Source organism: Nocardia sp. NPDC127606, from assembly GCF_042671725.1.
Taxonomy (GTDB): domain Bacteria; phylum Actinomycetota; class Actinomycetes; order Mycobacteriales; family Mycobacteriaceae; genus Nocardia.
On the sequence record NZ_JBHXWQ010000014.1, the window covers coordinates 1 to 55218 of the forward strand.

Annotated in this window: 59 protein-coding genes (1 of these 59 only partly in view); 36 read left to right on the forward strand and 23 right to left on the reverse strand. The window is 68.0% G+C overall.

Annotated elements, in window-relative coordinates; all coding sequences use genetic code 11:
* Positions 1–115: 115 nt before the first annotated feature.
* Together nucS and ACFVJ5_RS34875 are read left to right on the forward strand one after the other, a co-directional pair.
* Positions 116–859: an endonuclease NucS gene (gene nucS / locus ACFVJ5_RS34870; protein ID WP_379226874.1), complete on the forward strand. Its 744-nt coding sequence runs from the start codon at positions 116–118 to the stop codon at positions 857–859.
* Positions 860–870: 11 nt separating this feature from the next.
* Complete coding sequence (locus ACFVJ5_RS34875; RefSeq protein WP_379226876.1) at positions 871–1161, forward strand: ATP/GTP-binding protein; 291 nt, start codon at positions 871–873, stop codon at positions 1159–1161.
* An 87-nt stretch (positions 1162–1248) separates the two neighbouring features.
* Here the strand turns inward: ACFVJ5_RS34875 and ACFVJ5_RS34880 are convergent, their stop codons facing one another.
* Together ACFVJ5_RS34880 and mce are read right to left on the reverse strand one after the other, a co-directional pair.
* Positions 1249–2244, reverse strand: a complete 996-nt coding sequence (locus tag ACFVJ5_RS34880; RefSeq protein ID WP_084473310.1) for a hypothetical protein — start codon at positions 2242–2244, stop codon at positions 1249–1251.
* 86 nt (positions 2245–2330) lie between these two features.
* Positions 2331–2792 (reverse strand): methylmalonyl-CoA epimerase, encoded by a 462-nt coding sequence (gene mce, locus ACFVJ5_RS34885; protein ID WP_378996681.1) that lies wholly within the window; start codon positions 2790–2792, stop codon positions 2331–2333.
* Between the two features lie 131 nt (positions 2793–2923).
* Here mce and ACFVJ5_RS34890 point away from each other — a divergent pair, with 131 nt between their 5' ends.
* The 3 genes from ACFVJ5_RS34890 to ACFVJ5_RS34900 all read left to right on the forward strand — a co-directional run bounded on the left by ACFVJ5_RS34890 (position 2924) and on the right by ACFVJ5_RS34900 (position 5512).
* The gene (locus ACFVJ5_RS34890) at positions 2924–4108 is read left to right on the forward strand and encodes an acetyl-CoA C-acetyltransferase (protein WP_379226879.1); all 1185 of its coding nucleotides are present in this window, start codon (positions 2924–2926) and stop codon (positions 4106–4108) included.
* Positions 4109–4203: 95 nt separating this feature from the next.
* A complete protein-coding gene (locus ACFVJ5_RS34895; RefSeq protein ID WP_379226881.1) occupies positions 4204–4581 on the forward strand; it encodes a DUF3817 domain-containing protein in 378 nt (125 codons plus the stop codon).
* A gap of 61 nt (positions 4582–4642) precedes the next feature.
* Positions 4643–5512: a tetratricopeptide repeat protein gene (locus ACFVJ5_RS34900; RefSeq protein ID WP_379226982.1), complete on the forward strand. Its 870-nt coding sequence runs from the start codon at positions 4643–4645 to the stop codon at positions 5510–5512.
* Between the two features lie 78 nt (positions 5513–5590).
* Here the strand turns inward: ACFVJ5_RS34900 and glgB are convergent, their stop codons facing one another.
* The 4 genes from glgB to ACFVJ5_RS34920 form a co-directional block, all read right to left on the reverse strand.
* Positions 5591–7747 carry a 1,4-alpha-glucan branching protein GlgB gene (glgB, locus tag ACFVJ5_RS34905; RefSeq protein WP_379226883.1) on the reverse strand — a complete coding sequence of 719 codons (2157 nt, stop codon included), beginning with the start codon at positions 7745–7747 and terminating at the stop codon, positions 5591–5593.
* Positions 7747–9747: a maltotransferase domain-containing protein gene (locus ACFVJ5_RS34910; RefSeq protein ID WP_379226885.1), complete on the reverse strand. Its 2001-nt coding sequence runs from the start codon at positions 9745–9747 to the stop codon at positions 7747–7749. The genes glgB and ACFVJ5_RS34910 overlap by 1 nt, the downstream gene beginning before the upstream one ends.
* A 63-nt stretch (positions 9748–9810) precedes the next feature.
* Positions 9811–10455, reverse strand: a complete 645-nt coding sequence (locus ACFVJ5_RS34915) for a LysE family translocator (protein ID WP_379226887.1) — start codon at positions 10453–10455, stop codon at positions 9811–9813.
* A 51-nt stretch (positions 10456–10506) separates the two neighbouring features.
* Positions 10507–11097 (reverse strand): TetR/AcrR family transcriptional regulator, encoded by a 591-nt coding sequence (locus tag ACFVJ5_RS34920; protein WP_379226889.1) that lies wholly within the window; start codon positions 11095–11097, stop codon positions 10507–10509.
* A gap of 79 nt (positions 11098–11176) precedes the next feature.
* On the opposite strand from ACFVJ5_RS34920, the gene ACFVJ5_RS34925 reads away from it, so the two are divergent.
* From ACFVJ5_RS34925 to ACFVJ5_RS34950, 6 genes are all read left to right on the forward strand, one after another.
* Positions 11177–11596, forward strand: a complete 420-nt coding sequence (locus ACFVJ5_RS34925) for a VOC family protein (protein ID WP_379226890.1) — start codon at positions 11177–11179, stop codon at positions 11594–11596.
* A 36-nt stretch (positions 11597–11632) separates the two neighbouring features.
* Positions 11633–14203 (forward strand): alpha-glucan family phosphorylase, encoded by a 2571-nt coding sequence (gene glgP / locus ACFVJ5_RS34930; protein WP_379226892.1) that lies wholly within the window; start codon positions 11633–11635, stop codon positions 14201–14203.
* Positions 14204–14286: 83 nt separating this feature from the next.
* Entirely contained in the window at positions 14287–15648 is a 1362-nt protein-coding gene (locus tag ACFVJ5_RS34935; RefSeq protein WP_379226894.1) for an NCS2 family permease, read from the forward strand.
* Between the two features lie 68 nt (positions 15649–15716).
* Positions 15717–16130, forward strand: coding sequence for a hypothetical protein (locus ACFVJ5_RS34940; RefSeq protein ID WP_378638878.1), 414 nt, complete (start codon positions 15717–15719; stop codon positions 16128–16130).
* A gap of 182 nt (positions 16131–16312) precedes the next feature.
* A complete protein-coding gene (locus tag ACFVJ5_RS34945) occupies positions 16313–16861 on the forward strand; it encodes a DoxX family protein (protein ID WP_379226896.1) in 549 nt (182 codons plus the stop codon).
* A gap of 217 nt (positions 16862–17078) precedes the next feature.
* Positions 17079–17888, forward strand: a complete 810-nt coding sequence (locus tag ACFVJ5_RS34950; RefSeq protein ID WP_379226897.1) for a hypothetical protein — start codon at positions 17079–17081, stop codon at positions 17886–17888.
* Between the two features lies 1 nt (position 17889).
* Here the strand turns inward: ACFVJ5_RS34950 and ACFVJ5_RS34955 are convergent, their stop codons facing one another.
* From ACFVJ5_RS34955 to ACFVJ5_RS34980, 6 genes are all read right to left on the reverse strand, one after another.
* On the reverse strand, positions 17890–19191 hold the full coding sequence (locus ACFVJ5_RS34955) for a glycosyltransferase 87 family protein (RefSeq protein ID WP_379226899.1): 1302 nt from the start codon (positions 19189–19191) through the stop codon (positions 17890–17892).
* A 212-nt stretch (positions 19192–19403) separates the two neighbouring features.
* The gene (locus ACFVJ5_RS34960) at positions 19404–20108 is read right to left on the reverse strand and encodes a hypothetical protein (protein WP_379226901.1); all 705 of its coding nucleotides are present in this window, start codon (positions 20106–20108) and stop codon (positions 19404–19406) included.
* Positions 20109–20203: 95 nt separating this feature from the next.
* Complete coding sequence (locus ACFVJ5_RS34965; RefSeq protein ID WP_379226903.1) at positions 20204–22249, reverse strand: ATP-dependent DNA helicase; 2046 nt, start codon at positions 22247–22249, stop codon at positions 20204–20206.
* A gap of 55 nt (positions 22250–22304) precedes the next feature.
* The gene (locus ACFVJ5_RS34970) at positions 22305–22841 is read right to left on the reverse strand and encodes a hypothetical protein (protein ID WP_379226905.1); all 537 of its coding nucleotides are present in this window, start codon (positions 22839–22841) and stop codon (positions 22305–22307) included.
* An 11-nt stretch (positions 22842–22852) separates the two neighbouring features.
* Complete coding sequence (locus ACFVJ5_RS34975; protein ID WP_379226907.1) at positions 22853–23407, reverse strand: isochorismatase family protein; 555 nt, start codon at positions 23405–23407, stop codon at positions 22853–22855.
* Positions 23408–23483: 76 nt separating this feature from the next.
* Entirely contained in the window at positions 23484–24797 is a 1314-nt protein-coding gene (locus tag ACFVJ5_RS34980) for a nicotinate phosphoribosyltransferase (RefSeq protein ID WP_379226909.1), read from the reverse strand.
* 61 nt (positions 24798–24858) lie between these two features.
* Here ACFVJ5_RS34980 and clpS point away from each other — a divergent pair, with 61 nt between their 5' ends.
* From clpS to rdgB, 10 genes are all read left to right on the forward strand, one after another.
* Positions 24859–25206 carry an ATP-dependent Clp protease adapter ClpS gene (gene clpS / locus ACFVJ5_RS34985; protein WP_379226911.1) on the forward strand — a complete coding sequence of 116 codons (348 nt, stop codon included), beginning with the start codon at positions 24859–24861 and terminating at the stop codon, positions 25204–25206.
* A 22-nt stretch (positions 25207–25228) separates the two neighbouring features.
* Positions 25229–25798, forward strand: coding sequence for a DUF2017 domain-containing protein (locus ACFVJ5_RS34990; RefSeq protein WP_379226912.1), 570 nt, complete (start codon positions 25229–25231; stop codon positions 25796–25798).
* Between the two features lie 27 nt (positions 25799–25825).
* Complete coding sequence (locus tag ACFVJ5_RS34995; protein WP_379226914.1) at positions 25826–26884, forward strand: P1 family peptidase; 1059 nt, start codon at positions 25826–25828, stop codon at positions 26882–26884.
* 169 nt (positions 26885–27053) lie between these two features.
* On the forward strand, positions 27054–27467 hold the full coding sequence (locus tag ACFVJ5_RS35000; protein ID WP_379226984.1) for a Mov34/MPN/PAD-1 family protein: 414 nt from the start codon (positions 27054–27056) through the stop codon (positions 27465–27467).
* Positions 27468–27504: 37 nt separating this feature from the next.
* Positions 27505–27780 carry a MoaD/ThiS family protein gene (locus ACFVJ5_RS35005; RefSeq protein ID WP_101464168.1) on the forward strand — a complete coding sequence of 92 codons (276 nt, stop codon included), beginning with the start codon at positions 27505–27507 and terminating at the stop codon, positions 27778–27780.
* A 4-nt stretch (positions 27781–27784) separates the two neighbouring features.
* Entirely contained in the window at positions 27785–28747 is a 963-nt protein-coding gene (locus tag ACFVJ5_RS35010) for a PLP-dependent cysteine synthase family protein (protein WP_379226916.1), read from the forward strand.
* A 71-nt stretch (positions 28748–28818) separates the two neighbouring features.
* Positions 28819–29532 (forward strand): rhomboid family intramembrane serine protease, encoded by a 714-nt coding sequence (locus tag ACFVJ5_RS35015; protein WP_378638911.1) that lies wholly within the window; start codon positions 28819–28821, stop codon positions 29530–29532.
* A gap of 69 nt (positions 29533–29601) precedes the next feature.
* The gene (locus ACFVJ5_RS35020; protein WP_379226919.1) at positions 29602–30366 is read left to right on the forward strand and encodes a cyclic nucleotide-degrading phosphodiesterase; all 765 of its coding nucleotides are present in this window, start codon (positions 29602–29604) and stop codon (positions 30364–30366) included.
* Positions 30367–30741: 375 nt separating this feature from the next.
* Complete coding sequence (rph, locus tag ACFVJ5_RS35025; RefSeq protein ID WP_379226921.1) at positions 30742–31506, forward strand: ribonuclease PH; 765 nt, start codon at positions 30742–30744, stop codon at positions 31504–31506.
* A gap of 2 nt (positions 31507–31508) precedes the next feature.
* Complete coding sequence (rdgB, locus tag ACFVJ5_RS35030) at positions 31509–32114, forward strand: RdgB/HAM1 family non-canonical purine NTP pyrophosphatase (protein ID WP_379226923.1); 606 nt, start codon at positions 31509–31511, stop codon at positions 32112–32114.
* Positions 32115–32177: 63 nt separating this feature from the next.
* Here rdgB and ACFVJ5_RS35035 read toward each other — a convergent pair whose 3' ends face one another.
* From ACFVJ5_RS35035 to ACFVJ5_RS35045, 3 genes are all read right to left on the reverse strand, one after another.
* Positions 32178–32558, reverse strand: coding sequence for a DUF3817 domain-containing protein (locus tag ACFVJ5_RS35035; protein WP_379226925.1), 381 nt, complete (start codon positions 32556–32558; stop codon positions 32178–32180).
* Positions 32555–32983 carry a transcriptional regulator gene (locus tag ACFVJ5_RS35040; protein ID WP_379226927.1) on the reverse strand — a complete coding sequence of 143 codons (429 nt, stop codon included), beginning with the start codon at positions 32981–32983 and terminating at the stop codon, positions 32555–32557. Before ACFVJ5_RS35040 ends, ACFVJ5_RS35035 begins: the two co-directional genes overlap by 4 nt.
* A gap of 64 nt (positions 32984–33047) precedes the next feature.
* Positions 33048–34013, reverse strand: a complete 966-nt coding sequence (locus tag ACFVJ5_RS35045) for a GlxA family transcriptional regulator (protein WP_379226928.1) — start codon at positions 34011–34013, stop codon at positions 33048–33050.
* A gap of 121 nt (positions 34014–34134) precedes the next feature.
* Between ACFVJ5_RS35045 and ACFVJ5_RS35050 the strand changes: the two genes are divergently transcribed.
* Complete coding sequence (locus ACFVJ5_RS35050) at positions 34135–35067, forward strand: NADP-dependent oxidoreductase (RefSeq protein ID WP_379226930.1); 933 nt, start codon at positions 34135–34137, stop codon at positions 35065–35067.
* Between the two features lie 6 nt (positions 35068–35073).
* Here the strand turns inward: ACFVJ5_RS35050 and ACFVJ5_RS35055 are convergent, their stop codons facing one another.
* The 3 genes from ACFVJ5_RS35055 to ACFVJ5_RS35065 form a co-directional block, all read right to left on the reverse strand.
* On the reverse strand, positions 35074–35949 hold the full coding sequence (locus ACFVJ5_RS35055) for an oxidoreductase (RefSeq protein ID WP_379226932.1): 876 nt from the start codon (positions 35947–35949) through the stop codon (positions 35074–35076).
* Positions 35950–35986: 37 nt separating this feature from the next.
* A complete protein-coding gene (locus ACFVJ5_RS35060; protein WP_379226934.1) occupies positions 35987–36904 on the reverse strand; it encodes an RNA polymerase sigma factor RpoD/SigA in 918 nt (305 codons plus the stop codon).
* Positions 36905–36997: 93 nt separating this feature from the next.
* Positions 36998–37285, reverse strand: a complete 288-nt coding sequence (locus tag ACFVJ5_RS35065; RefSeq protein WP_379226936.1) for a hypothetical protein — start codon at positions 37283–37285, stop codon at positions 36998–37000.
* Positions 37286–37392: 107 nt separating this feature from the next.
* Between ACFVJ5_RS35065 and ACFVJ5_RS35070 the strand changes: the two genes are divergently transcribed.
* The 4 genes from ACFVJ5_RS35070 (at position 37393) to ACFVJ5_RS35085 (ending at position 42200) form a co-directional block, all read left to right on the forward strand.
* Positions 37393–38025, forward strand: a complete 633-nt coding sequence (locus tag ACFVJ5_RS35070) for a TetR/AcrR family transcriptional regulator (RefSeq protein WP_379226938.1) — start codon at positions 37393–37395, stop codon at positions 38023–38025.
* A 68-nt stretch (positions 38026–38093) separates the two neighbouring features.
* Positions 38094–40124, forward strand: a complete 2031-nt coding sequence (locus ACFVJ5_RS35075) for an MDR family MFS transporter (RefSeq protein WP_379226940.1) — start codon at positions 38094–38096, stop codon at positions 40122–40124.
* Between the two features lie 81 nt (positions 40125–40205).
* Positions 40206–40841 (forward strand): PadR family transcriptional regulator, encoded by a 636-nt coding sequence (locus tag ACFVJ5_RS35080; RefSeq protein ID WP_379226942.1) that lies wholly within the window; start codon positions 40206–40208, stop codon positions 40839–40841.
* A 147-nt stretch (positions 40842–40988) separates the two neighbouring features.
* The gene (locus ACFVJ5_RS35085; protein ID WP_379226944.1) at positions 40989–42200 is read left to right on the forward strand and encodes an FAD-dependent oxidoreductase; all 1212 of its coding nucleotides are present in this window, start codon (positions 40989–40991) and stop codon (positions 42198–42200) included.
* 51 nt (positions 42201–42251) lie between these two features.
* On the opposite strand, the gene ACFVJ5_RS35090 is transcribed toward ACFVJ5_RS35085, so the two are convergent.
* Positions 42252–43055, reverse strand: a complete 804-nt coding sequence (locus ACFVJ5_RS35090) for a helix-turn-helix domain-containing protein (RefSeq protein ID WP_379226945.1) — start codon at positions 43053–43055, stop codon at positions 42252–42254.
* A gap of 108 nt (positions 43056–43163) precedes the next feature.
* Between ACFVJ5_RS35090 and ACFVJ5_RS35095 the strand changes: the two genes are divergently transcribed.
* Positions 43164–44192, forward strand: coding sequence for an NAD(P)-dependent alcohol dehydrogenase (locus tag ACFVJ5_RS35095; protein ID WP_379226946.1), 1029 nt, complete (start codon positions 43164–43166; stop codon positions 44190–44192).
* Here ACFVJ5_RS35095 and ACFVJ5_RS35100 read toward each other — a convergent pair.
* The 4 genes from ACFVJ5_RS35100 to ACFVJ5_RS35115 form a co-directional block, all read right to left on the reverse strand.
* A complete protein-coding gene (locus ACFVJ5_RS35100; protein WP_379226948.1) occupies positions 44141–44863 on the reverse strand; it encodes a phosphatase PAP2 family protein in 723 nt (240 codons plus the stop codon). The two genes, ACFVJ5_RS35095 and ACFVJ5_RS35100, sit on opposite strands and share 52 nt — an antisense overlap.
* A gap of 25 nt (positions 44864–44888) precedes the next feature.
* On the reverse strand, positions 44889–45113 hold the full coding sequence (locus ACFVJ5_RS35105) for a hypothetical protein (protein ID WP_082844342.1): 225 nt from the start codon (positions 45111–45113) through the stop codon (positions 44889–44891).
* 35 nt (positions 45114–45148) lie between these two features.
* A complete protein-coding gene (locus ACFVJ5_RS35110) occupies positions 45149–45925 on the reverse strand; it encodes an HNH endonuclease family protein (protein ID WP_379226950.1) in 777 nt (258 codons plus the stop codon).
* A 199-nt stretch (positions 45926–46124) separates the two neighbouring features.
* Entirely contained in the window at positions 46125–46775 is a 651-nt protein-coding gene (locus tag ACFVJ5_RS35115; protein WP_379226952.1) for a phosphate uptake regulator PhoU, read from the reverse strand.
* A gap of 104 nt (positions 46776–46879) precedes the next feature.
* Here ACFVJ5_RS35115 and ACFVJ5_RS35120 point away from each other — a divergent pair, with 104 nt between their 5' ends.
* The 9 genes from ACFVJ5_RS35120 to ACFVJ5_RS35160 all read left to right on the forward strand — a co-directional run.
* Positions 46880–47971: a calcium:proton antiporter gene (locus tag ACFVJ5_RS35120; RefSeq protein WP_379226954.1), complete on the forward strand. Its 1092-nt coding sequence runs from the start codon at positions 46880–46882 to the stop codon at positions 47969–47971.
* Between the two features lie 198 nt (positions 47972–48169).
* Positions 48170–49015, forward strand: a complete 846-nt coding sequence (locus ACFVJ5_RS35125) for an MlaE family ABC transporter permease (protein ID WP_378996636.1) — start codon at positions 48170–48172, stop codon at positions 49013–49015.
* The gene (locus ACFVJ5_RS35130) at positions 49015–49881 is read left to right on the forward strand and encodes an ABC transporter permease (RefSeq protein ID WP_328659724.1); all 867 of its coding nucleotides are present in this window, start codon (positions 49015–49017) and stop codon (positions 49879–49881) included. The genes ACFVJ5_RS35125 and ACFVJ5_RS35130 overlap by 1 nt, the downstream gene beginning before the upstream one ends.
* A 9-nt stretch (positions 49882–49890) precedes the next feature.
* Positions 49891–50925: an MlaD family protein gene (locus tag ACFVJ5_RS35135; protein WP_379226956.1), complete on the forward strand. Its 1035-nt coding sequence runs from the start codon at positions 49891–49893 to the stop codon at positions 50923–50925.
* On the forward strand, positions 50922–51926 hold the full coding sequence (locus tag ACFVJ5_RS35140; RefSeq protein WP_379226958.1) for an MlaD family protein: 1005 nt from the start codon (positions 50922–50924) through the stop codon (positions 51924–51926). Before ACFVJ5_RS35135 ends, ACFVJ5_RS35140 begins: the two co-directional genes overlap by 4 nt.
* Positions 51914–52933, forward strand: a complete 1020-nt coding sequence (locus tag ACFVJ5_RS35145; protein ID WP_379226960.1) for an MlaD family protein — start codon at positions 51914–51916, stop codon at positions 52931–52933. The genes ACFVJ5_RS35140 and ACFVJ5_RS35145 overlap by 13 nt, the downstream gene beginning before the upstream one ends.
* Complete coding sequence (locus ACFVJ5_RS35150; RefSeq protein ID WP_379226962.1) at positions 52933–54030, forward strand: MlaD family protein; 1098 nt, start codon at positions 52933–52935, stop codon at positions 54028–54030. The genes ACFVJ5_RS35145 and ACFVJ5_RS35150 overlap by 1 nt, the downstream gene beginning before the upstream one ends.
* A complete protein-coding gene (locus tag ACFVJ5_RS35155) occupies positions 54027–55079 on the forward strand; it encodes an MlaD family protein (protein WP_379226964.1) in 1053 nt (350 codons plus the stop codon). Before ACFVJ5_RS35150 ends, ACFVJ5_RS35155 begins: the two co-directional genes overlap by 4 nt.
* Positions 55076–55218: the 5' portion of an MlaD family protein gene (locus tag ACFVJ5_RS35160; RefSeq protein WP_379226966.1), read on the forward strand. Its footprint extends 811 nt past the window's final position; the window shows 143 of its 954 coding nt (coding positions 1–143); the start codon lies at positions 55076–55078; its stop codon lies off the right edge, out of view. Before ACFVJ5_RS35155 ends, ACFVJ5_RS35160 begins: the two co-directional genes overlap by 4 nt.

The window sequence follows — 55218 nt, forward strand, 5'->3', positions numbered from 1 at the left end:
GCACTCGACAGGGTGTGGGAGAGTAGGACACTGCCGGAACATCATTGCGAAAGGCCCTCCAACTTCGGTTGGAGGGCCTTTTTGCGTTCCCAGGACCGTCGCCTACAGTGCTTGGGTGCGCCTCGTCATTGCTCGTTGCCAGGTCGACTATGTCGGTCGACTGACCGCCCACCTTCCGATGGCTCGTCGGCTGTTGCTGATCAAGGCCGACGGGTCGGTGCTCGTGCACTCCGACGGCGGCTCGTACAAGCCGCTGAACTGGATGAGCCCGCCGTGCTGGCTGGTGGAGCAGGAAGTTCCGGACGCGATGCCCGCCGAATTGCCCGACGGCGTACGGCCGTTGCGGGAGGGGCAGACGCCGGAGCCGGTGACGGCGAAGGCGCTGTGGGTGGTGACCAACAAGGCCGGCGAGGAATTGCGGATCACCATCGAGGAGATCGAGCACGATTCCTCGCACGAGCTCGGGGTCGACCCCGGTCTGGTGAAGGACGGCGTCGAAGCGCATCTGCAGGAGCTGCTCGCCGAACACGTGACGAAGCTCGGGGAGGGGTACACCCTGGTGCGGCGCGAGTACATGACCGCGATCGGCCCGGTGGACCTGCTGTGCCGCGATGCCGACGGGGCCACCGTGGCGGTGGAGATCAAGCGGCGCGGTGACATCGACGGTGTCGAGCAGCTCACCCGGTACCTCGAACTGCTCAACCTCGACCCGCTGCTGGCCCCGGTGGCAGGGGTGTTCGCGGCGCAGCAGATCAAGCCGCAGGCGAAGACGCTGGCCGAGTACCGTGGAATCCGGTGCCTCACGCTCGATTACGACGAGCTACGCGGCACGGAGAGCAACGTTTTCCGCCTGTTCTAGGAGAGGGTGTCATGCCGCGACGTAGACCGCGCAGCGGACGTTCTGCGGGGCCTAGGCCGATCGGCGATGTGTACGGCCGCACCGAGGACGGTCCGGGCGACGAAACCTATGTCGTGCGAACGGTTCCCGGCGCCCGTGCGGTGAAGCCCTATCGGTGCCCTGGCTGCGACCACGAGATCGCGGTCGGTGTCGCCCATATCGTGGCCTGGGCCGCCGAGGGCGGCGAAGAGGACCGTAGACACTGGCACCAGGGTTGCTGGAACGGCAGGCGCACCCGCGGCATCACCCGCCGCTGGTCGTGACGTAGGAGACAAAACCGAAGGCCGCCTCGATGATTCGAGGCGGCCTTCGGTTTTCCGGGTAAATGTCGTGACGAGTCCGACAGCTGGTTAGTTGACGTCGGCGCTCTCGCGGTCCTCATCGACGATGTCCTCGTCGGCGACCTCGGGGATGGCCTTGTTCTGACGCGAGCTCGACACCGACTTGTTGCCGTTGTTGCTGATCGACTTGCGCTCAGGCGTGCCGTCGAGCAGTTCGCTCTCGCGGTTGACCGCGGCGAGCATGGCGGGGACGGAATCGAGCTGACCGCGGATACCGAGCAGCTGGGCGAGCACCCGGCCGCGCAGCACGCGCATCTCCTCGGCCAGTTCCTTCGCGTGCGCGATCTTGCGCTCGGAGGTCTGGGTGGCGGAGCTGATCAGGCGGTTCGACTCGTCGGTCGCGTCCTTGATCCGCTGGGCGGCTTCGGCGCGACTGGTGGCCTCGAGCTCCTCCATGGCACGGGTCAGCTTGGTGCGCCGATCGTTCATGGTGGCCTCGAAGTCCTGCTGGGTGGCCTTGCGCTTGGCTTCGGCCTCCTTGCCCAGACGTTCGACATCGGCTTGGGCGGCTTCGATGATCTTGGCCGACTCGGTGCGCGCGTTCGCGAGGGTCTGCTCGAACTCGATCTCGAGCGCCTCGCGCTTCTCCTTGGTCTCCGCGAGCAGCGACTCGTACTTGCCACGCATCTCGGTGGCCTGCTGCTCGGCGATCGACACCATCTCGGCGGCTTCGGCCTGCGCCAGCGCGCGGACCTCGGACGCTTCGTCCGAGGCCAGGCGCAGCATGCGCGAGATACGGTCGGACATGCCTTCGGCGGTGGTCGGCGGCACGGAAAGCCGGTCGACCTCCTTGCGGAGCTCGTCGATCTCGTCACGCGCATCTTCCAGCTGGCTGGCGAGATTGCGGGCCTGCGCTGCGGCAGCGTCCCGGTCGGTGGCGGTGACGCGGAGCTCAGCGTCGAAGCGGTCGAAGTAGTTGCGCACCTCGTCTTGCGCATAACCCTTGCGCACAACGGTGAAGGGCAGTGCAACGAAGCGATTGCGATCGGACTCAGGTGACGACATGGCACACAAAATACAGCCTCGAGCGAGCCTATGGAGACTCGACCGTGATTGTGATCTCGCCGAGATTTACCGACAGTACCGGCGTACTAGTGCGTAACATCCGGGTTCGGCTCCACGAGCTCGACCAGCACACCGCCAGCATCCTTCGGATGGATGAAATTGATGCGGGAATCGGCGGTTCCGTGACGAGGGGCTTCGTACAGCAAACGCACGCCGCGCCCGCGCAGGAAACCCGAAACCGCATCGATATCGGTGACCCGGTAGGCCAGCTGCTGCAGTCCGGGGCCGCTGCGGTCGATGAACTTGGCGATGGTCGACTCCGGGGTGAGCGGGGCCAGCAACTGCAGGGCGGTCGCGCGGTCGGCGGCGGCGGGGCACGACAGCATCGCTTCGACGACGCCCTGGGCCTCGTTCACCTCGCGGTGGGTCTCGACCATGCCGAGATTGTCGGTGTACCAGGCCACCGCGGTGTCCAGGTCGGGCACGGCGATGCCCACGTGGTCGACGGCGATGACGTAGTCGGCGGGGATGAAGTTCTCATTGGTCACCCCACGAAGCTAGCGCGGACCTGCGTGCCGGGCGCGGGCCGATACCGGTTACCGTGGAGTCCAACTCCTGTACGCGCGCGGTGCTGCCGTGTGCGTCCGGCGAGGATCGACTCAATGAATGCGAGGCTTTCGTGACCACTTCTGTCATCGTGTCCGGTGCGCGTACCCCGGTCGGTCGGCTGCTGGGCGGTCTGAAGGGCTTCAAGGCCTCGGATCTGGCCGGTGTCGCGATCAAGGCCGCGCTCGAGAAGGGCGGCGTCGCGCCCGAGCAGGTCGACTACGTGATCCTCGGTCAGGTGCTGCAGGCAGGCGCGGGGCAGCTGCCCGCGCGCCAGGCCGCCATCGCCGCGGGCATCCCGTTGGACGTGCCGTCGATCCTGATCAACAAGGTCTGTCTGTCGGGCATCAACGCGATCGCGCTGGCCGACCAGCTGATCCGCGCGGGTGAGCACGAGATCGTGGTCGCCGGCGGCATGGAGTCGATGAGCCAGACCCCGCACCTGCTGCCCAAGAGCCGTGAGGGCTTCAAGTACGGCGACACCACCCTCGTCGACCACATGGCCTACGACGGCCTGCACGACGTGATCACCGACCAGGCCATGGGCCTGCTCACCGAGGATCGCAACGACCTGGACAAGGTGAGCCGCGAGGAGCAGGACGCGCTGGCCGCGGCCTCGCACCAGCGCGCCGCCGCCGCGTGGAAGAACGGGCTGTTCGAGGACGAGGTCGTGCCGGTCGCCGTGCCGCAGCGCAAGGGTGACCCGGTCTACGTGACCGAGGACGAGGGCATCCGCGCCGACACCACCGTCGAGTCGCTGGGCAAGCTGCGCCCGGCCTTCCGCAAGGACGGCACCGTCACCGCGGGCACCGCCTCGCAGATCTCCGACGGCGCGGCCGCGGTGATCGTGATGAGCAAGACCAAGGCCGAAGAGCTGGGCCTGGAGTGGATCGCCGAGATCGGCGCCGCGGGCCAGGTCGCCGGGCCGGATTCGACCCTGCAGGACCAGCCGGCCAACGCCATCCTCGCCGCGTGCGCGAAGGAGGGCATCACGCCCGCGGATCTGGACCTGATCGAGATCAACGAGGCATTCGCGGCCGTCGGGGTGTCGTCGACCCGCAAGCTGGGCTTCGACCCGGAGAAGGTCAACGTCAACGGTGGCGCCATCGCCATCGGGCACCCGCTCGGCATGTCGGGCGCGCGCATCCTGCTGCACCTGGCGCTGGAGCTGAAGCGTCGCGGTGGCGGCGTCGGTGCCGCCGCGCTGTGTGGCGGTGGCGGTCAGGGCGACGCGCTGATCATTCGCGTACCCGCCTGATCCCTGTTCGGCCGAAAGCCCTGGTATTCCTCGCGAGTACCAGGGCTTTTGCTGTGACCGGTCCAACTACGTGGTGTCGTAGATCATGCGGCACAATGGTGGGCATGGGTTTCTTCGATTTGCGGTCAACGGCCAGCCGGTTCCGGTTCTTCGCGGTGCTCGAGGCGCTGTCCTGGATCGGTCTGCTGACCGGTATGGCGTTCAAGTACCTGCCCGCGGAGGGCAACGAGATCGGCGTGAAGATCTTCGGCCCGGTACACGGCGGCATCTTCGTGCTGTTCGTGATCTCGGCGCTGCTGGCCTCGCGTGAACTGAACTGGAACTGGAAGACCACGGTGCTGGCGCTGGCGTCGAGCATTCCGCCGCTGTTCACCGTGATCTTCGAGGTCTGGGCAGTGCGCACCGGTCAGCTGGGCGAGCTGAGCGCAGACGCGAGCAAGGGCTCCGCGGCTGCCGCCCCGACGGCTTCGTGACAAACTGGAAACCGTGACTCGACCCGCTGCCCGCCGTCCTTCGCCCGCCGCTGCCGCCGCCATGTCCGGCGCGGTGGATCTGTCCGCGCTGAAGCAGCCGCCCGCCGCGCCCGGCGGTGCCGCTGCTGCTCCGGCCTCGGGGAACCACACGGTCACCGAGGCGGATTTCGAAGCCAAGGTGATCCGGCGCTCGACGCAGGTGCCCGTGGTGGTCGCGCTGTTCTCGCAGCGCAGCGCGGGCAGCGTCGAGCTGGTTCGCACGCTCGAACGGTTCAACGCCGAAGACCGCGGCGCCTGGGATCTGGCCGTGATCGAGGCCGAACCCAATATGAACATCGTCCAGGCGCTGCGCGTGCAGGGCATTCCGACGGTGATCGCGGTGGCGGGCGGGCAGCCGCTGGCCGACTTCGAAGGCGCGCAGCCGGACCCGCAGGTACGTCAGTGGCTCGACGCGGTGATGGACGCGACCGCGGGCAAGCTCGAGGGCGACCCCGACGCGGCCCCCGCCGAACCCGAGGTCGAGGATCCGCGCTTCGTCGCCGCCGAGGACAAGCTGTCCGAAGGTGACTTCGCCGGCGCCGAGGCGGCCTACGAGGCGATCATCGCCGAGGAACCCGGCAACGAGGAAGCCAAGGCGGCCCTGCGCCAGCTGCGCTTCCTGACCAGGGCCCAGCAGCTCGACCCGGCCGTGGTGGCCACCGCCGACGCCGACCCGACGAACCTGGACGCCGCGCTCGACGCCGCCGACATCGAAATGTTCGAACAGCGCCCAGAGGCGGCCTTCGAACGCATCATCGCGATCGTCAAGCGCACCGCGGGCGACGACCGCACCACGGCTCGTACTCGCCTGCTCGAACTGTTCGAGCTGTTCGACCCCGCCGAGCCCTTCGTGATCGCGGCCCGCCGCAAGCTCGCCGCCGCCCTGTACTGACCGACACCTACTTCGAGGCCGTCCCGGCTGACCTGCCGGGGCGGCCTCTCCGTATCTCGCCTACCTCGCGCGCGAGGACTAGGCGGGCGAGCTCAGCCAGAGGGCGCTGTTCGGGGCCAGGGTGACAGTTGCCGAGCAGGGCTGACCGTGCCACGGGGTGCCGTCGGCGGTGACGGCGCCGAGGTTGCCGATGCCGGAGCCCGCGTATTCGGCCGCGTCGGTGTTGAGGATCTCGCGCCAGGAACCGGGTTGGGGCAGGCCGATTCGGTAGTTCTCGCGGGTGGCGCCGGAGAAGTTGAAGACGGCGGCGACCGCACTGCCGTCGGAGGCCCAGCGGAGGAAGGCGAAGACGTTGGCGGTGCTGTCGTCGGCCTCGATCCAGGAGTGGCCGCCGGGGGTGGTGTCCTGGGTCCACAGCGCGGGATGGGCGGTGTAGGTGCGATTCAGGTCGGCGACCATCGTCGAAATACCCTGGTGGAGTGGGTTGTCCAGTTCCTGCCAGTCCAGGCCGCGGTCGTTGTCCCATTCGCGGAACTGGCCGAATTCCTGGCCCATGAACAGCAATTGCTTGCCGGGGTGGGCCCACATGTAGGCGAGCAGGGCGCGTACGCCGCTCGCCTTGGCGAAGTCGTCGCCGGGCATGCGAGTCCACAGGGTGCCTTTGCCGTGCACGACCTCGTCGTGGCTGATCGGCAGGACGTAGTTCTCGCTCCACGCGTAGACCAGGGAGAACGTCATCTCGTTGTGGTGCCAGGAGCGGTGGATCGGGTCGCGGCCCAGGTAGCCGAGGGTGTCGTGCATCCAGCCCATGTTCCACTTCATGGTGAAGCCGAGGCCGCCGACGTCGGTGCCGCGGGTGACGCCGGGCCAGGTGGTCGACTCCTCGGCGATGGTGACCACGCCGGGATGGGTGCCGTGCACGGTGTCGTTGAGTTCCTGCAGGAAGTCGACCGCTTCCAGATTCTCCCGGCCGCCATAGATGTTCGGCTCCCAGCCGCCGTCGGGGCGGGAGTAGTCCAGATACAGCATCGAGGCGACGGCATCGACGCGCAGGCCGTCGATGTGGAACTCGGAGATCCAGAAGGCCGCGTTGGCGACCAGGAAGTTGCGGACCTCGTTGCGCCCGAAGTCGAAAACGTAGGTGCCCCAGTCGAGTTGCTCGCCGCGGCGCGGGTCGGGGTGTTCGTAGAGTGGGGTGCCGTCGAAACGGGCGAGTGCCCATTCGTCGCGGGGAAAGTGTGCGGGGACCCAGTCGAGCAGCACGCCGATGCCCGCGTTGTGGAGGTGGTCGACGAAGTAGCGGAAGTCGTCGGGACTGCCGAAACGCGAGGTCGGGGCGTAGTACGAGGTGACCTGGTATCCCCACGAGCCGCCGAAGGGGTGCTCGGCGACCGGCAGCAGTTCCACGTGGGTGAATCCGGTCGCGCGGATGTAATCGGCCAGCTGGTGGGCCAATTCGCGGTAGTCGAGGCCGGGTCGCCAGGAACCGAGGTGGATTTCGTAGGCGCTCATGGGGGAGCGGACCGCGTCGGTTTTCGCGCGGCGGTCCAGCCAGGCGCTGTCGGTCCACACGTGATCGGCGCGGGACACCACCGAGGCGGTCGCGGGCGGTATCTCGGTCGAAAAGGCAAGGGGGTCCGCGTGATCCACGACGCGGCCGTCGGCGCCGTGGATCCGGTACTTGTACCGCGTGCCCGGCCCGACGCCCGGCACGAACACCTCCCACACACCGGAACCGCCCAGCGCGCGCATCGGGGCCGAGGTTCCGCTCCAATGGTCGAAATCGCCGAGGACGGTGACGCCGCGGGCATTCGGGGCCCACACCGCGAAGGAGGTGCCGTCGACTTCGCCGTCGAGGGTGGTGTAGTGGCGCGGGTGGGCGCCCAGAACCTCCCAGAGGCGGGTGTGGCGGCCTTCGCCGATGAGATGCAGGTCGAGTTCGCCGACGGTGGGCAGGAAGCGGTAGCCGTCGGCGGAGATCACGGTCTGGCCGCCGGGGTACTCGGCGCGGATCCGGTAGTCGTCGATCTGCGGATACGGCAGGATCGCGTCGAAAATGCCGTGGCCCAACGACTTCAGTCGATGTTCGGCCTCCCCGACGAGTACCGTCACGGCCTCGGCGTGGGGACGCAGGACACGGATCGCGGTGCCGTCGGCGTTGGCGTGCGCGCCGAGGACGGTGTGCGGGTCGGGGTGGGTGCCCGCGGCCAGCAGCAACAGATCGCGGCGTTTCATCACAGTGTCTCGCGGTAGGCCAGCGGTGCGCGGGCGGCGGCCGGGACCCCGGGCAGCGACAGGATGTGCGCGACCGCGCGCGCGGGGTCAAGGCGCACGAAATTTTGCTGGCCCCAGTGGTATTCCTCGCCGCTCACCTCGTCGAAGACCACCGGGTGGTCGTGCCATTCGCGGCCGATGGCGGGGAGATCGAGTGAAATGTGGCCCTGCTCGGCGGCATAGGGGTTCAGGTTCACGATCACCAGCACCGCGTCGCCGGTGGCCGGGTCGACCTTGGAGTAGGCGATCAGCGCGTCGTTGTCGACGTGATGGAAGTGGATGCAGCGCAACTGCTGCAGCGCGGGGTGATTGCGGCGGATCTCGTTCAGGCGGGTGAGCCACGGTTCCAGCGATTCACCGCGTTCGAGGGCGCCGGCGAAATCGCGGGGACGCAGTTCGTACTTCTCCGAATCGAGGTACTCCTCGCTGCCCTCGCGGACCGCCTCGTGTTCGAACAGCTCGAAACCGGAGTACACGCCCCAGGTGGGAGACAGCGTGGCGGCGAGGGCGGCGCGGATGGCGAACATGCCGGGGCCGCCGTACTGCAGGCTCTCGTGCAGGATGTCGGGGGTGTTCACGAAGAGGTTGGGCCTGGCCTCGTCGGCCTTGGCCGCGATCTCGTAGCCGAACTCGGTGAGTTCCCACTTGTGTACGCGCCAGGTGAAGTACGTGTACGACTGGCTGAAGCCGCGGCGGGCCAGGCCGTAGAGGCGGGCCGGACGGGTGAACGCTTCGGACAGGAAGATCACGTCGGGGTCGGTGCGGCGTAGTTCGGTGATCAGCCATTCCCAGAAATCGGCGGGCTTGGTGTGCGGGTTGTCCACGCGGAAGATGGTGACGCCCAGGGAGATCCAGTGCCGGACCACGCGCAGGATCTCGGCGTAGAGACCGTCGGGGTCGTTGTCGAAGTTGACCGGGTAGATGTCCTGGTACTTCTTCGGTGGGTTCTCGGCATAGGCGATGGTGCCGTCGGGGAGGGTGGTGAACCACTCCGGATGGGCGGCGACCCACGGATGGTCGGGGGCGCATTGCAGGGCCAGGTCGATGGCGACGTCCAGGCCGAGAGCTGTTGCCTCGGAGACGAATTCGGTGAAGTCGCGCTCGGTGCCCAGCAGTGGGTGCACGGCATCGTGTCCGCCGTCCGCCGAGCCGATGGCCCAGGGTGAGCCCACGTCGCCGGGTTCGGTGGTGAGAGTGTTGTTGCGGCCCTTGCGATTCACCTCGCCGACCGGGTGGATCGGGGGGAGGTAGACGACGTCGAAGCCCATGCCCGCGATGCGGGGGAGTTCGCGGGCCGCCGTGGCGAAGGTGCCGTGGATCGGGGTGCCGTCGGCGTCGCGGCCGCCCGTGGAGCGGGGGAAGAACTCGTACCAGGAGCCGACCAGTGCGCGGCGGCGTTCGACCAGAACCGAGAACTGGGTGCCGCGGGTGACCATCTCGCGCAGCGGGGTGGCGCGCAGGATCTCGGCGACCTCCTCGGAGAACGCGGGCGCGACCCTGGCCGGGAGTTGTTCCTCACCGCGCAGCGCGGTGGCGGCGGCGCGCAGGCGTTCGAACTGCTTCTTCGGGACGGCTTGGGCGGCGCGTTCGAAGAGCACGGCGCCGGTCTCGAGGTCGTTGGCGAGGTCGGCGGCGGACTGGCCGACCGACAACTTCGCCTCGACCGCGCTTCGCCAGGTGGCGATGGGGTCGCTCCAGCCTTCGATGCGGTAGGTCCACACGCCGTGAAGGTGCGGGGTGAAGAGGGCGTTGAACACGTCGGGCTGGTAGTCGGGCGTCATCCGGATGCGCGTGATCCGGGAGGAGCCGGGGGCGCGGACCGCCAGGGTGGCGGCTACCGCGTCGTGACCCTCGCGCCAGACGACGGCGCGGACGGGGAACACCTCGCCGACTGCGGCTTTGGCCGGGCGGCCGCCGGGAATGGACGGGGCGATGTCATCGATGGCAATCCGGCCGGTCACTCGGCTAACTTACTGCATTTTCGCTGGGTGGGGAGCGCGGGCGGCCGGGGGTGGACGCGGTGTTCAGCGGGTATCCGCGGCCAAGCCGAGGCCGAGGGCTACCAGGATGGCGGCGAGGGTTCGTTCCAGCCGTTGGCGGATTGTCGCGCGGCGCAGCCAGGCGCCGGCTCGGTCGGCGGCCAGGACCACGCCTACGCACCAGGCGCCGTCGACGACGACCTGGATGATGGCGAGGATGAGCAGGGTGGGGATGACGGGGCCTTCGTCCGGGAGGAACTGGGGCAGGATCGTCATGCCGAAGACGGCGGCCTTCGGGTTGGCGGCGATCGAGATCAGTGAGGCGCGGAAGGCGGCGGCGGGAGTGTTGCCGCCGGGCAGTTTCGCGGTGAGCGCGGCCCCGAACTCGTCGTGGTGGCCGCGGGCGTGGCGCCAGGACTGGACGCCGAGCCAGATCAGCACCGCGGCGCCGACGACGTGCATGGTGGTGTTGAGCCAGCGGTTGGCGGCCAGCAGGATCGACAGCCCGGTGCCGCCCGCGAGCGTCCAGCCGAGGATGCCGATCTCGTTGCCGGCCACCGCGGCCAGCCCGGCGGACCGACCGTCGCGTACCGATCGCTGCAGGAACAGCGCCGTCGCGGGCCCGGGAAGCGCGGCCAAGATGATGGCGGCGACCAGGAATTCGGGCAGGACATCGACCCAGTGCGGCATCGGTGCATGGTGACACGGACCGCCGGGCGATGTCGAACCGATTTCGTGGGGTCAGGTGATACGCAGGCCTGCGAGGAGGCGGTCGAGGGCGGCGATGGTGTCGGTCAGCGCGTCGGGGTCGCTGGTGGTGGCCAGCCACAGCGCGGCTTCGTTCATCGCGCCGGAGAGCAGTTGGGTCAGCGGGGCGATCGGTTGCGGAGGGAGGACACCGGCGCCGACGAGGGTTCGCAGGGCTTCGTCGAGGTGGCGGGCCGAGTTGGCTTCGTCCATGGCCCGCCATTCGTGCCAGCCGAGGACGGCGGGGCCGTCGATCAGCAGGATGCGCTGGACACGGGGGTCGGCGCAGGCTCGCAGGAACGCGGCGCAGCCGGTGGTGAGCTGCGTCCAGGGGTCGGACTCGGCGTCCGCGGCGGCGGCCACCTGCGCGCCCACCTCCTCCTGCACCTGCGTGAGGACCGCGCGGAACAGGTCGGCCTTGCTGTCGAAGTGGTGGTACAGCGCGCCCTTGGTGACCCCGGCGGATGTCACGATCTCCGATAGCCCTACTGCGGCATAGCCTTTCGCGGCGAACAGCGCCCTGGTCTCGTGCAGCAGGATGCGCCGCGTCTGCTCGCGTTGCCGCGTCCGCGCTGTCGATGTCATCGGCCGTCCTCCCATTGACCTACCGCTGGTATGTGAACTACGGTACGACACATACCAACGGTATGTGAAAGGTGACGCCATGAAACTCAGCAGCTACTACCCCGTTCTCGCCACCACCCGGATCGCGGAATCGCGCGACTTCTACACGGCCTGGTTCGGCTTCGAGATCGTCTTCGAGGCGGACTGGTACGTCAGCCTGCGGCGGCCGGGTGCCGACGACGAGCCGACCTACGAACTGGCCCTGCTCGACCCCACCCACCCCACGATCCCGGCAGGCTTCGGAAAACCCGTACAGGGTGTTGTGCTGAACTTCGAGGTCGACGATGTCGACGCCGAGTGGGACCGACTGGTGAAAACCGGCGGCCTGCGCGCCGAACTCGATCTGCGCACCGAAGACTTCGGTCAGCGCCACTTCATCGTCGCCGACCCCGCCGGCGTCCTGATCGACGTGATCACCGAGGTTCCGCCCACCCCCGAGTTCGCTGCCCAGTTCACCTAGATCCCCCATGCGGGCGCCATCGTTTATTCTTCCGGGGTGAAGGCACTTCGTCGGTTCACTGTCCGTGCCCATTTGCCGGAGCGGCTCGCCGCGCTGGGTGAGTTGTCGACGAATCTGCGGTGGTCGTGGCACGGCCCGACGCAGGATCTGTTCGCCGAGCTCGACCCCGAGCTGTGGCGATCCGTCGGCCAGGACCCGGTACGGATGCTGGGTGAGGTGCCCGCCGAGCGGCTCGACGAGCTCGCCGCCGATCCGGCCTACATCGCGCGCGTCGACGCGGCCGCCGCGGGTTTGCAGGACTACCTGACGCGGCCGCGCTGGTTCCAGGAGCAGACCGGCACCGACATCGCGGGGATCGCCTATTTCTCGATGGAGTTCGGTGTCACCGAGGTGCTGCCGAACTACTCCGGCGGCCTCGGCATCCTCGCCGGTGATCATCTCAAGGCCGCCTCGGATCTCGGGCTGCCGCTGATCGGCGTCGGGCTGCTGTACCGCTCGGGGTATTTCCGGCAGTCGCTGTCGGCCGACGGCTGGCAGATGGAGCACTACCCGGCGCTCGATCCACAGGGGCTGCCGCTGCGCCTGCTCACCAGTGACGGTTCACCGGTGCTCATCCACGTCGGCATGTCCGAGGGGCGCGTACTGCGGGCACGGGTGTGGATCGCGCAGGTGGGGCGGATTCCGTTGCTGCTGCTCGATTCCGATATCGCCGAGAACGATCCCGAACTGCGGGCCGTCACCGACCGGCTCTACGGCGGCGACCAGGACCACCGCATCAAGCAGGAGATCCTGGCGGGTATCGGTGGTGTTCGCGCCGTGCGCGCCTACACCCGCGCCAACGGTCTGCCCGATCCCGATGTCTTTCACATGAACGAGGGCCACGCGGGTTTCCTCGGCGTCGAGCGCATACGTGAATTCATCGCGGGCGGACTGGATTTCGAGACCGCACTCGCCGCGGTGCGGGCAGGCACCGTCTTCACCACGCACACCCCGGTGCCCGCGGGCATCGACCGTTTCCCGATGCCGTTGGTGCGCAGGTACTTCGGCGGCTCGCACGGTGAGTCCGAATCCGCGCTGCTGCCAGGGCTTTCCGTCGACCGGATCCTCGCGTTCGGGCGCGAGGGCGACCCTTCGGTGTTCAACATGGCGCACATGGGTCTGCGCATGGCCCAGCGCGCCAACGGAGTATCGAAACTGCACGGCGAGGTCAGCCGGGAGATGTTCGCGGCGCTGTGGCCCGGATTCGACGCGGCCGAGGTGCCGATCGGCTCGGTCACCAACGGCGTGCACGCCCCGACCTGGGCCGCGCGCGAATGGATCGACAAGGCCCGCGAACTCGTCGGGCCCGAACTGGTCGAGGAGGCGCGGGGCTGGGAGAAGCTCAGCGACGTCGACCTCGGTCAGCTGTGGTCGACGCGAAACACGTTGCGCGGCGTCCTGATCGACGAGGTGCGGCGCAGGCTGCGCGATTCCTGGCGACAGCGCGGCGCCGCCGATGCCGAACTCGGCTGGATCGACGACGTCTTCGACCCGAACGTGCTCACCATCGGTTTCGCCCGCCGCGTCCCCACCTACAAGCGGCTCACCCTCATGCTGCGCGACCCCGAACGACTGCGTGCCATGCTGCTCGACCCTGAACGCCCGGTGCAGCTGGTGGTGGCGGGTAAGAGCCACCCCGCCGACGACGGCGGCAAGGCGCTGATCCAGCAGGTCGTGCGGTTCGCCGACGATCCCGAGGTGCGTCATCGCATCGTCTTCCTGCCCGATTACGACATGTCGATGGCCCGCTACCTGTACTGGGGTTGCGATGTGTGGCTGAACAATCCGCTGCGCCCGCTCGAGGCGTGCGGCACCTCGGGGATGAAGTCCGCGCTCAACGGCGGTCTCAACCTGTCCATCCGCGACGGCTGGTGGGACGAGATGTTCGACGGCGAGAACGGCTGGGCCATCCCCACCGCCGACGGCATCCGCGACGAATCCCGCCGCGACGACCTCGAGGCCTCGGCGCTCTACGAACTCGTCGAACGCACTGTGGCGCCGCGCTTCTACGACCGCGACGCGAGCGATGTCCCTGTCCGCTGGACCGAGATGGTGCGCCACACCCTGCAGACCACCAGCCCGAAGGTCCTGGCCTCACGGATGGTGCGCGACTACGCCGAGCAGTACTACGGACCCGCGGCCGCCGCGTTCGGCCGGGCCGCCGCCGACAAATTCGCCGGTGCCGCGGAGGTCGCCGAGTACCGCAGGCGCGTCGACGCCGCGTGGCCGTCGGTGCGGATCGCGCAGGTCGACAGCTCCGGCCTGCCCGACACCCCGGTGATCGGCGCGGAACTGTCACTGCACGCGCGCATCGACCTCGGTGGGCTCGCGCCGTCGGATGTGGTGGTGCAGGCGATACTCGGCCGGGTCTCGCCGACCGACGACCTCTCCGACACGACCACGATCGAGATGGGCCACACCGGCACCGACGACGGCAGCGAGCTGTATTCGATCCAGGCTCCGGTTCCGCTGTCGGGTGCTGTCGGGTACACGGTCCGTGTGCTTCCCCACAACGCGCTGCTCGCGTCCGACGCCGAACTGGGCTTGGTGGCCGTCGCGGGCGCGTAACCGTACCCGGTGACACGGGCGCCGGGTTATTCGATTCAGTGAACTTTCCGCTACCGTTCCTGGGTCGATCATTGAGGAGAGTCATGGCCAGCGACGTCCTAACCCGTGCCCGAGGGCGCATCGACGGATACTTCGGTATCTCGTCGAGTGGGTCCACCTTCAAGCGCGAGGCGATGGCGGGCACGGTCACGTTCCTGGCGATGTCGTATGTGCTGGCGGTGAACCCGTCGATCCTCGGTGACGAAGGCGCCCTCGGCGACAAGGGCATTCCGATGCAGGCGGTCTTCACGGCCACCGCCGTCGCCGCGGTCTTCGGCACGCTGGTCATGGGCATCTGGGCGAAGTACCCGATCGCGCTCGCGCCGGGCATGGGTCTCAACGCGTTCTTCGCCTACACCGTGGTGCTCAGCATGGGTATCCCGTGGCAGGTGGCGCTGTCGGGCACCTTGCTCTCGGGCATCATCTTCTTCGTCCTGGCGATCACCAAGGTCCGGGAACGGATTCTCAACGCGATCCCGCTGCAGATGAAGTTCGCGGTCGGTGCGGGTATCGGTTTGTTCGTGGCGTTCCTCGGTTTGAAGAACGCGGGCATCGTCGTCAACAGTGACGCGACGCTGGTGACTCTCGGCGATTTCACCAAGGGCACCACCCTGCTTGCCCTGTTCGGCCTGATCGTGACCGTGGTCTTCCTGGTGATCGGCTGGCACGGCGCGGTGCTCTACGGCATCGTCGCGACCACGGTCCTCGGCATGGTGACCGGTCTGGTCGGCGTGCCGGACGGTATCGCCGAGATGCCGAAGGGCCTGGATCAGACCTTCGGTCAGGCGATCATCCATCTGCCCGACGCGTTCACCGGCCAGATGATCGTGGTCGTGCTCACCATGCTGTTCGTCGATTTCTTCGATGCCTCGGGCACCCTGATCGGCGTCGCCAACCAGGCCGGTCTGCTGAACAAGGACGGCACGCTGCCGCGCGCGGCGAGTGCGATGGCCGCCGACTCGGTCGGTACCACCGCGGGCGCGATCATCGGTACTTCCACCACCACCGCGTATGTCGAATCGACGGCGGGTGTGTCGGCGGGTGGCCGCACGGGTCTCACGGCGGTGACCACCGCGGGCTGGTTCCTGATCGCGATGTTCTGCTATCCGGTCTTCTCGGTGGTCGCCGGATCTGCCGAGATCACCTCGGCCGCGCTGATCGTGGTCGGCATCCTGATGGCGCGTTCGCTCGGTGACATCGACTGGCAGAACCTCGAGTACTCGGTGCCCGCGTTCATCACCGTCATCATGATGCCGCTGACGTACTCGATCGCGAACGGTCTGGCGATGGGCATGATCTTCTACCCGATCGTGATGGTCGCCAAGGGCCGCATCAAGGACGTGCACCCGGCCATGTGGGCGCTGATGGTGCTGTTCCTCGCGTACTTCTTCTTCCTGGTCGAGTAGGTGTTCCGGCCGTAGGTGTGTCTATACTCAGGCTAGCCTAGGCTTGCCTAACTAGAGGAGATCCACCCATGAAGCGTTCGCTCGTTGCCGCGTCGATGGCGTTTGCCACCATCTTCGCGCCGGTTACCGCCGCTGTTGTCGCCACCGCCCCCGCCGCGATCGCCGCTCCGGCCACGCCCTCGGTCGGCGAGCTGTACGGCAAGCTGCAGGCGGCCATGAACGGTTCGTCGGCCGAGCTCGAGTCGGGCAACGGCGGCAGCCTCGCGGTCGTGCGCGACACCGTGAACCGGATCCCCGGTTACAGCTGGGACGTCTCCGGCCCGGTCACCGTGGACGGCGACACCCTGTCGGCCACTCTGAACAGCCGCCTCGGCGACTACGCCTTCCCGATCCCGGTGACCTGGAAGAACATCGGCGGCATGTGGAAGCTGTCGCAGGAGTCCGAGGAGACGCTGGTCGGCTACGCCACCATGGCGTGGTGATCTGAGGAATTCCGATCAGGGCCGTCCCGGTGGGGCGGCCCTTTTCGATCGATTGTGACCGGCATCACAGAATTGCCCGGAACGGCGTGAAATAGTGGCATCGGACCCAGGGTTGTGATCGAGGAAGGCAATCGGACCGTGGTCCGGTTGCGGGGATGTTTCGAATCGCAGATGAGGACACGATGACCGACACCGCTACCCGCCTCACTCCTACCACCACCACCGACGAAACCAACGCCGCGGGCATCGGCCTGCTGGTGCTGCGTGTCGGCTTCGGTGGACTGATGGCCGCCTACGGAAGCCAGAAGCTGTTCGGCTGGTTCAACGGACCCGGCTGGCGTGCCAATGCCGACAGCTTCACCGCCATGGGCTACAACCCCGGCGAACTCTTCGGCACCCTGGCCGGGCTCGCCGAACTGGTCGGTGGGCTGCTGCTGGTGCTCGGACTGTTCACTCCGCTGGCCGCCGCCATCGTGCTCGGAACGATGATCAACGCCATCAACGTGCTGTGGAGTGGTGGGCTGTTCCCGGCGGATCCGTCGGTGCCGGGATTCACGACGCCGTTGCTGTTCGCGCTGGTCGCCGCGGCGCTGGCGTTCACCGGGCCGGGGCGCTTCTCGCTCGATGCCGGGCGGCCGTGGCAGCGCCAGGGTGTGGTGTGGGGCGGTGGGGCCGTGGCGCTCGCCGTCGTGGCCGCGGTGGTGACGTTGATCTTCAAGGCTGTGCTCTGATCCGACGCAGCACGCTGATCGTCCGGAGGCGGCGCGGTGACCGGGGTTCGGTTGCCGCGCCGCCTCTTTCGTGCGGTTGCGAGCTGATTCGTCATCGCCCGTACGTCCGTGGTTCCACCGAGCACGCGCGGGGAGTCGGTGGCAGCGATTAACCTCGTGGCGGCGCCTGTGTCCAGCGGCGCCACGCATTGTCCGCGGATGGAAGAGGAGAGCTGCGATGAAGGCTTACGACCTGGGTTTCGGAGACTCGGCGGACAAACTGGCCGAGACGCCCGAGGGTGATCCGCTGGTGCTCGACGCGCCGGTACGCTCCGGCTGGATCGGCAGTGAGGGACCGGCCATCGATCCGGCGACGTGGCCGCGCGGACCTGTCACCGGCCTGCCGATGATGCACGCGCTCACCCTGCGCCTGCCCACCGATTTTCAGCGTCGCGGACCCGGGTTCCCCGCCATCGCGCTCTTCCAGGGCGAGGGGCAGTTCGCCGGAACCGACGCGGTCGAGGCCGACGCCTCGTCGGACGATCCCCTTGCCCGCGATCTCGTCGCCACCCGCCTGCACCCGAAATTGCAGATCATGCATGACGAGATCGGTGGCGCCTTCGCGCTGATCTGGCTCACCGACAAGGAATTCGCCGGCGGTCCCGTCGCCCCGCCCGCCGATGTTCGCAAGCCGGGTTCCCCGGTCGCGAGCGATGAGGGCTGTAATGCCTGGGACGACGTGCACCCCACTGTCGGCGTCTGGCTCGCCGAGCGCACCGCCGACCCGAACGTGGGCATTCCCCCGGTCGAATACGAGCCGAACACCAAGTATCAGGACCCGCTCACCGAGGATTCCGGCTGGACCACGTGGGCCGAGCCGCTCTTCGGCCGCTCCCACCTCGGCGGCACCGCCTTCCCCGTCCAGGCGCTGCCCGAGGGGTTGACCCCGTACTACCTGGAGATCGAAGAGATCTCCGGCATGAACTTCGGCGGCGGCAACGCCCAGCTCGACCTGGAGTCGGGCGTTTTCGATTGGTCCTGCGGGTAGTTCAGTTCATCATCGCCGGGCGGTCGTCGTCGGGGTGTGGGGCGGCGGCGGTCCCGGTTTTCGGTGAAAGCTGTTCGGGGACAGGGAGTTCGATAACCGGCTCGATGGGGGCCGGCGGGAGTTTGCGGGTGCGGATGTGCAGGGCGATGCCCGCGAGGGTGATCAGATAGATGATCACGTAGATGTTCATCAGGACCTGCGGCAGCGGCCACCACGGGGGGAGCAGGAAGGTGCCGACGCTCACCCAGGTGGGGGTGTAGGTGTAGGTCCAGGCGGCGATGGACAGGTAGAGCGCGGCTGCGGCGAGCCACCAGGGCGCGCGGGTCTGGGCGCGGTGGATCAGGTAGACCATCAGCGGAACGAACCACACCCAGTGGTGGCCCCACGAATACGGGGAGACGGCGCAGGCGGTGAGGCCGCCGAGGGTGACCGAGAGCAGGGGCTCGCCGCGGCGGACCAGGACAGCGGCCAGCCACAGCGCGACCAGCGCGATCGGCACGGCGATCAACAGCCACAACCACACCGGCGCGGGGCCGTGGGTGAGGTGGGCGATGGCGCCGCGCAGGGACTGGTTGGCGGGGTGGACATCCGGGGCGATGCGACCGGAATGGAAGAACGTCGACGTCCAGTATTGATACGAGTCGCTCGGCAGGATCAGCGCGGTCAGACCGATCGACGCGAGGAAGGTGAGAGCGCCGGTCGCGGCCGCGCGCCACTGCCGTTGCGCCAGATACTGGGCGATGAAATACAGCGGAGTCAGCTTGATACCCGCGGCGATACCGACGCCGATGCCGCGCAACCTGCTGTTCTCGGCGCGGGAGAAGTCCCACAGCACCACCAGCATCAGCACCAGATTGATCTGCCCGTAGTAGAGCGTGGTGCGCACCGGTTCGGCGAAGGTGCAGGCCAGGGTGAGCAGTGCGCTGACGGCGGCCAGCCCGGGGGTGGCGCGGTAGCCGAGCATCCGGAAGCTCTGCAGCACAACCCCGAACAGCACCAGCAGGTTGAGCACCAACCAGGTCGTGGTGACGTGCGCCCACGGCACCAGTAGCAGCGGTAGGAAGACCACGGCCGAGAACGGTGTGTAGGTGTAGAGCAGGCCATAGTGCGTCGGCTCGATGTAGAGCGCCCGTTCGTGCACGACCCGCCAGCCGCCGTCGCGGTAGATGTGCACGTCGAGACCGCCGACGAGAATTCCGCCGCTGTCCATCCACGGGTCCATGGTGGTGAACAGCAGTGTCACGCCCAGGACGGCGGTACCGAGTAGTAGAAGCAGCGTCAGGGTCGTGCGCGGGAGTGCCACGCCTCGAGATCTCTCCGCCACGGCCGTACTACCGTCCGGCCCACATCGTATGCACGACTAAGAACCTACCGCGCCGGGTCGACGGCGTTCGGCGGCGGACCGACTTCGGTAGGAAAACGACATGAAAGCGGGTACGGCTGGCGGCGAACCGTTCTCGGCGTGCACGTTCAGGCCCGCCCGGGCTGCCGCGCAGGCCCCGCACTCGCGCCCCATCAGGCCGCCGGACGCAACGTCAGCATGGTGTCGGCGCCGTGGTGGAACTCATAACCGGTCTTTTGCAGGGAGGTGGCGATGCCCTTGTCGTGCAGTTCGGTACGCAGGTGGTCGATGAGGTCGTCGAGTGGGGCGCCGGTGTAGTCGAGCAGCGGGTAGACGCGGGTTTCGACGGTGGCGACGCGCGCCAATTCGAGCAGGGCGGCCAGGTGGAAGTCGGCGTCGAGCCGGTCGGCGTAGCTGAACAGCAGGTGCGAGCTCAGGGCCAGGTCGAACGCGTCGTCGGGGCAGGGGAGTGAGGGCAGCGAGCCGGCCAGATACCGGTGGGGCGCGGCGCGCACGTCGTCGGCGAAGCGGGCGGCGGCGCCGCGGCGGATCGCGGCGTGTTCTGTCGTGGAGCCGTACCAGTCCCAGCGGTAGCGGTCGGCGTGGGAGTGTGCCCAGGCCACGGCGCGTTCGGTTTCGGGGGTCGCGCGGGCGGCCAGTTCGGTCGGTGGGGTGGCGTAGATGGGATCGATCGCGGTGACTTCGGCACCGATCGCGCTTGCCTCGGCCGCGAAACTCGCTGCGCCACCGGGGCAATCGAGGACACGGCGCCCGGCCAGATCATCGTCGGAGAGATGGAACATCGCGCGGTACTCGGCCAAAGATCTTGCGCTGACCAGAAATTCGCCGAGTACCTCGCCATCGGCGTGGTGCATCATCACCACACGTTCTCACGACTTGCGTTCGCACGCTCGCTGATTCACGAGTGTGGTCACCTCGATTGCAAGACTCGACTTGCAGGTGTCGGCTTCGCTCAGGCGGAGTCGGTGAGCCGGCGCAGTGCCTTGGCGACCACCTCGGGATCACTGGTCTCCCAGTACGGCGGCAGCGAAGCGCGCAGGTAGCTGCCGTAGCGGGCGGTGGCAAGGCGGGAGTCGAGGATCGCGACCACGCCGCGGTCGTCGACGCTGCGCAGCAACCTGCCGGTGCCCTGAGCCAGCAGCAGCGCGGCGTGATTGGCGGCCACGGTCATGAAACCGTTGCCGCCGCGCGACTCCACCGCTCGCTGGCGCGCGGTGAGCAGCGGATCGTCGGGCCGGGGGAACGGAATGCGGTCCAGGATAACGAGACTCAGCGACGGGCCGGGTACGTCGACACCCTGCCAGAGGGTGAGGGTGCCGAACAGTGAGGTGGCCGGGTCGTCGGCGAACTTGCGCACCAGCGCGCCCATCGAATCGTCACCCTGGCACAGCACCGGGGTGTCGAGCCGCTCGCGCAGCGCCTCGGTGGCGGCCTTGGCGGCGCGCATCGAGGAGAACAGGCCGAGCGTGCGGCCACCGGCGGCGGTGATGAGCTGTTCGATCTCGTCGAGATAGGCGGGTGAGAGGCCGTCGCGGCCCGGGGCGGGCAGGTGTTTGGCCACGTAGAGGATGCCGGACTTGGCGTGGTCGAACGGTGACCCCACGTCGAGGGCGTTCCAGCGCACCGATTCCAGGTCGGCGGGTGCGGTGGCGCCGTTGGCCATGGTCGGATCGACCTTGCCGCCCGACTGCGACGGCAGGCCCCAGGTGATCGCGAGCCCGTCGAACGAGCCGCCGATCTGCAGGGTGGCCGAGGTGAGCACGACCGTCGCGGTGCCGAACAATCTGCTGCGCAGCAGGCCGCCGACCGAGAGCGGCGCCATCCGCAGGGTGCGGCGGGCGACGCCACGCATCTCGTCGGCCGACAACCAGATGACATCGCGACGGGCGGCCGGGTCGGCCTCCTCGAACGCGGTGAGCGCGCGGACCGCGGCGTCGTGCACATCGTCGATGGCGGCCACGGCCATGGTGCGGGCGGCGGCGTTGTCGGGGTCGTCCTGGGTTTTGACGGTGCCCTGCGGTGCGATGGCGGTACGCGCGTTCCAGGCGGAGTCGCGAACCAGGGCGAGCACCGGGGCGATGCCGTCGGGCATCTGGTCCCAGCGGCCGGGCGGCAGATCCTCCAGTGCCTGATGGAAGGCCTCCGCGGCGCCCTCCAGGCGGTCGACCTCGCGTTCGTCGATCAGCTTGGTGCAGCGGCGGGCGGCCGCGCTGATCGCGGTCGCGGCCAGTTCGGCGGTGGCGACGCCGGTGACGCGGTCGACCAGTTCGTGCGCCTCGTCGATCACCACCACATCGTGTTCGGGCAGGATCTGGATGCCGCTGATGGCGTCGATGGCCAGGAGCGCGTGGTTGGTCACCACCACGTCGGCCTGGGCCGATTCCGCGCGGGCCTTCTCGGCGAAACAGTCCTGGCCGAACTGGCAGCGGGACTTGCCGAGGCATTCGCGCGAGCCCACGCTCACCTGGCGCCACGCGCGGTCGGTGACGCCGGGGGCGAGTTCGTCACGGTCGCCGGTCTCGGTGTCGGAGGCCCATTCGTTGAGGCGCTGGACTTCGCGGCCGAGACGGGAGATGGCGAAGGCGTCGAACAGCTCGGCCTCGCCGCCGGTGTCTTCCGGGATGACGCTGTTGATCTTGTTCAGGCAGAGATAGTTGTTGCGGCCCTTGAGGATCGCGAACTTGGGTGCGCGGCCGAGCGGCTTGGTGAGTGCCTCGGCCAGGCGCGGCAGATCGCGGTCGACGAGCTGGCGTTGCAGCGCGATCGTCGCGGTGGAGACCACCACCGTGCGACCGGTACGGACCGCGTGCCGCAGGCTCGGGATGAGATAGGCCAGCGACTTGCCGGTGCCGGTGCCCGCCTGGACGGCCAGGTGCTCCTTGGTGTCGATCGCGTGGTCGACGGCGGTGGCCATGGTGGTCTGCCCGGTGCGTTCCTTGCCACCGAGGGCATGCACGGCGGTGACGAGCAGGTCGGCGACGGGAGGAAGTTCGGGCACGCTGGCAGCTTATCCGCACCCTCGGACAGGTTTGCCCGAGCGACGGCGAGCCCGGTCAGGACTCGCGGACGAAGTCGTCGATGTGATCGCGGACGTAGTCGAGGACTCGCTGTTCGAAGTCTTCGGGTTCGTTGATGTCGTAGATCTCATCGGGGTCTTCGGCGCGGTCGCCGGTGGGGCGGCGGATCTGGTCGGGACTCGCGAGGGTTCGGTGTTCGTCTTCCCAGAAGCGGTCGAGGTCGTCGTTCGGGGAGCTGAGGGAGGCGTCGCGGGCGGCGATGATGGCCGCGGCGGCCAGTTGCGGCATGCCTGCCGCGCGTAGACCTCTTGTGGCCCAAGGGAGTTCGCTGCGGCGGGTTTTGAGGTAGCTCGAGAAGCCCGCGTCGAGAACGCTCGTGTGCAGGCTCGACAGGGCCAGCAGGTGGGAGAAGGCCGGGGGGAGTTTGCCGAACGCGCCGATGCCGAGGCGCTGGAGGTCGTCGGTGGCCGGATTCGACCAGAAGACGGTGTCGGCGGCGTCGTGGATGCTGTCGGTCTCGGCGAGTGCCTTCGTCAGGGCGGATCGGGTGTGCGCCGGGAATCGATAGTCCATGGGGGAAGTATTCAGGGACGCAGCCCGACGCCCGCATCGCGGAGGGTGGTCAGGGCGGTCTCGGTGGTTTCCGGGGCGACGCCCGCGGTGAGGTCGAGCAGGACGGTGGTGTCGAATCCGGCCTCGGCGGCGTCCAGCGCGGTGGCCCGAACACAGTGGTCGGTGGCGATGCCGACCACGTCCACGGCGTCGATGTCGCGGGCCCGGAGCCAATCCGTGAGGGAGGTGCCGTCGGCCGCCGCGCCTTCGAATCCGGAGTAGGCGGCGGTGTATTCGCCCTTGGAGAAGGTTTCCTGGATGGGCGAGACGTCGAGTGCGGGGTGGAAATCGGCGCCGGGGGTGCCCACTCGGCAGTGGGGCGGCCACGAGTCGACGTAGTCGGGTTCGGTGGAGAAGTGGGGACCGGGGTCGATATGCCAGTCCCGGGTGGCCACCACCGCGTCGTAGTGCTCGGTGGCGAGGAAATCGGTGATCGCCGCCGCTACCGCCGCGCCACCCGCTACCGCGAGGGAGCCACCCTCGCAGAAGTCGTTCTGTACATCCACGATTATCAGGCCGCGTGCCATGTCATCCTCCGCCTCGTTCGACCGAACCATTCTCCGCCGTGGAACGCCGAGCGGCCACCCGGTGGTCGCGGGGCACTCAGCCGAGGAACGTCGTCGGCACGGCGGGCTCGCCCGCGGACAGTTTCAGCCCTTCCCACGGCAGGCTCACCAAACCGCGCGCGACCAATTCGCGACTCTGCGCCAGCGTCGCGACATCGTCGACCACCTTGCCGTCGCGTACCAGCGGCACCTGAAGCTCGCGCACCTGGAAACCGTTGGTAGCCGGTGCTTCCGCGCCTTCGGGGTACACGATCTCCTCGACGATCGTGCCGGTGGCGCGGGCCAGTCGCACCGCCTTCTTGGTCCCGCCGCGCGACTGCTTGTGGCTCGACCGTTTGGCGACCGGAATGCCGTCGACCTCGACCAGCTTGTAGACCATGCCCGCGGTCGGAGCGCCGGAACCGGTGACCACCGACGTGCCGACGCCGTACACGTCGACCGGTTCGGCACGCAGCGCCGCGATCGCGTACTCGTCCAGGTCGCCGGAGACCACGATGCGCGTGCCGGTGGCGCCGAGTTCGTCGAGCTGGTCGCGGACCTGCCCGGCGAGGACGCCGAGGTCGCCGGAGTCGATGCGCACACCGCCCAGTTCGGGCCCGGCCACCTCGATGGCCGTGGCGACGCCCCGGGTGATGTCGAAGGTGTCGACCAGCAGCGTGGTGCCGATGCCGAGCGTGTCGATCTGGCTGCGGAACGCCGCGGCCTCGTGTTCGCCGTCGGCGCCGCTGTGCAGCAGGGTGAAGGCGTGGGCGCTGGTGCCCGCACCGGGCACGCCGAAGCTGCGCACGGCCTCGAGGTTGGAGGTCGCGTCGAATCCGGCCAGGTAGGCGGCGCGCGAGCTCGACGGCGCGGCGAGCTCGTGGGTGCGCCGCGATCCCATTTCGATCATCCGCCTGCCCGCGGCCGCGCTCACCATCCGGGCGGCCGACGAGGCGATGGCGCTGTCGTGATTGAAGATCGACAGCGCGAGGGTCTCGAGCAGCACGCATTCGGCGAAACTGCCGCGCACGGTCAGGATCGGCGAACCGGGGAAGTACAGCTCGCCTTCGGCGTAGCCGTCGATATCGCCGGTGAAGCGATATTCGCGCAACCAGTCGACGGTGGCCGGGTCGAGGAATGTCGCGACCACGGCCAGCTCGTCGGGACCGAAGCGGAAGTGGGTCAGCGCGTCGAGCAGGCGACCGGTGCCCGCGACGATGCCGTAGCGGCGCCCGTTCGGCAATCGCCTGGCGAACACCTCGAAGGTGCACTGCCGGTGGGCCGAACCGTCGGCCAGCGCCGCGGCCAGCATGGTCAACTCGTACTGGTCGGTCAGCAGCGCGGTGCTGGCGAACTCGTCACGGATCTGCACACCAGAAACTCTAGTCACCGCGGGTGTTGTTTCCTGCGGGCCTCGTCGTACCCTGGTTTTTATGGCCGTGTGCAATACCGTTCGGGCCGGCGCCGTCACCGACGCTGTGAACGCCGCACTGTCGGCACCGCAGGCGACACCGGAGACCACCGAATACACCGAGATCCTGGAGGCCGAGGACCGGCCCTGGGTCACCGTGGTCTGGGACGATCCGGTGAACCTCATGCACTACGTCACCTACATCTTCCAGAAGCTGTTCGGCTACAGCAAAGCCAAGGCGACCGAGTTGATGATGCAGGTGCACAACGAGGGCAAGGCGGTGGTGTCCTCGGGATCGCGCGACAAGATGGAGCAGGACGTGCGCCGGCTGCACGCCGCGGGGCTCTGGGCAACCATGCAGCGCGACTGACGACCTGAGTAACCTGGGCCCTGTGCGTAAGTGGAGCAGGAAGAACTCACTGAGTGGCCTCAAGCTTCGATCCGAAATGGACGAGCACGAGGCCACCGTCCTTCGCTCCCTGATCGGCGCGGTGTCCGGATTGCTCAGTGACCGCGCCGCCGACGCCCCCGAAGACGAACTCACCGCGCTCACCGGCCTGCGCACCGGCAACTCCACCCCGCCCGACGATCCGCAACTGCTGCGTCTGCTGCCCGATTTCCACCGCGCCGAGCCCGGTTCTCCGGATGCCAAGCGCGCCGATCTCAACAGCGCGCTGCGCAGCCTGCACGAGCCGGAGATCATCGACGCGAAACTGGCCGCCGGGCAGGCCGTCCTCGACAGTTGCCCGGAACTGGGCGGCAAGATCGTGCTCTCGCCCGAGCAGGCCGACGCGTGGCTGGCCGCGCTCACCGATGTTCGTCTCGCGCTGGGCACGCTGCTCGACATCGACGACGACACGCCCGACCATTTCGATCCGGAAGACCCGCGCGCCCCGCATCTGGACGTCTACCACTGGCTCACCTGGATGCAGGATTCACTGTTGCAGGCACTGGCCCCCTGACCCGCTGATCAGACGAAGGACGAGACGATGCGCAGCAGTCCCGGGGTACGCGACTCGATCACTGATGTCGCGGGCGTGCTGGTAGGCCACTGCCAGGCCCTCGACGCCGAGGTCACCCTCGGTACCGGCGCCGCGACGGGCTGCACCGTGGTGCGGGTCCCCGGCGGGGCGACGGCCTCGGTCGACGTCCGCGGCGGCGGTCCCGGCACCAGGGAAACCGACCTGCTCGACCCCGCCAACACCGTCCGCCAACTGAACGCCGTGCTCCTCACCGGCGGCAGCGCGTACGGCCTTGCCGCCGCCGACGGGGTGATGCGCTGGTCGGAGGAACACGGCGAGGGCATTCCGATGGACCCGACCGACGCGAGCCGCGTGGTGCCGATCGTGCCGGGTGCGGTGATCTTCGATCTGCCGGTCGGCGACTGGACCATCCGGCCCGACGCCGATTTCGGCTATCGCGCGGCCGAGGCGGCGTCGACCGAGTTCTCCCGGGGGACCGCGGGTGCCGGCGTGGGGGCGAGGGCGGGTGCGCTCAAGGGCGGAATCGGTTCGGCGAGTGTGGTTCTCGCGGATGGACCCGGTGCGGGGGTGACTGTCGGCGCGGTGATCGTGGCGAATCCGGTCGGTTCGGTTGTCGATCCACGCACCGGGTTGCCGTGGGGTGCGGGCACCGACGGGCCCGACTTCTTCGGGCTGCGGCCGGGTACGCCCGAGGAGATCGCGGCGCTCGTCGCGCTGCCCGTCAAGAGCATGGTCCTCAACACCACGATCGGTGTGGTGGCGACGGATGCCGCCCTGGATCCGGCGGGTTGCCGGCGGATGGCCGCGACCGCGCACGACGGACTCGCCCGCGCGATCCGGCCCGTGCACTCCCCGCTCGACGGCGACACGATCTTCGCCCTGGCGACCGGGGCGAGAGAAGTCGCGCCCACCGAGTTACCCGCCGCTTTCCCCGCCGACCTGCTTCTGCTCGATCAGTTGTGTACCGCCGCCGCCGTGGTGGTCGAACGCGCCATCGTCGACGCGGTGCTGAGCGCGACCTCGATCGCCGGAATCCCCGCCTACAACGACCTGTTTCCGCGCTGAACGCCACCCGCGGCACCCTGCTGACCAGCCCCGCGACGACCCGTCGCACCCGCGGTGACGGCCAGGCCGGGACCGGAGTGTGTGCCCCGCGGAATACCCGAATAGGGTGAGTCGTTGTCGAGGAAGGTGCTCGACAGCACGCATGCAGGATGTGGAAAGGGTCGATGAAGTGCTGGTGATCAGGGCCGATCTCGTTGACGCGATGGTGGCGCACGCCCGCGCCGACCACCCGGACGAGGCCTGCGGCATCATCGCCGGGCCCGAGGGCAGCGACCGGCCGGAACGCTTCGTCGCGATGGTCAACGCCGAACGCTCGCCCACCTTCTACCGGTTCGATTCCGGTGAACAGCTGCGCGTGTGGCGCGCGATGGACGACGCCGACGAAGTGCCGGTCGTGGTCTACCACTCGCACACCGCCACCGAGGCCTACCCGAGCCGCACCGACATCTCCTACGCCGCCGAACCGGACGCGCACTATGTGCTGGTCTCCACGCGCGACCCGCAGGAGCACGAACTGCGCAGCTACCGCATCGTCGACGGCGAGGTCACCGAAGAACCGGTGCGCATCGTCGATTCCTACTGAACCGTCCGAGAACAGTCACCACCCCCGAGGAGTCCCCATGCCGGTAACCGTGTCCATTCCGACCATCATGCGTGGTATCACCGGAGGTGAGAAGCGGGTGCAGGGCGAGGGCTCGACGCTGTCCGCGCTCATCGCCGATCTCGACGCGAATCACCCCGGGCTGGCCGAGAAGCTGCTGTCGGACGGCAAGCTGAACCGCTACGTCAACATCTACGTCGACGACGAGGACGTGCGCTTCTCCGGTGGGCTGGAAGCCGAGGTGCCCGCGGGCGCGTCGGTCACCATCCTGCCCGCCGTGGCCGGCGGCGCCTGACCCCGTGGCCCGCTACGAATCGCTGATCGCGACGCTCGGCAATACCCCGCTCGTCGGACTGCAGACACTGTCGCCCCAATGGGACGGCGACGATCATGTGCGGCTGTGGGCCAAGCTCGAGGACCGCAATCCCACGGGGTCGATCAAGGACCGGCCCGCGCTGCGGATGATCGAACAGGCCGAGGCCGACGGGCTGCTCACCCCCGGGTGCACGATCCTGGAGCCGACCAGCGGCAACACCGGGATCTCGCTGGCCATGGCGGCCAAGCTCAAGGGCTACCGGATCGTGTGCGTGATGCCGGAGAACACCTCGGTGGAGCGTCGGCAATTGCTCACGATGTTCGGCGCCGAGATCATCGACTCGCCCGCGGCGGGTGGATCCAATCAAGCGGTGGCGATGGCCAAGCAGATCGCGGCGGAGAATCCCGATTGGGTGATGCTGTACCAGTACGGCAATCCGGCCAACGCGCTCGCGCATTACGAGAACACCGGCCCGGAACTGCTGGCCGACCTGCCGGAGATCACCCATTTCGTCGCGGGGCTCGGCACGACCGGAACGTTGATGGGCACCGGCCGGTACCTGCGCGAAAATGTGCCCGATATCGAGATCGTGGCCGCTGAACCCCGCTACGGCGAGCTGGTCTACGGCCTGCGCAATATCGACGAGGGATTCATCCCGGAGCTCTACGACGAGAAGGTACTCACCACCCGGTTCTCGGTGGGCCCGTACGACGCGGTGAAACGGACTCGCGAACTGGTCGGCGAGGAGGGAATCTTCGCCGGGATCTCCACCGGAGCGATCCTGCACGCCGCGCTCGGCATCGCCAAGAAGGCGCAGAAGGCCGGGAAACGGGCCGATATCGCGTTCGTGGTCGCCGACGGCGGCTGGAAGTATCTGTCTACCGGGGCATACGACGGCACGCTGGACGAAGCCGAGGAGAAGCTGGACGGGCAACTCTGGGCCTGACGCGATGTCACTTGGCTTCGGTACGCTCTGGTCAACGGGCTGTTCGACGGTCCCTTGCCGGAGTGGAGGCGATGTCGGTGAGCGGTGGGGTGGGTGCCTCGTTCGATCCTGATCGGATCTCGGGGCTGCGCGGTAACGCGAGTTCGGGCATCGGCGCGTCGCGAGGCGGTTCGTGGATTCGGGCCGCGGTGGTGATTCTGGGCTTCGTGGGGTCGCTGTACGTGATCGAGGGCGTCGACATGGTGCTCTCCTACGATTCGCCACCAGGATCGGTCGGCGAACTCGACTCGGCGGGAATCGAGCCGCGCGAGGTATCCGGGCTCGACGGGATTCTGTGGGCGCCGCTGTTGCACGGCGGATGGGACCATCTGTTCGCCAACACGCTGCCCTTGCTCGTGCTCGGTTTCCTCGTCCTGCTCTCCGGGATCGGGCGGGGGATCGCGGCGACGGCGATCATCTGGGTGATCGCGGGCGTCGGTACCTGGCTCACCGGGTCGGCGGGAAGTGTGCACGTGGGAGCGTCGTCGATCGTGTTCGGCTGGCTGACGTACCTGATCTGCCGCGGGTGGTTCGCGCGCAATGTTGGCCAGATCGTAGTGGGGTTGGTGATCCTCGTGTTCTACGGCTCGATGCTGTGGGGCGTGCTGCCGAGCGACCCTCGAATTTCTTGGCAGGGGCATCTTTTCGGGGCGGTGGGTGGAGTGCTCGCGGGCTGGGTACTCTCGTCAGATGAACGTCGACGCCGCCGTGGAGCATCGGTCGGCCGCGCACTACCAACGCGGTAACCGGGGATCCGGTCTGGAATTTGGGGGGATCCTGCATTGAGCACCAGCACGTCGTGGCAGCATGGGGGTATGCGCCTTACCGTCCTCGGGTGCTCGGGCAGTGTGTCCGGCCCGGACTCCCCAGCGTCGGGCTACCTGCTGACGGGCCCTGATATGCGGCCGACTGTCATCGACTTCGGTCCCGGTATTTTCGGCGCGTTGCAGAAGCATATGAACCCGGCCGACGTCGACATCTTCCTCACCCACCTGCACGCGGATCACTGCTTGGATCTGCCCGCACTGCTGGTGTGGCGTCGGTACCACCCGAATCCGCCGACCGGGAAGGCGCTGGTGCGCGGGCCGTCCGATGCCGCGCTGCGGATCGGCAATGCCTCCGCGGAGATCGGCGGCGAGACCGACGACTGGTCCGATGTGATCGACTCGCAGGCGTGGGTCGAGAACACTCCGATTCCGTTCGGGCCAGGTCATACGGTGGAAGCTCGGCGGATGTTCCACCCGCCGGAGTCCTATGGGCTGCGGATCACCGCGGCCGACGGTCGGGTCTTCGTCTACACCGGCGATACGGCGATGTGCGATGCGGTGGTCGACCTGGCACAGGGTGCGGATGTGCTGCTGGCCGAGGCGTCGTGGACTCATGATCCGGCGAATCGTCCTCCGGGAATTCACCTTTCGGGGACCGAGGCGGGCGAGATCGCGACCCGCGCGGGGGCCAAGGAATTGTTGCTCACCCACATTCCGCCGTGGACATCGCGTGAAGATGTGATCGCGGAGGCCAAGGCGGCTTTCTCGGGGCCGGTACATGCGGTGTCGCCGGGGGAGTCGTTCGACCTTTAAGGTCGGGATCGGGTGTTCGGTAGTCCCGGGGCGGTTTGAGGCTGTGTTTTTGGCGCGCTGGCGCGCGCGTGTCCGCGGCCCTGAGGGGCCGCCGGTCAGCGCTCGAGACTCGCGCCTGCGGCGCATGCGCTTCGAGCGCTGACCGGCGACCCGGCCGCGGACCGGCCACTTCGTGGCCGTCCCTCCCTAAGGGCGGGAGTGCGGTGGCTGGTGGTGCGGTCATGGCGGACCTGGGGTTGAACGGTGGGGCCGGCTAGTGCGGTAGGGCTGCGGACTCCGGGTGTGTGGAGTCCGCAGCGTGCGGTAGGGGTGTGGACTTCGTGGGGCTCGGTGTGGCTGGGCGTGGAGTGGGGGGCACGCGCTAGTGTGTCGGCTGTGTCTAGACGAGCTGATGGTAGGGCGGATGACGAACTCCGCGACGTGAAGATCACTCGGGGATTCACCACGCACCCGGCGGGGTCGGTGCTGGTGGAATTCGGGCAGACGCGGGTGATGTGCACCGCGAGCGTCACCGAGGGGGTGCCGCCGTGGCGCCGGGATTCGGGGCTGGGCTGGCTCACCGCGGAGTACGCGATGCTGCCCGCGGCCACGCACACGCGCAGTGGGCGGGAGTCGGTCAAGGGCAAGGTCGGTGGGCGGACGCAGGAGATCAGCAGGCTGATCGGGCGCTCGCTGCGGGCCTGCATCGACCTGGCCGCGCTCGGCGAGAACACGATCGCGCTCGACTGCGATGTGCTGCAGGCCGACGGTGGTACGCGCACCGCCGCGATCACCGGCGCCTATGTGGCGCTCTCGGACGCGGTGACCTATCTGGCCGCCGCGGGCAAACTGGCTGACCCGCAGCCGATTTCGTGCATGATCGCCGCGGTGAGCGTGGGCGTGGTCGATGGGCGCGTGCGCCTCGACCTGCCCTACGAGGAAGACTCGCGTGCCGAGGTCGACATGAACGTGGTGGCCACCGACACCGGAACTCTGGTCGAGATCCAGGGCACCGGCGAGGGCGCGACGTTCCCGCGGTCGACCCTGGACAAGATGCTGGACTCGGCCTTCGCCGGCGCCGAGCAGCTGTTCGCGATCCAGAAGGCGGCGCTGGCACTGCCGTACCCGGGCACCCTGCCCGAGCCGTCCACGAAGAAGTAGTCGTGGCTGTGCGTGTGCTGGTCGCCAGCCGAAATGCCAAGAAGCTGAAAGAGCTTCGCCGGATCCTCGATGAAGCAGGCGTCGCCGGAGTCGAATTGGTGAGCCTGAACGAGGTGCCCCCGTACGAGGAGGCGCCCGAGACCGGCGCCACCTTCGAGGAGAACGCGATCGCGAAGGCGCGAGACGGCGCCGTCGCCACCGGATTGCCGTGTGTGGCAGACGATTCCGGCATCGAAGTCGATGCGCTGAACGGGATGCCGGGTGTGCTGTCCGCTCGGTGGGCAGGCGGCCACGGCGACGATGCCGCGAACAACTCCCTGCTGCTCGCTCAGTTGGGCGACGTCCCCGACGACCGTCGCGGCGGCCGCTTCGTCTCCACCTGCGCGCTGGTGCTGCCCGACGGCACGACCACGGTGGTGCGCGGCGAATGGCCCGGCACCATCGCCCGTGAACCCCACGGCGACGGCGGTTTCGGCTACGACCCGCTGTTCCTCCCCGAGGGCGGTACCGGCAGCGCCGCCGAACTCACCCCCGCCGAAAAGGACGCGGTCTCCCACCGAGGCCGCGCGCTCACCCAGCTCATCCCGGCCCTGGCCGCCCTGGCCTGACCGACTCCACGACAAAAGCGCCGCCGCTCCGGATTACCGGGGCGGCGGCGCTTTTCGTAGGAGTCAGAGGCTGTACTGCTGCTTCACGTCTTTGGCGTTGCGGTGCTCGACGAAGAACGACAGCAGCGGGATGGTGCCCGCGATCAGGGTGCCGACGGTGCGGCCGATGGGCCAGCGGACCTTCACGGCGAGGTCGGCGGTGACCAGCAGGTAGGCGAAGTACACCCAGCCGTGCACGACCGCGATCCAGCTGGGGGTGTCGACGCCGAAGCCGTATTTGGCGATCATCTCGACGGTGAGCAGCAGCAGCCACAGGCCGGTGACCCAGGCGAGCACGCGGTAGCGCTGCAGGGCGGAGGCGATCTTGGCGGTGGGGGCGCTTCCCGCGGGGGCGGCGGTGGCATCGTCGAGCGACGGTGCGGTGGTGGTGTTGTTGTCGGTCACCCGGCGTTCCTCTCGGGGGAGTGCAAGCCGGCGGTGCGGACCTGCGCATCGATGTCGCTGGCGTGCAGTTGCGCCAGGTACTGGTTGTAGGCGGCCGTCTCCGGGTCGTCGGACTTCGCGGCCTCGGGGCGGTCGGGCAGGATGCCCGCGGGGATCTCGCGCGGCGCCTCGGCCTTGCCCGGACGCGGCGGCGCGGGCTCTTCGGCCTCGCGTTCCAGCCGCACGAACCGCACATAGGCGAACACCGCGAACCCGGCGAACAGCGGCCATTGCAGTGCGTAGCCGAGATTCTGGCCGGTTCCCGACGACGATTCGAACCGCTCCCACTGCCACCAGGCCAGCGCCAGGCAGCCCAGCGCGACGACACAGACCAGCGCGATCAGGGCCGGTCGATTGTGCGCCGGGCGAGGAGGTGGAACGGACACGCGCTCCACGGTACCCGCCTACTACAGAGCACGTAGGAGCAGGTCGCGGCAGCTCGATCCGAGGTCAGAGCGAGGCCCTCGCCTGGAAGGTCTGGCGGTAGGTGGTGGGGGAGACGCCGATGGTGGTGGACAGGTGCTGGCGCAGCGAGGCGGCGGTGCCGAGGCCCGCGTCGGCGGCGACGCGGTCGATGGACAGGTCGGTGGCTTCGAGGAGGTGGCGGGCGTGGTCGACACGTCGCTGGGTGAGCCACTGGCCCGGTGGGAGGCCGGTCTCCTCGCGGAAGCGGCGGCAGAAGGTGCGCACACTCATGCGGGCGTGCGCGGCGAGTTCGGTGAGCGGCAGTGGCCGATCGAGGTGGGTCATGGCCCAGGCGCGGGTGGCGGCGGTCGTCGCGGTGCCGGTTTCGGGGATCGGCCGGTCGATGAACTGGGCCTGGCCACCTTCGCGCCACGGCGGCACGATGCACAGGCGGGCGACGTGATTGGCGACCGCGCTGCCGTGATCGCGGCGCAGCAGGTGCAGGCAGGCGTCGATGCCTGCGGCGCTGCCCGCCGCGGTGAGGATGCGTCCTTCGTCGACGAACAGCACGTCGGCATCCATTCTGACCTGCGGGAACAGGGCGCGGAACCGGTCGGCCTGTCGCCAGTGCGTGGTCGCGGGGCGGTCGTCGAGCAAGCCGAGGGCTGCGAGTACGAACGCCGCGGTGCAGATCGACACGATGCGGGTGTCCGGCCTGAGCCGACCCAGCGCATCAGCCAGGTCGGCGGGCATCCACTCCTCCTGTGGTGCGTCACACGCGGAGAACGGCGGAATCACCACGGTGTCGGCCTCGTCGAGCGCGCTGCTGTCGTATTCGACCGCGATGGTGAAGTCGGCGTTCGTCGACACCGGCGCCCCGTCGAGGCTGCAGGTGCGCACGTCGTAGAGCGCGGCGCCGTCGGGATCGGTCGCCGTGCCGAAGATCCGGGCGGGAATCCCCAATTCGAACGGATAGACCCCGTTCAGTGCCAGAACCACCACGCGATGCATGGCAAGATTCTTGCAGATATTGGCTTTCTTGCCACTCGTCGGCGGTTCGCGCACCCGGCATCGTGGACTTCACACGGCCGGTTCGCAGCGAAACGGCCTGGGAGACACAGGGAGACATGCCATGCGGGCAATCGGTCAGGACACCTTCGGCGGACCCGAGGTGCTGCGTGTGATCGAGGTCGACAAGCCGAGCCCCGGACCGGCGGAAGTACTGATCCGCGTGCATGCGGCCGGGGTGAACCCGACCGATTCCTGGCACCGCGCCACCGGCGGACTCCTCGGCGCGATCGCACCACTGGGCTGGGATGTGTCGGGCGTGGTCGAGGCCGTCGGCGTCGGCGTCACCCTGTTCGCGCCGGGCGACGAGGTCTTCGGCATGCCGCGTCAGCCGCGCGCCGCGGGCGCCTACGCCGAGTACGTCACCGCGCCGGCCCGCCACCTCGCGCGCAAGCCGTCGAATCTCACCCACGTCGAAGCCGCCGCGCTGCCGCTCGTCGCGCTCACCGCCTGGCAAGCGCTGGTCGACACCGCCGACGTGCAACCCGGCCACCGGGTGCTGATCCACGCCGCCGCGGGCGGGGTCGGTCATGTCGCGGTGCAGATCGCCAAGGCGCGCGGCGCGTATGTCATCGCCACGGCGCGCGCCGACAATCACGACTTCGTCCGCGACCTCGGCGCCGATGAGGTGATCGACTACACCGCAACAGATTTCGTGGACGCGGCCGATGGTGTCGACATTGTCGTCGACACCATCGGCGGCGAGTACGGCCCGCGCTCGCTGCGAACCCTGCGTCCCGGCGGCATCATCGTGTCGCTGGCCTCCCCGGCGGAGGCGGCCCTGGTGGAGCAGGCCCGCCCGCTCGGCCTGCGTGCCGGGTTCATGATCGTCGAAGCCGACGGCGCGGGCCTGCGCGCTCTTTCGGACCTGGTCGAAGCCGGTGCGCTGCGACCGCACGTGGAGACCGTCCTGCCGCTGGATCTCGTGCGCAAGGCCCACGAGATCAGCGACAATCAGCGCACCCGCGGCAAGATCGTGCTCACCGTCGCGGAGTGAGGATGCTCAGAACTTGTAGCTGATTCCGGTCATCCGCTCGGATTCCTCCCACAGCCTGCGCAGCAGCTCGGGATCGCGCGAGATCTTGCTCGACGGGCACGCCTCGACCGGTCCCTGCGACTGCATCAGCCGGTTGGGGCCCCAGTACACGGTGGGGTCGGCGTCGGGCTCGGTGGCCGCGAACAGGGTGGAGTGGGCGGCCTTGTGCGGCGGGTGGCCGATGAGCTTGATGAACGGCTTGCTGACCTTGTCGAGGGGGGTCTCGGTGCGGGCGAACAGGTCTGTCGCCGAGACTCCGGGGTGCACGGCGTAGGACTTCTTCGCCGACGCGGCCTCGGTGAGCCTGCGCTGCAGTTCACGGCCGAACATCAGGTTGGCGAGCTTGGCCTGGGCGTAGGCGAGATTGCGCTGGTAGCGGCGGTTCTCGTAGTTGAGATCGTCGATCCACAGCTTCGGGGTCTGTTTGTGGGCGATGCTGGCGATCGATACCACCCGGTCGCGAACGCGGTCGAGCAGCAGTCCGGTGAGCGCGAAGTGGCCCAGGTGGTTGACGCCGAACTGGGTCTCGAACCCGTCGGCGGTGCGCGAGAACGGGATGTTCATCAGGCCCGCGTTGTTGATCAGCACATCGAATTCGCCCTGCTGCGCGGCGAATTCGCGCACCGAAGCCAGATCGGCCAGGTCGAGCGCGGCCACCCGCACGTCGCCGGGGATGGCGTCGGCGATCGGCTGTGCTTTGCTCGCGTTGCGGCAGGCCATGATCACCGTGGCGCCCTTGTCTGCGAGCACCTTGGTGGTCTCGGCACCGAGGCCGCCGTTGGCCCCGGTGATCACGAACGTGCGCCCGGACTGGTCCGCGATATCAGTTGGTTTCCATGCCATGCTCCTATCTTACTCTGGAGTAAGATAGGAGGGAAGGTCAGCCCAGCAATCCGGTCAGCGTACGGGTACAGGCGGGTTTACGCAGTTTGATCATGGCTTTCGCCTCGATCTGGCGCGCCCGTTCGCGGGAGAAGCCGAGCGCCGAACCCACCTCCTCCAGCGTGCGGCCCTCGCCGCGATCGAGGCCGAAACGCAGCCGGATGACGGCGGATTCGCGGTCGGTGAGTCCCGCCAAGGCCGCCTCCACATAGCCCCCGAGCATTCGGGCCGCGACCACATCCGCCGGCGCGGGCGTGGTGTCGGGTAACAGTGAGCCCAGATCGGTGTCCTCGCCGACGGGCGCGTGCAGCGACACCGGCTCGGCTTCGTGCCGCAGCACCGCCGCTACCTGCGCGACGGTGAGGTCGGCGCCCGCGGCCAGTTCCTCGGCGGTGGCCGCGCGCCCCAGCTGGTGCGCCAGCTCGCGCCGCACCCGGATCACCCGATGCAGTACATCGGCCACATTCGAGGGCAGCCGGATCGTGCGCCCCTGATCGGTGAGCGCGCGCCCGATCGACTGCCGGATCCAGAACGTCGCGTAGGTGGAGAGCTTGAGGCCGCGCTCGTGGTCGAACTTCTCCACCGCGCGCATCAGTCCCAGCGTGCCCTCCTGGATCAGATCGAGCAGCGACATTCCGGTGTTGGTCGGGAACCGGCGCGCGATGGAGACGACCAGGCGCAGATTCGCCCGCACCATGTGGTCTTTCGCGCGCAGTCCGTCGAGCTCGGTGCGGCGCAACAGTTCTCGTCGTGCGGCGGTGAGTTCGGCACCGGCCGAGTCGATCTCGGCACGTGCGGCCGCACCCGCGGCGATCCGCGCACCGAGGGCGTATTCCTGTTCGGCGGTCAACAGCGGAGTACGGCCGATGGCCGTCAGGTAGTCGCGAATGGGATCGGCGGTGACGGTGGTGGTCAAGAGAACTCCCGTTCGATGTGCGGCGCGATGTGGGGCTGGTGACCGGTGGGGTGAGAGAGCCCCACCGGTCGGGTTACTCAGGGATCGCAGGGACTACTTGCCGGGAATTCGGATCGGGCGGCGCACTGCCGTCGATCGGGTCTGCGCGCCGCGAATGGCCGAGCCGGTTCCACGTCGGCGTTGCGCCGGGAAAGGCGCTTCTGCGCGGCGTGCCGCCCGGGCTCGGCCGGGCAGGGGGAGGGGTTGCGGTGCGGTCGTGATCTCGCGGACCACGTCGTCGAGTGAACTTCGCATTGTCGTGAATCGGGCCATATCGGCTGCTCCTTCGGTGGTGGAACGGGTGCTGAGGGGCTCGGCGGCGATATCGGGTCCGTGCGGCATGCGCTGGCTCCTTCGATCGTGTCGCTTGCGGCGACGGACATAAACTTAGAATGCACCTAAAAATATGTCAAGAACAAATTTAGGACGAGTTCGGATATGCTGGTGGCATGACGACGCAGCAGGGCCTCCGTGCCAGGAAGAAGCAGCAGACCAGACAGCAGATCTCGGACCGGGCGACCGAGCTGTTCCTGGCCCGCGGATTCGACCAGGTGACCATCGCCGAGGTGGCCGCGGCCGCCGACGTCTCGAAGATGACGGTCACCAACTACTTCCCCCGCAAGGAAGACCTGGCGCTCGACCTCGGCGAGATCTACATCGATCAACTCGCGTCGATCGTTCGGGAACGCGCGCCCGGCCAGTCGGCACTGGCCGCGCTGCGCCACGCCTGCCTCGCAGCCGTAGCGGCGCAAGATCAGCTCATCGGCTTCAGCGGCGAGCCGTTCGCCAGGATGATCGCCGACAGTCCTGCGCTGACTGCGCGCGGGCGCGACCTGCACGACGCCCGCCAGCTGGCACTGGCCGACGTACTCGCCGCCGAGACGGGCGCCGCGCCCGAGGACATCACCCCGCGCGTTGCCGCGGCTCAGATCGCCGGCGTGCAGCGGGTGCTGTTCAACGAGATCATGCGCCGCACCCTCGACGGCGAATCCAATACCGAGATCGCCGCCGCGCTGACCCGCGATGCCGAGATCGCGTTCGACACGCTCGAACCCGGCCTGGGAAACTACGCCGTCCGCTGAGCGATCGGTGGCGATTGCTGCCGTGTCACTGGGCTCCCGCACCGGACCTGAAAGCCCATACTGAGGCAATGTCGGATGGTGTTGCTGTAGACAAGCCCGTCGAGCCGATGAGCAAGGCGAAGATCAACATCATCTTCGCGACCGTCGTGCTCGGCATGCTCATGGCCGCCCTCGACCAGACCATCGTGTCGGCGGCGCTGCCCTCGATCGTCGCCGACCTCGGCAGCGCCGGGCACATGGCCTGGGTGGTGACCGCGTACCTGCTCGCCGAGGCCGTCGCGACCGTGCTCGCGGGCAAACTCGGCGACCTGTTCGGCCGCAAACTGCTGTTCCAGATCAGCGGCATCATCTTCATCGCGGGCTCGGCGCTGGCCGGCGTGGCGGGCGGCATGGGTGTGCTGATCGTGGCGCGCGGAATCCAGGGCGTCGGCGCGGGCGGGCTGATGGTCACCTCGATGGCCCTGATCGCCGACACCATTCCGCTGCGCGAACGCGGGAAGTATCAGGGTGCGCTCGGCGCGGTGTTCGGCGTGACCACCGTGGTCGGGCCCACCCTGGGCGGGTTGTTCACCGACCACGCGAGCTGGCGCTGGTGCTTCTACGTGAACGTGCCGATCGCGATCATCATGGTGGTGATGGCGGCGCGCACCCTGCCGCACCTGCGCGCGGTCACCCGGCCGGTGATCGACTACCTCGGCATCGGCCTGATCGCGCTCGGTGTGTCGTCGCTGATCCTCGGGCTCGAGTTCGGCGGTAGCGAATATCCGTGGGGCTCTTGGCAGATCATCGGTTTGTTCGTGCTCGCCGCCGTGCTGATCACCGGATTCGTGCTGGTGGAGAACCGCGCGAAGGAGCCGATGCTGCCGATGCGGTTGTTCAGCGGCCGCGTGTTCACAGTGTCGTCGGTGCTCAGTTTCATCGTCGGCTTCGCGATGCTCGGCTCGATGACCTATCTGCCCGCGTATCTGCAATATGTCGACGGGGCGACGGCGACGGTCTCCGGTGTCCGAACCCTGCCGCTGGTGGTCGGCCTGTTCGTCACGTCGGTCTTCTCCGGGCAGGTCGTCGGAAAGACCGGGCAGTACCGGTACTTCCCGGTCGTCGGCATGGCGGTGATGGCGGTCGGCCTGGCCCTGATGTCGACGATGGGCCGCGGCACCAGTGTCTGGCTGGAATCGCTGTACATGCTGATTCTGGGTGCCGGGCTCGGCCTGTCGATGCAGGTACTCACCATCGTCGTGCAGAACACCGTGCCCTACGCCGATCTGGGCACGGCCACCTCGGGGGTGACCTTCTTCCGCACCCTGGGCAGCGCGTTCGGCACCGCGGTCTTCGGCACGCTGTACAACAACAAGAGCAAGCCCGCGCTGGCGGAGGCATTGCAGCAGGCCCCCGGTGTCTCGCCGGAGGTGGCGGCGAATCCGAAACTGCTGCGTGAGCTACCGCTGGAGCAGTCCGCGCCGATCATCGACGCCTACGCGAATTCGATCGACTACGTGTTCCGCTGGGTTGTTCCGGTGGCGCTGGTCGGTTTCGTCATCGCCTGGTTCCTGCCGCAGGTGCGGCTGCGTGACAGCGCTCGCCACGGCGCGGGCGATGTCGGCGAGGGTTTTTCGGTACCCGATTCGCACGACCGGGTGGTGCAGCTGGAACGCTCGGTCGCCACGACGGTGCGCAAGGCCAGGGCGGAGAAACCGCTCATTCCCCAGCTCATCGCGGCCTCGGGCAGCACGCTGAGCCCGGACTCGGTGTGGGCGCTGGGGCAGGTGTACCTGTACTCCAAGGAGGGGGTGCCCGCCACGGTCTATGCCATCGCCTACCGGCACCGGCTGCCGGTGGAGGTGCTCTCGCCGGTCTTTCGTCAGGCCGTCGAGGCGGGTCTGTTGCACGACGACGGGGGCACCCTGTCGCTGACCGTCGACGGTGACGCCGAGGTCGACACGCTGCGCGCGGGCTGGCGCCGCTGGCTCGGCGACCGCCTCGACGACTGGAATTCCGAGGATCCGGTCGACCGCGCGCTGCTCGACGAGGCGCTGTCGAAGATCGCGGCCAAGCTGCTCGACCAGGGCGCTGATAGCAGCGAGGTATCGCGAGTCTGAATTCGGTTGTCCACTCCGCTGGACGAACCTTGCCACCAAATACTCGTAGACGTATATTCGTAGACGAGTAAGGAGGCAGTCATGGCTACCAAGCGCAAAGTGAACAACCTGCTGGCGCTCGCCGTGCTCTCGGTGATCGTGCAGCGTCCGATGCACCGCTACGAGATCGCCGCCACCCTGCGCGCCCACGGCAAAGACCGCGACATGGACATCAAGTGGGGTTCGCTCTACACCGTCGTGCAGAACATGGAGAAGGCCGGATTCCTCGAGATCATCGGCAGTGAACGCGACGGCGCGCGACCCGAGCGGGTGATCTACCGGATCACCGACGCCGGTCGCGCCGAGATGGCGGACTGGACCCGCGAACTGCTCGCCGCGCCGGTGCCCGAACATCACCGGTTCACCGCGGGCCTGTCGATTCTGGCGGTGCTGCCGCCGGACGAGGTGATCGTCCTGCTCGGCACCCGCGTCGCGGCGCTGGAGCGAACCATCGAGACCACCAAGGCCGAGCTGGCCGAGCTGACGCTGCCCCGGCTGTTCCTCGTCGAATCCGAATTCGGCCTGGCGATGCTGGAAGCCGAGGCGAACTGGGCGCGTTCCCTGCGTGACGAACTGGCCGCGGGCACCTTCGAAGGCCTCGAACTCTGGCGGCAATGGCATGTCGACGGCATGCCCGCCGAACAGATCCCCGAGCTCGGTGAGAGGGGGAACGACTAGCTCAACCCTTGTAGACCCCGGACCCGGTGGTGTGCGGCAACACCCCACCGAGCCCGAGAACCGTCCCGAAACCAGGCGCACCCGGCCACGAGGTGAGGCAACCACAGGATAGCTGGGTGACGCCGACAGCAGATCTGGAGATCACCCATGTCCACCACCCGTTCCGCATTGATCATCGGCGGCGGCATCGCCGGACCCGTCGCCGCCGCGGCCCTGCACAAAGCAGGCATCGACGCCCATGTCTACGAGGCCTATTCCGGCCCCTCCGAGGGCATCGGCTCCGGGCTCGCGCTGGCACCCAACGGTGTCGCGGCGCTCGACATCATCGGCGCCGGCGACGCGGTGCGCGAGATCGCCCTGCCGGTCGCGCAGATGCGACTGCGCGTCAGCGGTCGTGAACACATCATGCCGGTGCTGGCCGACCAGCCTCCGCTACAGGCTGTCGACCGCGGTGCATTGCACCGCACCCTGCACGATCACGCGGTCGCCGCGGGCGTGCCGTTCAGCTACGACAAGCGGCTGACGAGGGTCGACGAACACCCCGACGGTGTCACCGCGCACTTCACCGACGGATCGACCGCCACCGCCGATATCCTCGTCGGCGCGGACGGAATCCGTTCCACTGTGCGAAGTTTGATCGACCCGGCCGCGCCCGGTCCCGACTACACCGGAATGCTCGGCTTCGGTGCCCTGGTCGAATGCGACCTCGACCTGCCGGACGACACCATGGTGTTCGCCTTCGGCGCCAAGGCGTACTACCTGTACTGGAAGCAGGCCGACGGCCGCGTGGCATGGGGCGCGAACCTGCCGAGCAAGCACTACCTTTCGCTCACCGATGCCCGTGCCGTCCCCGCGCAACACTGGCTGGAAGTACTGCGCGAGACGTATGCGCCCGATTCTCCCGGCGCCGAATTCACCCGTCGCACCACGGCGCAGAACCTGGAGATCACCGGCGCACTGCACATCATGCCGTCGGTGCCGCACTGGTATCGCGACCGCATGGTACTGGTGGGCGACTCGGTGCACGCACCGTCGAACAGCTCGGGACAGGGTGCGTCACTGGCGATCGAGAGCGCCGTGCAGCTGGCGCGATGCCTGCGCGATATCGCCTCGCCCACCGAGGCTTTCGCGGTCTACGAGCAGTTGCGGCGGGCCCGCGTGGAAGGCATCGCGGCGCGCGCGGCGAAGATCAACCACAGCAAGACGCCGGGACCCCTCGCCCGCAAGGTGATGAACGCGGTGATGCCGCTCATGGTCAAGACGGTGATGAACCCGGAGAAGACGATGGGCGTCGAACGCCGGTACCGCATCGATTGGGATGCGCCGGTGCGGGCGGAATCCGCTACTGCCGCACAGTGATCCGGGCAACCCTCGGTCCGCGGTGATCGAGGGCTGTCACGCAGTGCGCGATCACTGCTTCGTTCGGTGCCGGTCCGCGCGCAGTCGCAGGATGCGCGCGGTTTCCGCGTCGGCGGGCAGGAATGCCTCGAGGTGGAGTTCGGCGATGGTGACGTCGGTGGCCGTCGCGAAGGAGGTGAGGGTGGTGATCAGGCGGAGGTCACCGTCGGGGGTGTGCAGGTGGAGGGGAACGGCGAAGCCGACATGGTCGGGGCCGGGGGAGGGGGCAGGCAGGTAGCTCGCCAGCTCGGCGATGAGCTGGTCGAGGGCCGGATCGGGGGTGTGCGCGGCGCGGCCCCGGAGCGAATCCATGATGTGCCTGCCCCAGTCGGGGAGGTTGCGCACGCGCGGGGCGACGCCGTCGGGGTGCATGGCCAGCCGAAGGACATTGATCGGCGAACGCAGCAGTCGCGGGTCGACACCCTCGGTGAACAGGTCGAACGCGGCATTGGCGGTGACGAGTTCGCCGCGCGGGCGGGCGACGAGCGCCGGGTAGGGCATGTGCCCGTCGAGGACCGCGCTGATCGCCTCGCGCACCGGTGCCAGTTCCGGTGCGGCCAGGTCGCTTTCGGGGAATACCGGCGCGAATCCGGCGGACAGCAGCAAGGTGTTGCGGTCGCGCAGCGACAGCTCGAGCGATTCGGCCAGTCGCACCACCATCGTGCGACCCGGCTGGGATCTGCCCTGCTCGAGGAAGCTCAGGTAGCGCTGACTGGTCTCGGCCCGGATCGCCAGATCGAGCTGGCTGACCCGGCGCAGCGTGCGCCAGTGACGCAGTTGGGGGCCGAAACCGGTCGTCGGCAGCGCGGTCGTCATGACCGGAGTAAACCGCGTCGACGGCCGCCGCCATTCCCCCGCCACAGACCAACGCCCATACCCTCCAGGGAATCGCGCGATCCCGCCATCGCCGACACAGTTGTTCCCATGCCGCACAACGAACTCAACACCGACCACGCTTTCGCCTACCGCCTCGACGGTGGTCTCACGCGGACCGAACAGCAGCGGCCCGAACCGGGCCCGCATCAGGTCCTGATCCGGGTCCGCGCCGCCTCGGTGAACCGCCGCGATCTGATGCTGATGGACGGCACCTACCCGTTGCCCGCCACCGCCGGCGTCATTCCGCTCTCCGATGGCGTCGGCGAGGTGATCGCGCTCGGCCCCGGAGTGACCCGCGCGGAAATCGGCGACCGGATCACCGCGAGCTACTTCGTCCACTGGGTCGACGGTCCGCAGACCCTCGCCACGGCCGCCGAACAGTACGGCGCGAACTACGACGGATTCCTCGCCACCTACGCACTCGTCGAAGAGGATTCGATCGTGCATGTGCCCGCCCATCTCACCGACGCAGAGGCCGCGACCCTGACGTGCGCGGGCCTGGTCGCCTGGTCGGCGCTCACCACACCCGTCCCGCCTGCCCCGGGTGAGCGCGTGCTCACCGTCGGAAGCGGCGCGGTGGCGTTGTACGCGATCCAGTTCGCGAAAATCCTCGGCGCCGAGGTCATCTCGATCACCTCGAGCCAGGCGAAGGCCGACCGCTTGCGCGCGCTGGGCGCCGACACGGTGATCGACCGCACCGTGACCAGCAACTGGGGTGACGCGGTGATGGACCTGACCGGGACCGGCGCCGAGCACATCGTCGACGCGGTCGGCCTGCCCACGCTCGAACAATCGGTGCGAGCGGGCGCGTACAACTCGACGGTGACGATGGTCGGCGCGATGGCGCCCGCACCGGGAACAACACTGCCGGACAACCCGTTCGGCTCCTCCTACCTGGCCATCCGGCGCATCGCGGTCGGTAGCCGCGCCGGTTTCGAGGCGATGAACCGGGTGATCACCGAGCACCGCCTTCGCCCGGTGATCGACCGCGAATTCGATGTCGACAAGGCCACCGACGCCTACGACTACCTGCGATCGGGTGCCTCGTTCGGCAAGGTGGTGATCGCGGTGGGCTGAGGGCTCAGCACGCGGGTGAACACGGTGACGCACAGGACCAGCCACAGCAGGCCGATGATCCAACCGGCCAGCACATCGGTGGTCCAGTGCACACCGAGATAGATGCGCGACAACCCGACGGCGACCGGAAAGGCGACCGCGAGCACGGTGGCGGTCAGACGGAGCCAGTGCTGGGTGATCCGCGGAACCAGGACGATCGCCACGATGCCGACGACCACGGTGGACCCGAGCGTGTGCCCCGACGGGTACGACAGGCTGGGTTCGAAGACCAGCCGCGACGCCTCGGGCGGTCGCTGGCGGCCGACGAGACGTTTGATCACCCACACCAGCACTCCGGCACCCAGCGACGTGACGGCGACCAGGGCGGCGACCGGCAGATTGCGCCGCAGCGCGAAGACACCGACGGTGAACGACGCCAGAATCGTCATCGACAGTGTGCTGCCGAGGTCGGTGATCACCGTGGCGATGCTGGTGAGCGGTTCGCCGCGGTGCGCGATCATCCAGTCGAGCACCGCGGTGTCCATCCGGCTGATGCCGCTGGTGACCTCCCAGGTGAGGGCGATGATCAGCACCGCGGCGGTCGCCATGAGGGCGAGCACGCGCGGTGTCCGACGGCACAGCGTCGACCAGGCGATGTCGGGTGGCGGCGATTGTCGAGAGGCAGTCGGCATAACTACCAGATTGCCAGGTGAATCCTCATGCTTCGAAGACCACGATGTTTCCGGCGACATCTCGGGTGCCCGCGTCCTTCTTGATCGCCTTCACCAGGTCGGCGACGCAGTCCCAGGTACGGGGGGGCTCGCAGTCGATGTTGCCGATCGTGAACCAGGTATCGGTGCCGCGGTAGCGGACGAGGCCCTTGCCCGCGTCGTCGAGCATGACATCGAGCTCGCCGGACACCGTCCCTTCCTCTTCGGTCATGACGGCGCTCTCGGCAGTGATCTCGATGGGCTCGCTTATTTGAATTCTCCTCGGCGGAGGCAGTCATCGACTGCGGTGCGCAATGCGGTGTGCTCTGCGGTATCAACGGTCAGTGCGTATTTTACCTTCACTTTGACGTAGTGCTCCACATAGGCACACCGGAAGTTACCGGGCGGCAAATAGTTCGCGGGATCCTGATCACCCTTGGAACGGTTGGCCGACGGGTCGGCGGCGACCAGGTTCATCGAGTCGTTGGCGATGCGGCGGCGGGTGTCCTCGTCGCGGTCGGCGGCACCGGATCGCCACGCTTCGGCAAGGGCGACAATGTGTTCGGCGTCGACCTTGGACGGATCGGTGATGAACTTGTAGGGCCCGAGTTGGCCGGTCTTCTTGTCGATGAAGCCGTAGTGGTCCTGCCAGCCGCCACCGGCTGCCACCGTCAAGTCGCAGGTCTTGGCGTCGAGGGTGACCTTGCCGTTGGCGTCACGCAGCATCATCACCTCGCGGCTGGTGCATTTGGTGTACTTGGCCAGCTCGCCGGTGAAGCCGTGCTCGGGCTTGTTGGTGTCCCAGTGCGGGAACTTCTCGCGCGTGTAGCCCGTCATCGGGCCTTCCTTCGCGACGACGAGGGTGGCGACCAGATCGCCGACCTCCTTGCCCGACACCGTCGCCGCGCCCGCGGCCCCAGGCCCGGGATTCACCTCGTCCAGCAGCGAGTTCGAACAGGCGGCCACCATGGCCAGGCATACCGCCGCGGCGAAGGCGAGCGGGGCTCGTCCCAGGATCGTGCCGTTGATCGAAGACCACTTCATGCCCGTACCGCCCAGACGCTCCGTCGAAAAATGAACCGGCACAACCTAACGGCCGCACCGGGTGTCGTCAGTGATTGTCCGCTATGAGGTTCCGCACAGCACAGCGGGAACCGATTGTGGCTCAATAGCGTTCATCTATCGACGGAAATGACCGTTGACGTCCGAGTGCAAACTCGAGGTGACCGATATCACAATCGCCTCAATCGGGCAGTGATCCCGACTCCGGCGGAATCCCGGTGTCCAGGAAGCGGATCAGCCGTGCGATGCGGGCGGCATGGTCGACGCATCGCTGGAACTGACTGCCCAGCAACGCCATATCGATCGCGGCCTCGGTGCTCACCTCGGCCGCGCCGAGGGCGGTGCGCAACTGCTTGCACAGCGTTTCCATCGCGGCGATGTCGCTGCCGTCGTCGGCGGCGAATCGACCGCTGGCCACCGACGCGCTCACCCGCGCGACACAGGCGGCCGCGAGCGTGCCCATCGAGACCAGTTCGGTGATCACCGATGCGGGTGCGACCACGCCCGGATGCGCCCGATATACGTACTGCCCAGCGGTTTCGGTGCGCCGACCGATCCGCGACAGCTCACCGGCGACTTGAATCGCGGTCACCACATGGCGCAGATCGCGCGCGACCGGCGCCTGCAACGCGAGCAGGGCCATGGTGCGGGATTCGCAGGCGGCGAACATCAGTTGTAGCTGCTCGTCGAGCGCGAACACCTCGTAGGTGGCGGCGAGGTCGGCGCCGGCCAGCGCCTGGGTAACCCGCTCGGTCGCGTCATGGGCGACGCGCGACATCAGGGTGAGATCGTTGGCCAAAGCGACGAGCTCGAGGGTGAACTGGGTCCGCACGCGCTGAATTGTTCCCCATCGAGGGGGCGCGAGTGAATCCATCGCCGAGATCCGTGCGGTGACGATTCCGGGTGTGCCCGGTCGTAGCTGGAAGGATGGGGGTCATGATTGCCGCGTTGACGACCAAATGGACCCTGTACGTGCCCATCCTCGCCGCGCTCGTGCTCGTACTCAGCTGGGGGCGTTCCGTACCGGGATTGATCGTCGCGCTGGTGAGTGTCGCACTGGTCGGCGCGGTGCTCTCGGCGGTCTATCACGCGGAGATCGTGGCCCACCGGGTCGGCGAACCCTATGGCTCGCTGGTCCTCGCGGTGGCGGTGACCGTGATCGAGGTGGCGTTGATCGTCACGATGATGATCTCCGGCGGCGACAAGGCGGCCTCGCTCGCTCGCGACACCGTGTTCGCCGCGGTGATGATCACCTGCAACGGCATCTTCGGCCTGGTGCTGCTGGTCGGTGCGCTGCGCAGACGGGTGGCGGTGTTCAACGCGGAGGGCACCGGCGCCGCCCTGGCCACCGTCGCGACCCTGGCCACGCTGAGTCTGGTGTTGCCGACCTTCACCACCAGCGCGCCGGGCCCGGAGTTCTCACCCGCGCAGCTCGCCTTCGCCGCGGTCGCCTCGCTGGCGCTCTACGGGCTGTTCGTGATGGTGCAGACGGTGCGCCACCCCGACGACTTCCTCCCGGTGGAGGACGGCGGCGCGGTCGACGACAGCGACACCCACACCCACGCGCCGTCCAACAGGGTCGCGTTGATCAGCCTCGGGATGCTGGTACTCGCCCTGGTCTGCGTGGTCGGCCTGGCCAAGGTGGTCTCGCCCGCGCTCGAATCGGCGGTGGCCTCGGCCGGCTTGCCGCAGTCGGCGGTGGGTGTGGTGATCGCGATGCTGGTGCTGTTGCCCGAGACGATCGCCGCGGTGAACTCCGCGCGGCGCAATCAGGTGCAGATCGGTTTGAATCTGGCGCTCGGCTCGGCGATGGCCAGTATCGGCCTGACCATTCCGGTGATCGCGATCGCGACCATCTGGTTGAGCGGACCGTTGGTGCTGGGTCTGGGCGCCACGCAGATGGTGCTCCTCGCGCTGACCGTCGTGGTGAGCACGCTGACGATCGTTCCCGGCCGCGCGACCTTGCTACACAGCGGCGTTCACCTGGCGTTGTTCGCGGCGTTTGTGTTCCTGGCCGCAAGCCCGTAGCTGAAGTGTTGCGGATCACATGGCAGGTAGATCTGTCATGGAAACCGCGGAAAAGCGACGAGGGTCACCCACCGGAAATTTTGTTGTGACGCAGAGTACCGGTTAGCTTGCTGGAGTTGGCACCGACGCCGAAGCCAGAGAGTGCGGTATGAAAATCACCAAGCCCCGTGCTTCACGAGCGGCCCGGAGGCATTCCTGATGTCTACCGATCTGCACTCCGCGAAGCCGGATTCCGCTACCCAGATCGTCCGCAAGAACTTCACCGACACGGTCGTGTCGTCGCTGCGGACCTTCGGGCGTGCGGTAGATCTCGCACAGCAATCGGTCGGCGGCTCGTTCTCCGACATCGCCCGCAGGCAGTTCCAATGGCGGGAGACCCTCGTGCAGGCCTGGCGCCTGATCACCGTCACCGCCATTCCCGCGATCCTGATGGCGATCCCGTTCGGCGTGATCGTCTCGGTCCAGGTCGGCAACCTGATCCACAGCCTCGGCGCCGACTCCATGCTCGGCGCCACCGGCGGCCTCGGCGTGATCAAGCAGGGCGCACCGATCGCCACCGGCTTCCTGCTCGGTGGCGCGGGGGCGGCGGCGATCGCGGCCGACCTCGGCGCGCGGACCATCCGCGAGGAGATCGACGCGCTCAACACCATGGGCATCAACCCGGTGCACCGGCTCGTCATCCCGCGCCTGGCCGCCATGCTGCTGGTCGCTCCGATGCTCAATGTGCTCATCATCTTCGTCGGCGTGCTGGCCGGTTACGCGGTCGCCGTCGGCGGTCAGGGCGTGACGCCGGGTAGCTACTGGTCGACGTTCGGTTCGTTCGCGACCGCCGGTGACGTGTGGGTCTCGCTGCTCAAGGCGTTGATCTTCGGATTCCTGGTCGTGATCATCTCCTGCCAGCGCGGACTGGAGGCCAAGGGCGGACCGCGCGGTGTGGCCGACGCGGTGAACGCGGCGGTGGTGCTCTCGGTCGTCTCGATCGCGATCGTGAACCTCCTCGCAAGCCAGATCAGCGCCATGTTCCTGCCGACGAAGTTGGCGTGATGGCTGCCTCCTCGTATATCCCCACCTCGCTGCACTGGCTGCGCAAGCCCGCACGCATCGGCAAACGGATCGTCACCGCCGGTGAATCACTCGGCTTCGTCGCGGTGTTCGTCTGGCAGGTGCTGTCGTCGGTGCCGCTGACGCTGCGCCGCTACCGGGACGAGACGCTGCGCGCGGTCACCGATATGACCTGGGGTCGCGGGTCGATCATCGTCGGTGGCGGCACCGTTCCGATGATGATCGTGCTCGGCCTGGTGATGGGCGCCTCGGTGGGCGTCGAATCGTTCGCCTCGCTCGACATGCTCGGCATGGGCCCGGTCACCGGCGTGATCTCGGCCTACGCGACCACCCGTGAGCTGGCTCCGATCGCGGCGGCCATCGGCTTCGCCGCACAGGCGGGGTGCCGGATCACCGCCGAGATCGGCGCGATGCGCATCTCCGAGGAGATCGACGCGATCGAGGCGCTCGGCCTGCGTTCGGTGCCCTACGTCGTCACCACCCGGGTGATCGCCGGCGCCATCGCCATCGTGCCGACCTTCCTGATCGCGCTGATCCTGGCGTACGGCGCCTGCCGTGGGCTGCTCACGATGGTCTACGGGCAGTCGGCCGGTGTGTACGACCACTACTTCTTCCAGTTCATCTCCGGCTTCGACATGATCGCCGCGGTGATCAAGGTGGCCGTGTTCGGCACGGTGGTGATCCTGGTGCACGCCTACTTCGGGTTCTTCGCAACCGGTGGCCCCGAGGGGGTCGGCATCGCCTCCGGTCGCGCGGTGCGCGCCAGCTCGGTGGCCATCATCGCCATCGACATGGTGCTCACGATCATGCTCTGGGGCTTCAACTCGGCGATCAGTTTTACGGGGTGAGAAGAGTAGATGCCTAACTATGGAATGCCCGGGGTCGCGGCCGATCGGCGCACCTCGCGGTTGACCGGCGTGATCATCCTGTCGGTGATCGCGGCGATCGCACTCGCCTATGCCACCTACACGAACCTGCGGGCCGAAGAAGGCCTGCGCATCGCGCTGCACACCGAACACCTCGGTGACGGCATCAGCGCGGGCAGCCAGGTCCGCGTCGACGGCGTGACGGTCGGCGAGGTCGCCGAGGTGACCCCCGGCGAACGCGGCACCCAGCAGATCGCGCTGCTGCTCGACACCGAGCGACTGGTCGGCATCGACGACAGCCTCGCGATCGACTACGCCCCGACCAACCTGTTCGGCATCGCCGAGATCGAATTGCGCCGTGGCGCGGGCGGTTCGCCGCTGCGCGAGGGCGCGGTCCTCGACCTCACCGGCACGAACAACGACCGGGTCTACGACGCGACGATGAGCGCCATCCTGCGCAGCCTCTCGCAGGTCGGCATGACCGTGACCAGCCCCCAGATGGCCACCGTCATCTCCCAGCTGGCCGCCGACTTCAAGGCCTTCACCCCGCTGGTGCAGGCCCTGATCACGGTCGCCAAGACCCTCGCCGACAACCAGGACGTGATGCCGTCGGAGCTGTTCGGCAAGCTCGGTCCCGCCTTCGACGGCGGCGGCGAGTTCGCGAGCGCCACCATGAAGGTGATCGACCAGCTCAGCGACATCCGGGTGACCCAGGTCGACAAAGAGCGCTACGACATCGGCGTCGGGGTGATCGGCGGCTCCATCCTGCCCGCGCTCACCACCACCGTGAGCACCGCGGGCGGGCACTTCGCCGAGACCACCGACATGCTCGCGCCGATGCTGCTCGCGCTGGCGCAGATGTCGCCGAATCCGAGCCGGACCGGCGCCGATCTCACCGCCCTGCTGCAGAACCTGCGCGGCGCCATGCCCGACGGCCCGAACGGACCCGTCCTCAATCTCGACGTCGAGCTCAGCGGTGTCCCCGGCATCGCGGTGCCGCTGTTCGGAAAGGCCGGTGGGCGATGAAGATTCGCGGAACCGCACTGCGCCTCGGCGTCTTCAGCCTGGTGATGATCGCCATTCTCGGCATGGTGTTCACCCTGATCAAGCGCCCGGTCGACGGTGACACCAACACCCACGACGCGTTGTTCACCGACGCCAACGGCCTCAAGGTCGGCAACGACGTCCGGATGTTCGGCGTGCAGGTGGGCAAGATCGAGAAGATCAGCCTCGAAGGCGACAAGGCCAAGGTCGCGATCACGGTCAAGACCGACACCCCGATCTACGACAACTCCAAGCTGGCGATCCGCTACCAGAACCTCACCGGCCAGCGCTATATCGACCTGCAGCAGGCGCCGAACCCGGGCAAGACCATCGCGGCGGGCGCACGGATCGGCGCCAACATGACCGTGCCGTCCTTCGACGTGACGAGTCTGTTCAGCGGCCTCAAGCCGGTGCTCGCCACGCTGTCGCCGGAAGCGATCAACCAGTTCACCGCGAGCATGCTCGCCGTGATCGAGGGCGACGGCACCGGCCTCGGCCCCGCGCTCACCGCGATCGACCAGCTCGCGAGCTATGCCGATGACCGTCAGCAGGTGATCAGCACACTGATCCACAACCTGTCGGAACTGTCCGAGCGCCACGGCGGCAAGGTCGGGCACCTAGTGCCGCTGCTGGCCCGGCTCACCGACATCTTCGAGGCGATGCAACGCAATATCGGCGGTGTCGCGCAGTTCGCGATGACCGCGCCCTCGGTGCTGGCACCGGTGGACCGGTTACTCGCCGCGCTGGGCCTGGTCGAGGGCGGCGGCGCCGATGTCGACGCGATGATCCGCGCGCTGTTCCCGAATCCACAGGAAGCCGTCGAGGTGTTCGGCAAGCTCCCCGGTCTGCTGGCCACGGTCGACGCCTCGCTCGCGCGCGGTTTCGCCGACTTCACGCCGCACTGCAGCAACGGCGCCGCCGAGGTGCCCGCGCCGCTGCAGGTGCTGATCGCCGGACAGAAGGTCACCGTATGCAACCGCTGAAGAAGCTCGCCGCGCTGTTCGCCGGTGATCGCCCGATCCCTGATGAAGCGGGCAAACTCGCACGGGAACTGCGGATGGGGATCATCGGCCTGAGCCTGGTGGTGCTGTTCATCATCGCCGCGGGCGTGGTCTACGTGGTGCCGCTGGGCAAGCACACCTACACCGCCGAGCTCAGCGAAGCGCAGTCGGTGCGCGAGGGCGACGACGTGCGCCTGGCCGGTATCTCCGTCGGCAGCGTCACCTCGCTGGAACTGAAGCCCGACAAGGTGCTCATGCAGTTCACCGTGAAAAACGACGTCTTCGTGGGTGATCAGACGTCCCTGGATGTCCGCATGCTCACCGTGGTCGGCGGTCACTACGTGGCGCTCTACCCCGCGGGCTCGAAGCCGCTGAGGGACAAGGCGATTCCCGCTGATCGAATCCGCTTGCCCTACAGCCTGATCGAGACCTTCCAGGACGCGACCGCGCCGCTGGCCGCCGTCGACGGCGACACCGTGCGCAACAACCTGGCCGCCGCGAACTCCGCGATCGCGACCTCGCCGGAGGCGCTGCGCACCACGCTCGACACCGTCGGCAAGTACGTCGACATGCTCGACCGCCAGCGCGGTCAGGTGTCGAAGTCGATCGCGGTCGTCGACGAGTACATCACCATGTACGACGGCGCCAAGTCCGATCTGGGCAGGCTGATGGACAACGTCAACCTCCTCGAGGACCTGCTGCTGAGCAAGAAAGCCGAACTGGCCGAAGCGGTCCGACTGCTCACCGCGGTCGTGAATCGGCTGGCGGGCCTTGCGCCGACCTGGGAATCCACCCTGAAACCGCAGGTGCAGGCCCTGGCCGACGCCCTGCCGCGACTGCAGGAACTCGGCGGCCGACTCGAGCCGGTGATCGGGACCGTCGGTGACCTGCAGACGAAGCTGTCGCAGCTGACGACTCCCGACGCCGGGGTCGTAGTCGACCAGTCGAGCGCCCGTGTGTGCGTACCGCTGCCCGGGAAGGCGTGCTGATGCTGAAACGACTGCTCGGATCCCAGGCGTTCATGTCGATCGCCGGTGTCGCGGTGCTCGTGGCGCTTGTGACCGGTGGCTATTTCGTCGCCTTCGATCCGCTGAAGAAGACCGAATCCTATTGCGCGCTGATGCCCGACGCGATCGGCCTCTACCCGGGCAACCACGTCACCATGCGCGGCATGGATGTGGGCGAGGTGACCGCGGTGCGCAACGAGGGCGCCAAGGTGCGGGTCGAATTCGAAGTCGACGCCGAATTCCCGGTCTACTCCGACGCTTCCGCGACCACGGTCGCGTATTCGGTCGCGGCGGACCGCAATCTGGCGGTGCTCACCAGCGGCAAGACCGCGCCCCCGCTGGCGGGCGGCTGCATCACCAAAACGCTGACCCCCAAGAGCATCACCGAAACTCTCACAGCGCTGGCGAGCCTGTCCGATCAGCTCTCCGGCGGCACCGCGGGTGCGCCGAGTGCGCTGTCCGAGGGTCTGTCCTCGCTGAACCGTGCGACCGAGGGCACCGGCCCGACGGTCAACGAACTCATCCACAAGCTCGGGTCGGCGATGAACAAGCCCGACGCCGACATCGGCCATCTCGCCAGTCTTTTCGACGCGTTCGCCTCGGTCTCGAACCGGGTCGCCGCCAACTGGGGTGACCTGCAGACGATGCTGGTCCGGCTGGCGCCGCTGCTCAACATGGCCTCCGACGACCTGCTCGGCCCGGCCACCTCGCTGTTCGACGGTCTCGGCGAGGTGTTGCCGATGCTCAACGACATCGCGATCATCCTCGGCGATCCGTTGATCGGCGCGCTCGACGACGCCGTCCCGCTGGTGAAGTTGCTGCGCGCCAACGTCGGCTCGCTCAGCGAGATCGTGGCGAAGATGCCCGCGCTCGCCTCCGCCTTCCGCAGCGCCACCGATCCCGCGGGCGGCACCGCGATCACCTACGCGCCGCCGAAGGTCGCCTTGCCCGTCGGTGAGGCCGATCAGGTGTGCGGCGCGGTGAACGAGCTGATGCCGGGGCAGTGCCCCGACCCGGCGCGGGGACTGGCCGATGTGAATCTCGTGCAGGTTGTGCTGGGAATGGCAGGTGCTCGGTGAACACCCGAAAGATGTTGCGGCGCAACGCGGTCGCACTCGTCGTCGCGGCCGGACTCGCGGTCGGCGGCTGCGGTTTCGACCCCGCCGAAGTACCCGTGCCCGGCTCGACAGTCAGCGGTTCGACCTACCGTGTGCAGATCGAGTTCAGCAGCGCGCTGAACCTGCCCGCGAAGTCGAAGGTGATCGCCAACGGTGCCGAGATCGGCATCGTCGACGGTGTGCGGGTGGTCCAGCCCGCCGACGCGCCCGCGGGCCGTGGCGGTTACGTCATCGTCGAGGCCGACATCCTCGACACCGTGCAGTTGCCGACGAAGTCCATCGCCGAACTGCGCCAGGACACCATCCTCGGCGACATCCATCTCTCGCTCACCACTCCGAAGGACGGCTTCGGCGATCTGCTGCGCGACGGCGGCACCATTCCGATCGAGCGCACGAAACCGCCTGTGCAATTGGAAGACACGATGGCCACCATGGCGCTGTTCGTGCAGGGCGGCGCGATCGGTCAGCTGCAGGAGATGCTCGGCCGGATCAACTCGGTGATGCCACAGGATCCCAAGGAAACCGCGCGCATCTCCGCGGTGATGGGCGCCGACGTCGCCGACCTCGCCGCGCACCTGGATCAGGTCGATCTGCTCGTCAACGGGCTGTCCCGCAATGCGGCGATCCTGCACGACGACACCGAACAGGCTCTGACCGATATCCTCACCCCCGAAGCCGTTGCCTCGCTGACGGGTACGCAGGACTCGATCGCCAAGACCATGAAGATCTTCGACGCGCTCGGCCCGGTGGGTTCCTCGCTCACCTGGCTGGCCCCGATCGCGAGCTCCGGTGACGCGGCCGCGACCGCGTTCCTGCCGCTGGCCACCGGTGGCTCGGCCGATCTGCGTTCCTCGACCAACATGGCACTGCTCATCGCTCTGCTGCGCGACAAGATCATCCCGTTCGCCGAACGCGGGCCGAAGGTGAACGTCACCGGTGTCGAGGTGTCCGAAGAAGACCAGCTGGCGCAGATCGTCACCGCGCTGCGGATGATCGGAATGGTGCGATGAAGATCGGTGCACTGGCCTCCCTCGGCGGCATCGCCGCCATCACCGTGCTCGGCGCGAGCTACCTGACCTTCGGCGTGGTGCGCGTCGACCCGTTCGCCGACTACACCGCGGCCTCGATCGAGATCGCGAATTCCGGTGG

Bases quoted from the DNA above. Each gene is read 5' to 3' on its own strand.
- ACFVJ5_RS35015 (WP_378638911.1), top strand. From the start codon at position 28,819: ATGTCGGTGAGCGGTGGGGTGGGTGCCTCGTTCGATCCTGATCGGATC.
- ACFVJ5_RS34895 (WP_379226881.1), top strand. From the start codon at position 4,204: ATGGTGGGCATGGGTTTCTTCGATTTGCGGTCAACGGCCAGCCGGTTC.
- ACFVJ5_RS35125 (WP_378996636.1), top strand. From the start codon at position 48,170: ATGTCTACCGATCTGCACTCCGCGAAGCCGGATTCCGCTACCCAGATC.
- ACFVJ5_RS35055 (WP_379226932.1), bottom strand. From the start codon at position 35,949: ATGGCATGGAAACCAACTGATATCGCGGACCAGTCCGGGCGCACGTTC.
- ACFVJ5_RS35075 (WP_379226940.1), top strand. From the start codon at position 38,094: ATGTCGGATGGTGTTGCTGTAGACAAGCCCGTCGAGCCGATGAGCAAG.
- ACFVJ5_RS34925 (WP_379226890.1), top strand. From the start codon at position 11,177: ATGAAACTCAGCAGCTACTACCCCGTTCTCGCCACCACCCGGATCGCG.
- ACFVJ5_RS35045 (WP_379226928.1), bottom strand. From the start codon at position 34,013: ATGCATCGCGTGGTGGTTCTGGCACTGAACGGGGTCTATCCGTTCGAA.
- ACFVJ5_RS35120 (WP_379226954.1), top strand. From the start codon at position 46,880: ATGATTGCCGCGTTGACGACCAAATGGACCCTGTACGTGCCCATCCTC.
- ACFVJ5_RS34960 (WP_379226901.1), bottom strand. From the start codon at position 20,108: ATGATGCACCACGCCGATGGCGAGGTACTCGGCGAATTTCTGGTCAGC.
- ACFVJ5_RS34900 (WP_379226982.1), top strand. From the start codon at position 4,643: ATGTCCGGCGCGGTGGATCTGTCCGCGCTGAAGCAGCCGCCCGCCGCG.
- ACFVJ5_RS35090 (WP_379226945.1), bottom strand. From the start codon at position 43,055: ATGACGACCGCGCTGCCGACGACCGGTTTCGGCCCCCAACTGCGTCAC.
- ACFVJ5_RS34975 (WP_379226907.1), bottom strand. From the start codon at position 23,407: ATGGCACGCGGCCTGATAATCGTGGATGTACAGAACGACTTCTGCGAG.
- ACFVJ5_RS35130 (WP_328659724.1), top strand. From the start codon at position 49,015: ATGGCTGCCTCCTCGTATATCCCCACCTCGCTGCACTGGCTGCGCAAG.
- clpS (WP_379226911.1), top strand. From the start codon at position 24,859: ATGGCCGTGTGCAATACCGTTCGGGCCGGCGCCGTCACCGACGCTGTG.
- ACFVJ5_RS34880 (WP_084473310.1), bottom strand. From the start codon at position 2,244: ATGTCGTCACCTGAGTCCGATCGCAATCGCTTCGTTGCACTGCCCTTC.
- ACFVJ5_RS34935 (WP_379226894.1), top strand. From the start codon at position 14,287: ATGGCCAGCGACGTCCTAACCCGTGCCCGAGGGCGCATCGACGGATAC.
- ACFVJ5_RS35020 (WP_379226919.1), top strand. From the start codon at position 29,602: ATGCGCCTTACCGTCCTCGGGTGCTCGGGCAGTGTGTCCGGCCCGGAC.
- ACFVJ5_RS34995 (WP_379226914.1), top strand. From the start codon at position 25,826: ATGCGCAGCAGTCCCGGGGTACGCGACTCGATCACTGATGTCGCGGGC.
- ACFVJ5_RS35070 (WP_379226938.1), top strand. From the start codon at position 37,393: ATGACGACGCAGCAGGGCCTCCGTGCCAGGAAGAAGCAGCAGACCAGA.
- ACFVJ5_RS35100 (WP_379226948.1), bottom strand. From the start codon at position 44,863: ATGCCGACTGCCTCTCGACAATCGCCGCCACCCGACATCGCCTGGTCG.
- ACFVJ5_RS35105 (WP_082844342.1), bottom strand. From the start codon at position 45,113: ATGACCGAAGAGGAAGGGACGGTGTCCGGCGAGCTCGATGTCATGCTC.
- ACFVJ5_RS34950 (WP_379226897.1), top strand. From the start codon at position 17,079: ATGAAGGCTTACGACCTGGGTTTCGGAGACTCGGCGGACAAACTGGCC.
- ACFVJ5_RS35065 (WP_379226936.1), bottom strand. From the start codon at position 37,285: ATGCCGCACGGACCCGATATCGCCGCCGAGCCCCTCAGCACCCGTTCC.
- ACFVJ5_RS34920 (WP_379226889.1), bottom strand. From the start codon at position 11,097: ATGACATCGACAGCGCGGACGCGGCAACGCGAGCAGACGCGGCGCATC.
- ACFVJ5_RS34915 (WP_379226887.1), bottom strand. From the start codon at position 10,455: ATGCCGCACTGGGTCGATGTCCTGCCCGAATTCCTGGTCGCCGCCATC.
- ACFVJ5_RS34875 (WP_379226876.1), top strand. From the start codon at position 871: ATGCCGCGACGTAGACCGCGCAGCGGACGTTCTGCGGGGCCTAGGCCG.
- ACFVJ5_RS34970 (WP_379226905.1), bottom strand. From the start codon at position 22,841: ATGGACTATCGATTCCCGGCGCACACCCGATCCGCCCTGACGAAGGCA.
- ACFVJ5_RS34940 (WP_378638878.1), top strand. From the start codon at position 15,717: ATGAAGCGTTCGCTCGTTGCCGCGTCGATGGCGTTTGCCACCATCTTC.
- ACFVJ5_RS35150 (WP_379226962.1), top strand. From the start codon at position 52,933: ATGCTGAAACGACTGCTCGGATCCCAGGCGTTCATGTCGATCGCCGGT.
- ACFVJ5_RS35080 (WP_379226942.1), top strand. From the start codon at position 40,206: ATGGCTACCAAGCGCAAAGTGAACAACCTGCTGGCGCTCGCCGTGCTC.
- ACFVJ5_RS35140 (WP_379226958.1), top strand. From the start codon at position 50,922: ATGAAGATTCGCGGAACCGCACTGCGCCTCGGCGTCTTCAGCCTGGTG.
- ACFVJ5_RS34945 (WP_379226896.1), top strand. From the start codon at position 16,313: ATGACCGACACCGCTACCCGCCTCACTCCTACCACCACCACCGACGAA.
- ACFVJ5_RS35095 (WP_379226946.1), top strand. From the start codon at position 43,164: ATGCCGCACAACGAACTCAACACCGACCACGCTTTCGCCTACCGCCTC.
- ACFVJ5_RS35145 (WP_379226960.1), top strand. From the start codon at position 51,914: ATGCAACCGCTGAAGAAGCTCGCCGCGCTGTTCGCCGGTGATCGCCCG.
- ACFVJ5_RS35005 (WP_101464168.1), top strand. From the start codon at position 27,505: ATGCCGGTAACCGTGTCCATTCCGACCATCATGCGTGGTATCACCGGA.
- ACFVJ5_RS35050 (WP_379226930.1), top strand. From the start codon at position 34,135: ATGCGGGCAATCGGTCAGGACACCTTCGGCGGACCCGAGGTGCTGCGT.
- ACFVJ5_RS35085 (WP_379226944.1), top strand. From the start codon at position 40,989: ATGTCCACCACCCGTTCCGCATTGATCATCGGCGGCGGCATCGCCGGA.
- ACFVJ5_RS35135 (WP_379226956.1), top strand. From the start codon at position 49,891: ATGCCTAACTATGGAATGCCCGGGGTCGCGGCCGATCGGCGCACCTCG.
- glgB (WP_379226883.1), bottom strand. From the start codon at position 7,747: ATGAAACGCCGCGATCTGTTGCTGCTGGCCGCGGGCACCCACCCCGAC.
- ACFVJ5_RS35110 (WP_379226950.1), bottom strand. From the start codon at position 45,925: ATGAAGTGGTCTTCGATCAACGGCACGATCCTGGGACGAGCCCCGCTC.